The 56,982-nt window shown below is 45.3% G+C and carries 63 protein-coding genes; 27 read left to right on the forward strand and 36 right to left on the reverse strand.

Annotated features, from left to right (window positions below; genetic code table 11):
* Positions 1-43 precede the first annotated feature (43 nt).
* Positions 44-340 (reverse strand): IS66 family insertion sequence element accessory protein TnpA, encoded by a 297-nt coding sequence (tnpA, locus tag BMX44_RS11095; RefSeq protein ID WP_090631131.1) that lies wholly within the window; start codon positions 338-340, stop codon positions 44-46.
* A gap of 56 nt (positions 341-396) precedes the next feature.
* Here tnpA and BMX44_RS16570 point away from each other — a divergent pair, with 56 nt between their 5' ends.
* Positions 397-579, forward strand: coding sequence for a hypothetical protein (locus BMX44_RS16570; protein ID WP_143056929.1), 183 nt, complete (start codon positions 397-399; stop codon positions 577-579).
* On the forward strand, positions 569-874 hold the full coding sequence (locus BMX44_RS11100) for a LysE family transporter (RefSeq protein ID WP_177167734.1): 306 nt from the start codon (positions 569-571) through the stop codon (positions 872-874). Before BMX44_RS16570 ends, BMX44_RS11100 begins: the two co-directional genes overlap by 11 nt.
* Positions 875-959: 85 nt before the next feature.
* Here BMX44_RS11100 and BMX44_RS11105 read toward each other — a convergent pair whose 3' ends face one another.
* The 11 genes from BMX44_RS11105 to BMX44_RS16580 form a co-directional block, all read right to left on the reverse strand.
* The gene (locus BMX44_RS11105) at positions 960-1,349 is read right to left on the reverse strand and encodes a cupin domain-containing protein (RefSeq protein ID WP_090632986.1); all 390 of its coding nucleotides are present in this window, start codon (positions 1,347-1,349) and stop codon (positions 960-962) included.
* 26 nt (positions 1,350-1,375) lie between these two features.
* A complete protein-coding gene (locus BMX44_RS11110; RefSeq protein WP_090632990.1) occupies positions 1,376-2,059 on the reverse strand; it encodes an ATP-binding cassette domain-containing protein in 684 nt (227 codons plus the stop codon).
* Positions 2,056-2,814 (reverse strand): ATP-binding cassette domain-containing protein, encoded by a 759-nt coding sequence (locus BMX44_RS11115; RefSeq protein WP_090632992.1) that lies wholly within the window; start codon positions 2,812-2,814, stop codon positions 2,056-2,058. Before BMX44_RS11115 ends, BMX44_RS11110 begins: the two co-directional genes overlap by 4 nt.
* Positions 2,811-3,653, reverse strand: coding sequence for a branched-chain amino acid ABC transporter permease (locus BMX44_RS11120; RefSeq protein WP_090632994.1), 843 nt, complete (start codon positions 3,651-3,653; stop codon positions 2,811-2,813). Before BMX44_RS11120 ends, BMX44_RS11115 begins: the two co-directional genes overlap by 4 nt.
* Positions 3,650-4,516 (reverse strand): ABC transporter permease subunit, encoded by an 867-nt coding sequence (locus tag BMX44_RS11125; RefSeq protein WP_090632996.1) that lies wholly within the window; start codon positions 4,514-4,516, stop codon positions 3,650-3,652. The genes BMX44_RS11120 and BMX44_RS11125 overlap by 4 nt, the downstream gene beginning before the upstream one ends.
* Before the next feature lie 2 nt (positions 4,517-4,518).
* Positions 4,519-4,764, reverse strand: a complete 246-nt coding sequence (locus BMX44_RS11130) for a hypothetical protein (protein ID WP_090632999.1) — start codon at positions 4,762-4,764, stop codon at positions 4,519-4,521.
* A 15-nt stretch (positions 4,765-4,779) separates the two neighbouring features.
* A complete protein-coding gene (locus tag BMX44_RS11135; protein ID WP_090633001.1) occupies positions 4,780-6,996 on the reverse strand; it encodes a hypothetical protein in 2,217 nt (738 codons plus the stop codon).
* Complete coding sequence (locus tag BMX44_RS11140) at positions 6,980-7,738, reverse strand: Rossmann-fold NAD(P)-binding domain-containing protein (protein WP_090633003.1); 759 nt, start codon at positions 7,736-7,738, stop codon at positions 6,980-6,982. Before BMX44_RS11140 ends, BMX44_RS11135 begins: the two co-directional genes overlap by 17 nt.
* A gap of 15 nt (positions 7,739-7,753) precedes the next feature.
* Complete coding sequence (locus BMX44_RS11145) at positions 7,754-8,899, reverse strand: ABC transporter substrate-binding protein (RefSeq protein ID WP_090633005.1); 1,146 nt, start codon at positions 8,897-8,899, stop codon at positions 7,754-7,756.
* 263 nt (positions 8,900-9,162) lie between these two features.
* Positions 9,163-9,414, reverse strand: coding sequence for a hypothetical protein (locus tag BMX44_RS16575; RefSeq protein ID WP_143056930.1), 252 nt, complete (start codon positions 9,412-9,414; stop codon positions 9,163-9,165).
* Positions 9,392-9,631: a hypothetical protein gene (locus BMX44_RS16580; RefSeq protein ID WP_143056931.1), complete on the reverse strand. Its 240-nt coding sequence runs from the start codon at positions 9,629-9,631 to the stop codon at positions 9,392-9,394. Before BMX44_RS16580 ends, BMX44_RS16575 begins: the two co-directional genes overlap by 23 nt.
* A 15-nt stretch (positions 9,632-9,646) precedes the next feature.
* On the opposite strand from BMX44_RS16580, the gene BMX44_RS11150 reads away from it, so the two are divergent.
* The 4 genes from BMX44_RS11150 to BMX44_RS11165 all read left to right on the forward strand — a co-directional run bounded on the left by BMX44_RS11150 (position 9,647) and on the right by BMX44_RS11165 (position 13,889).
* Positions 9,647-11,005, forward strand: coding sequence for a hypothetical protein (locus tag BMX44_RS11150; protein WP_143056932.1), 1,359 nt, complete (start codon positions 9,647-9,649; stop codon positions 11,003-11,005).
* A 71-nt stretch (positions 11,006-11,076) separates the two neighbouring features.
* Positions 11,077-12,549 carry a hypothetical protein gene (locus BMX44_RS11155; protein ID WP_090633010.1) on the forward strand — a complete coding sequence of 491 codons (1,473 nt, stop codon included), beginning with the start codon at positions 11,077-11,079 and terminating at the stop codon, positions 12,547-12,549.
* Positions 12,550-12,738: 189 nt separating this feature from the next.
* The gene (locus BMX44_RS11160; RefSeq protein ID WP_090633011.1) at positions 12,739-13,125 is read left to right on the forward strand and encodes a hypothetical protein; all 387 of its coding nucleotides are present in this window, start codon (positions 12,739-12,741) and stop codon (positions 13,123-13,125) included.
* 248 nt (positions 13,126-13,373) lie between these two features.
* Complete coding sequence (locus BMX44_RS11165; protein ID WP_090633013.1) at positions 13,374-13,889, forward strand: antirestriction protein ArdA; 516 nt, start codon at positions 13,374-13,376, stop codon at positions 13,887-13,889.
* A 126-nt stretch (positions 13,890-14,015) separates the two neighbouring features.
* On the opposite strand, the gene BMX44_RS11170 is transcribed toward BMX44_RS11165, so the two are convergent.
* Together BMX44_RS11170 and BMX44_RS11175 are read right to left on the reverse strand one after the other, a co-directional pair.
* Entirely contained in the window at positions 14,016-14,309 is a 294-nt protein-coding gene (locus BMX44_RS11170) for a type II toxin-antitoxin system RelE/ParE family toxin (protein ID WP_090633015.1), read from the reverse strand.
* Complete coding sequence (locus BMX44_RS11175; protein WP_090633017.1) at positions 14,310-14,552, reverse strand: type II toxin-antitoxin system ParD family antitoxin; 243 nt, start codon at positions 14,550-14,552, stop codon at positions 14,310-14,312.
* A 185-nt stretch (positions 14,553-14,737) separates the two neighbouring features.
* Between BMX44_RS11175 and BMX44_RS11180 the strand changes: the two genes are divergently transcribed.
* Positions 14,738-15,373 (forward strand): hypothetical protein, encoded by a 636-nt coding sequence (locus BMX44_RS11180; RefSeq protein WP_090633019.1) that lies wholly within the window; start codon positions 14,738-14,740, stop codon positions 15,371-15,373.
* 17 nt (positions 15,374-15,390) lie between these two features.
* Here BMX44_RS11180 and BMX44_RS11185 read toward each other — a convergent pair whose 3' ends face one another.
* Positions 15,391-15,939 carry a hypothetical protein gene (locus BMX44_RS11185; RefSeq protein WP_090633021.1) on the reverse strand — a complete coding sequence of 183 codons (549 nt, stop codon included), beginning with the start codon at positions 15,937-15,939 and terminating at the stop codon, positions 15,391-15,393.
* Positions 15,932-16,603 carry a PEP-CTERM sorting domain-containing protein gene (locus tag BMX44_RS11190; RefSeq protein WP_090633023.1) on the reverse strand — a complete coding sequence of 224 codons (672 nt, stop codon included), beginning with the start codon at positions 16,601-16,603 and terminating at the stop codon, positions 15,932-15,934. Before BMX44_RS11190 ends, BMX44_RS11185 begins: the two co-directional genes overlap by 8 nt.
* Positions 16,604-16,778: 175 nt before the next feature.
* On the opposite strand from BMX44_RS11190, the gene BMX44_RS11195 reads away from it, so the two are divergent.
* The 10 genes from BMX44_RS11195 (at position 16,779) to BMX44_RS11230 (ending at position 27,203) form a co-directional block, all read left to right on the forward strand.
* Entirely contained in the window at positions 16,779-17,426 is a 648-nt protein-coding gene (locus tag BMX44_RS11195; protein WP_090633025.1) for a recombinase family protein, read from the forward strand.
* Positions 17,427-17,440: 14 nt separating this feature from the next.
* Positions 17,441-17,605 carry a hypothetical protein gene (locus BMX44_RS16840; RefSeq protein WP_177167735.1) on the forward strand — a complete coding sequence of 55 codons (165 nt, stop codon included), beginning with the start codon at positions 17,441-17,443 and terminating at the stop codon, positions 17,603-17,605.
* A 78-nt stretch (positions 17,606-17,683) separates the two neighbouring features.
* A complete protein-coding gene (locus BMX44_RS11200; RefSeq protein WP_143056933.1) occupies positions 17,684-18,421 on the forward strand; it encodes a hypothetical protein in 738 nt (245 codons plus the stop codon).
* Positions 18,418-24,015, forward strand: coding sequence for an Ig-like domain-containing protein (locus tag BMX44_RS17440; protein ID WP_090633030.1), 5,598 nt, complete (start codon positions 18,418-18,420; stop codon positions 24,013-24,015). Before BMX44_RS11200 ends, BMX44_RS17440 begins: the two co-directional genes overlap by 4 nt.
* Before the next feature lie 15 nt (positions 24,016-24,030).
* Positions 24,031-24,270, forward strand: a complete 240-nt coding sequence (locus BMX44_RS11210; protein WP_090633032.1) for a recombinase family protein — start codon at positions 24,031-24,033, stop codon at positions 24,268-24,270.
* Between the two features lie 14 nt (positions 24,271-24,284).
* Entirely contained in the window at positions 24,285-24,452 is a 168-nt protein-coding gene (locus tag BMX44_RS16845; RefSeq protein WP_177167736.1) for a hypothetical protein, read from the forward strand.
* 84 nt (positions 24,453-24,536) lie between these two features.
* On the forward strand, positions 24,537-25,112 hold the full coding sequence (locus tag BMX44_RS11215; protein ID WP_090633034.1) for an HD domain-containing protein: 576 nt from the start codon (positions 24,537-24,539) through the stop codon (positions 25,110-25,112).
* Between the two features lie 19 nt (positions 25,113-25,131).
* Positions 25,132-25,368, forward strand: a complete 237-nt coding sequence (locus BMX44_RS11220; protein WP_143056934.1) for a hypothetical protein — start codon at positions 25,132-25,134, stop codon at positions 25,366-25,368.
* A 43-nt stretch (positions 25,369-25,411) separates the two neighbouring features.
* Positions 25,412-25,678 carry a hypothetical protein gene (locus BMX44_RS11225; RefSeq protein WP_090633039.1) on the forward strand — a complete coding sequence of 89 codons (267 nt, stop codon included), beginning with the start codon at positions 25,412-25,414 and terminating at the stop codon, positions 25,676-25,678.
* Between the two features lie 70 nt (positions 25,679-25,748).
* Positions 25,749-27,203, forward strand: a complete 1,455-nt coding sequence (locus tag BMX44_RS11230; RefSeq protein WP_090633041.1) for a RelA/SpoT domain-containing protein — start codon at positions 25,749-25,751, stop codon at positions 27,201-27,203.
* 80 nt (positions 27,204-27,283) lie between these two features.
* Here the strand turns inward: BMX44_RS11230 and BMX44_RS11235 are convergent, their stop codons facing one another.
* From BMX44_RS11235 to BMX44_RS11255, 5 genes are all read right to left on the reverse strand, one after another.
* Complete coding sequence (locus BMX44_RS11235) at positions 27,284-27,994, reverse strand: PIN domain-containing protein (protein ID WP_090633043.1); 711 nt, start codon at positions 27,992-27,994, stop codon at positions 27,284-27,286.
* Between the two features lie 2 nt (positions 27,995-27,996).
* Positions 27,997-28,671, reverse strand: coding sequence for a hypothetical protein (locus BMX44_RS11240; protein ID WP_090633045.1), 675 nt, complete (start codon positions 28,669-28,671; stop codon positions 27,997-27,999).
* Between the two features lie 136 nt (positions 28,672-28,807).
* The gene (locus tag BMX44_RS11245) at positions 28,808-29,311 is read right to left on the reverse strand and encodes a hypothetical protein (protein WP_090633049.1); all 504 of its coding nucleotides are present in this window, start codon (positions 29,309-29,311) and stop codon (positions 28,808-28,810) included.
* A gap of 33 nt (positions 29,312-29,344) precedes the next feature.
* A complete protein-coding gene (locus tag BMX44_RS11250; protein WP_090633051.1) occupies positions 29,345-30,649 on the reverse strand; it encodes a relaxase/mobilization nuclease domain-containing protein in 1,305 nt (434 codons plus the stop codon).
* Between the two features lie 4 nt (positions 30,650-30,653).
* Positions 30,654-31,025, reverse strand: coding sequence for a plasmid mobilization protein (locus tag BMX44_RS11255; protein WP_090633054.1), 372 nt, complete (start codon positions 31,023-31,025; stop codon positions 30,654-30,656).
* A gap of 793 nt (positions 31,026-31,818) precedes the next feature.
* Between BMX44_RS11255 and BMX44_RS11265 the strand changes: the two genes are divergently transcribed.
* The 3 genes from BMX44_RS11265 to BMX44_RS11275 all read left to right on the forward strand — a co-directional run bounded on the left by BMX44_RS11265 (position 31,819) and on the right by BMX44_RS11275 (position 36,051).
* Entirely contained in the window at positions 31,819-32,115 is a 297-nt protein-coding gene (locus BMX44_RS11265; RefSeq protein ID WP_090633057.1) for a helix-turn-helix domain-containing protein, read from the forward strand.
* Between the two features lie 395 nt (positions 32,116-32,510).
* Positions 32,511-35,798, forward strand: a complete 3,288-nt coding sequence (locus BMX44_RS11270) for a FecR domain-containing protein (RefSeq protein WP_245738912.1) — start codon at positions 32,511-32,513, stop codon at positions 35,796-35,798.
* 13 nt (positions 35,799-35,811) lie between these two features.
* Positions 35,812-36,051 (forward strand): hypothetical protein, encoded by a 240-nt coding sequence (locus tag BMX44_RS11275; protein WP_090633059.1) that lies wholly within the window; start codon positions 35,812-35,814, stop codon positions 36,049-36,051.
* Between the two features lie 138 nt (positions 36,052-36,189).
* Here the strand turns inward: BMX44_RS11275 and BMX44_RS11280 are convergent, their stop codons facing one another.
* Complete coding sequence (locus BMX44_RS11280) at positions 36,190-38,430, reverse strand: adenylate/guanylate cyclase domain-containing protein (RefSeq protein WP_090633061.1); 2,241 nt, start codon at positions 38,428-38,430, stop codon at positions 36,190-36,192.
* Positions 38,431-38,535: 105 nt separating this feature from the next.
* Here BMX44_RS11280 and yaaA point away from each other — a divergent pair, with 105 nt between their 5' ends.
* A complete protein-coding gene (yaaA, locus tag BMX44_RS11285) occupies positions 38,536-39,330 on the forward strand; it encodes a peroxide stress protein YaaA (protein WP_090633064.1) in 795 nt (264 codons plus the stop codon).
* 36 nt (positions 39,331-39,366) lie between these two features.
* Positions 39,367-39,732, forward strand: coding sequence for a nuclear transport factor 2 family protein (locus BMX44_RS11290; protein WP_090633066.1), 366 nt, complete (start codon positions 39,367-39,369; stop codon positions 39,730-39,732).
* A gap of 95 nt (positions 39,733-39,827) precedes the next feature.
* Here the strand turns inward: BMX44_RS11290 and BMX44_RS11295 are convergent, their stop codons facing one another.
* The 7 genes from BMX44_RS11295 to BMX44_RS11325 all read right to left on the reverse strand — a co-directional run bounded on the left by BMX44_RS11295 (position 39,828) and on the right by BMX44_RS11325 (position 46,271).
* Entirely contained in the window at positions 39,828-40,262 is a 435-nt protein-coding gene (locus tag BMX44_RS11295) for a Na+/H+ antiporter subunit G (protein WP_090633068.1), read from the reverse strand.
* A 4-nt stretch (positions 40,263-40,266) separates the two neighbouring features.
* A complete protein-coding gene (locus BMX44_RS11300) occupies positions 40,267-40,536 on the reverse strand; it encodes a K+/H+ antiporter subunit F (RefSeq protein ID WP_090633069.1) in 270 nt (89 codons plus the stop codon).
* Complete coding sequence (locus BMX44_RS11305) at positions 40,530-41,021, reverse strand: Na+/H+ antiporter subunit E (RefSeq protein ID WP_090633071.1); 492 nt, start codon at positions 41,019-41,021, stop codon at positions 40,530-40,532. The genes BMX44_RS11300 and BMX44_RS11305 overlap by 7 nt, the downstream gene beginning before the upstream one ends.
* A complete protein-coding gene (locus BMX44_RS11310; RefSeq protein WP_090633073.1) occupies positions 41,018-42,562 on the reverse strand; it encodes a monovalent cation/H+ antiporter subunit D in 1,545 nt (514 codons plus the stop codon). The genes BMX44_RS11305 and BMX44_RS11310 overlap by 4 nt, the downstream gene beginning before the upstream one ends.
* Positions 42,559-42,888 (reverse strand): Na+/H+ antiporter subunit C, encoded by a 330-nt coding sequence (locus tag BMX44_RS11315; protein ID WP_090633077.1) that lies wholly within the window; start codon positions 42,886-42,888, stop codon positions 42,559-42,561. Before BMX44_RS11315 ends, BMX44_RS11310 begins: the two co-directional genes overlap by 4 nt.
* The gene (locus BMX44_RS11320; protein ID WP_090633079.1) at positions 42,888-45,698 is read right to left on the reverse strand and encodes a monovalent cation/H+ antiporter subunit A; all 2,811 of its coding nucleotides are present in this window, start codon (positions 45,696-45,698) and stop codon (positions 42,888-42,890) included. Before BMX44_RS11320 ends, BMX44_RS11315 begins: the two co-directional genes overlap by 1 nt.
* Positions 45,699-45,821: 123 nt before the next feature.
* A complete protein-coding gene (locus tag BMX44_RS11325) occupies positions 45,822-46,271 on the reverse strand; it encodes a YbaN family protein (protein ID WP_090633081.1) in 450 nt (149 codons plus the stop codon).
* A gap of 120 nt (positions 46,272-46,391) precedes the next feature.
* Between BMX44_RS11325 and BMX44_RS11330 the strand changes: the two genes are divergently transcribed.
* Both BMX44_RS11330 and BMX44_RS11335 read left to right on the forward strand, forming a co-directional pair.
* A complete protein-coding gene (locus BMX44_RS11330) occupies positions 46,392-46,862 on the forward strand; it encodes an FKBP-type peptidyl-prolyl cis-trans isomerase (RefSeq protein ID WP_218143957.1) in 471 nt (156 codons plus the stop codon).
* Positions 46,863-47,013: 151 nt separating this feature from the next.
* Positions 47,014-50,340 (forward strand): DUF748 domain-containing protein, encoded by a 3,327-nt coding sequence (locus BMX44_RS11335; protein WP_090633083.1) that lies wholly within the window; start codon positions 47,014-47,016, stop codon positions 50,338-50,340.
* 77 nt (positions 50,341-50,417) lie between these two features.
* On the opposite strand, the gene BMX44_RS11340 is transcribed toward BMX44_RS11335, so the two are convergent.
* The 5 genes from BMX44_RS11340 to folX form a co-directional block, all read right to left on the reverse strand.
* Positions 50,418-51,089 (reverse strand): DUF2780 domain-containing protein, encoded by a 672-nt coding sequence (locus tag BMX44_RS11340; RefSeq protein WP_090633085.1) that lies wholly within the window; start codon positions 51,087-51,089, stop codon positions 50,418-50,420.
* A gap of 185 nt (positions 51,090-51,274) precedes the next feature.
* Complete coding sequence (locus tag BMX44_RS11345; protein ID WP_090633087.1) at positions 51,275-51,724, reverse strand: CBS domain-containing protein; 450 nt, start codon at positions 51,722-51,724, stop codon at positions 51,275-51,277.
* A gap of 231 nt (positions 51,725-51,955) precedes the next feature.
* On the reverse strand, positions 51,956-52,159 hold the full coding sequence (locus BMX44_RS11350; protein ID WP_090633134.1) for a cold-shock protein: 204 nt from the start codon (positions 52,157-52,159) through the stop codon (positions 51,956-51,958).
* Between the two features lie 256 nt (positions 52,160-52,415).
* Positions 52,416-52,820: a 2-amino-4-hydroxy-6-hydroxymethyldihydropteridine diphosphokinase gene (gene folK / locus BMX44_RS11355; protein ID WP_090633089.1), complete on the reverse strand. Its 405-nt coding sequence runs from the start codon at positions 52,818-52,820 to the stop codon at positions 52,416-52,418.
* 2 nt (positions 52,821-52,822) lie between these two features.
* The gene (gene folX, locus BMX44_RS11360; RefSeq protein ID WP_090633091.1) at positions 52,823-53,194 is read right to left on the reverse strand and encodes a dihydroneopterin triphosphate 2'-epimerase; all 372 of its coding nucleotides are present in this window, start codon (positions 53,192-53,194) and stop codon (positions 52,823-52,825) included.
* Positions 53,195-53,338: 144 nt separating this feature from the next.
* Between folX and BMX44_RS11365 the strand changes: the two genes are divergently transcribed.
* Both BMX44_RS11365 and BMX44_RS11370 read left to right on the forward strand, forming a co-directional pair.
* On the forward strand, positions 53,339-53,641 hold the full coding sequence (locus BMX44_RS11365; protein ID WP_090633092.1) for an antibiotic biosynthesis monooxygenase: 303 nt from the start codon (positions 53,339-53,341) through the stop codon (positions 53,639-53,641).
* Positions 53,641-54,849, forward strand: coding sequence for an iron-containing alcohol dehydrogenase (locus BMX44_RS11370; protein ID WP_090633096.1), 1,209 nt, complete (start codon positions 53,641-53,643; stop codon positions 54,847-54,849). The genes BMX44_RS11365 and BMX44_RS11370 overlap by 1 nt, the downstream gene beginning before the upstream one ends.
* A 331-nt stretch (positions 54,850-55,180) precedes the next feature.
* Here the strand turns inward: BMX44_RS11370 and plsY are convergent, their stop codons facing one another.
* On the reverse strand, positions 55,181-55,798 hold the full coding sequence (gene plsY, locus BMX44_RS11375) for a glycerol-3-phosphate 1-O-acyltransferase PlsY (protein WP_090633136.1): 618 nt from the start codon (positions 55,796-55,798) through the stop codon (positions 55,181-55,183).
* A gap of 24 nt (positions 55,799-55,822) precedes the next feature.
* Here plsY and BMX44_RS11380 point away from each other — a divergent pair, with 24 nt between their 5' ends.
* Positions 55,823-56,296 (forward strand): dihydroneopterin aldolase, encoded by a 474-nt coding sequence (locus tag BMX44_RS11380; protein ID WP_342708037.1) that lies wholly within the window; start codon positions 55,823-55,825, stop codon positions 56,294-56,296.
* Positions 56,297-56,575: 279 nt separating this feature from the next.
* On the opposite strand, the gene BMX44_RS11385 is transcribed toward BMX44_RS11380, so the two are convergent.
* A complete protein-coding gene (locus BMX44_RS11385) occupies positions 56,576-56,785 on the reverse strand; it encodes a hypothetical protein (RefSeq protein ID WP_143056936.1) in 210 nt (69 codons plus the stop codon).
* Between the last annotated feature and the right edge of the window lie 197 nt (positions 56,786-56,982).

The following is a 56,982-nucleotide window of genomic DNA, read 5'->3' on the forward strand; positions in this document are numbered from 1 at the left end:
TCCACCGGCTCAACGACCATCCAGATTTGTCCAACATGAGCAATCAGTCCAGACATTTCAACAATTCGCCCAGCCATTGCGGCGATACATTCGCCGGTACTTCGAGTGTATGACCGCCTGAACAACGCAGCCTCAAGTAATCTGTAACCGGCACAGCTGGTGTAATCGTCACCGGTACCATTGATCCCGGTTGACTACGCAATTGCGTTCTCCGGTAAGTACGCAGCCAGTTTCCAAAAGTCTTGCTGTTCAGGCCATGCTTGCGACAATAAGACGTCTGCGACAATCCGCTCGACTGCCACGCCCTGATATGACGTAACTGCTGTTCCTGTGTAGTCATCGCTCATCCTCCTTTGAAAATGCCCGAGGATAAACAGATCAGATTCTAATTTATAGATGGCGGGGTTGGACGCTTACATCCCTATGAGCCTTTTTGACGTTTCAGCGCTGGTTATCATCATGATAATGCTTGCCGCCATACCCAGCACGAGTGTGGCCCTGGTTGTCGTCCGTTCGGCCACGATGAATCTGGCAAACGGTGGTGCCGTTTCAATGGGCATCGTGCTTGGTGAGATTTGATTTTTGTTGTACTGGCAATACTGGGATTGACAGCCCCGTTCGAACTGACGGGGGGTTCTTTTTAGCGGTCAAAATCGCGACGGGTATGCACCTGATCTGGTTCGGTATCAATCTGATCCGAAGCCGGACGAAGAATTTGATCTGTAAATACTTCAGTACCGGCGGCGGATTACCTGCCAGTTTCCTCGCAGGATTGTTTGTCACACTTGGTTATGTGAAGGCGATAGTCTTTTATGCCAGCCTGTTTCCAGCGCTCGTCGATATATGGGGTATTTGCATGACTGTAACACATTAATTCTATTTAATTCTTTTTTTGTTTAAATAAGGGTAACAAAAAAAGAAGTTTTTCTGTGGAAAAATTTCTTTTATAACATTAGCAACTACCCATCAGTTAAGTCCCACTTGAGAGTATTTTTATCGACTATTCCACCATTTATTGACAAAAAAGTAAGTCCATTTTCAAAAGCTCTAAAGCCATGAGCCAATTTTGCTTTAAAATAAACTATATCTCCCGCTTTTACATTTTTTTTATTAAGATTTAGATTGGCTTCATAAAGCTGCTTTTGATCATAAAGAACTTCTGCGCTACCATCTATTATGACCATTTGTGCATCAACAGAATGAGCATGAAGTGGAACAATAGTGTTAGGAGCCACTTTTACAATCACTTCTTGAGGATTACCAGAAGCCACATTAGACCAAGCATAAATGTTTACATTTGGCATGTTTGGGTGACTGTGATTTTTCATTGTAGTAACTATATTTTTCATAGTTAAAATCTCCTGACAAATAATTTTTAAAGAAAATACTCTTCTAATTTATTTTTATTCAATAAAATTGAACTGGGGCCAAAATATGTTACTTCACCCGCTCTAATTACCAAAGTTTTATCACATATACTAAGCATTACTTCGAAATTATGTTCAGCTACAATAAATGAAACATTTTTTTCTTGCGCTCTTTTAATCCAATTGATAATACCCATGCTGTTTCTTGTATCAATTCCAGCTGTTGGTTCATCCAGAAGAAACAATTTGGGAGAGCCCATCTCTAACATGCGTAGCGTCTCTAAACGACGTTGACCTATAGACAAAGCACTAATAAGTATATTTTCATCATAATGATTATTCTGCGTAGCATCCTGGTTATCTTGAAACCCATAAAGATTGCATAGTACACGACGATGTTCAAAGATTTTCAAATCTTCAAAACTCATAGAATCTTGACCTAAGAAGCGTATCCCTGAAATTATATGTTGACTAATTAAGTCAGTTAAAACTTCATTTCCTAACAGTTTAATTAACCCTTCAATCTTGGGGTGTAAGCCAAAAATTGTTCGAAGTAGTGTTGTTTTGCCGGCGCCATTATGACCAATGATAAGCAGTGACTCACCCTCATTCAGATCAATACATATATTATGAACTATTGCGTGATTGTCATAGCCTATTGACAGGCCATCTATTTCTGCAATTTTCTTCATTTTGTATTACTATCTAGAAAATGACCGAGGAGGTTAATCTGTGCAAGACTGTTACCGGAATATTTTCCTGCAATTTGTCCTCCGACAAGGACGATTAATTCATCTGCCATTTTCTTAACAGTATCAAGATCGTGTTCTGTAATTAGTATAAGGCGTTTTGCCCCATGTTTTTTTATAACTTCTAATGCTACTTTACGGGTAGCGCTAGATAAACCAGCCATAGGTTCATCAAGGAGGATTCCAGATTTTGAAGATAAAAGTACAGCTCCGATAGCGACTATTCTTTTTTGGCCATAGGAAAGTTCACCTATCTTTTTATCAAATGAATTTTGCAAATTAGCACTCAATAAAAGTGATATAAGCCATTCTGGAACAAATTCTTTTATTTTCTTTTCGGTGCACACAATCCTATTAGAAAGCTGTAGAGGAGACGTTGCCTTTTTAGGTTGCTTCGCTATATGTAAAAATTCGTATACGGTTAAATCATGTGGAATTACAAGTCGCTGGTGTAAACGTACAAAAAAGCTTTGAAGTTCTTTTTTAGTTAAAGCAGTTGTTAATTGCCGTGAATTTATACATCCACCTGAAGTATTGATAAATCCAGAAAGTACATCTAAGAGTGTTGATTTTCCTGCTCCGTTTGGGCCAACTAATGCCAATATACCGTTACTAGGTAATTGCAATTTTATCCTGTTCAATACTTTTGTACTGCCAAAATGCACTGTAATATCATTCAGCATAAGATGAGATATCATAGCTCTTGCTTCCTATCGTCACCAAAAAACAGAATCGTTGCAATTATGATGGCTATTCCACTAAACATTAGCTGAATATAACCAGCAGTTGCTGATGAAATGCCAAGAAGCCTTACAAACTGTGGAACCCCAACCAGAAGGGTAGCCCCCAATAAACCACCAATAGCCCCCTGAGTAACAACAAAAAACGCAATGCTTAGAATGGTTACAGATGTTGAAATTAAAAAAAGTGTGGGATCAATAAATGTAAGGTGAACTGCAAGAATAGCGCCACTTAAACCGATAATAGCTCCGTAAATCAATCCCAATCCAGCAAATATGAGTGAATATCTTATACCTAACGTTTTGGCTAATTCTATGCTTTGAGAAATTACGGAACAACCTGCTCCTAATGGTGTTCCTTCCAATAATACAAAGACATATGTCGCCAGTACTATCAGAACTAATATACTTGCATATAAAACAATATCACTACCAAGTGTGGGTATTCCTGATATACCAAGTACACCGCCAGTTAAAGCGCTAACATTGGTTACTAAACCAATCCAAGCGACATGTATGCCGAAACTAACAAGCGCATACCGTTCTGCTTTGACTCGTATAGCAATAGTAGTTAATCCGATTCCTGAGATGGCTCCAATTAAAAAAGCCATAACGACGCCCCAAGAAGAATCTAGCCCATATTTTGCTGTCATTACAGCATAACCGTATGCCCCACAACCTAGTATTGCCGCATGCCCAACTGAAAGCAGTCCAAGGGACTTTTGTAATGCACCTGCTATTATTCCACAAGCAGAATATATTAGAATTAGTAGAAAAGTAGATAGAATAAAACTCATCTTACACCGCTGACTTCTCTGCTTGTTCCGCGTAGTATGAGAACAGTTACTATTACTGCAAACATAATACTTTCACTCCACGCAGGGGCAAGGTAAAGTTGAATTCCTACTTGCATTGCTCCCAAGATAAACCCAGAAATTAAAGGATAAAATAACTCCCTAGATTCAAATAGAAGCGCTGCGCCAATACCATATAAAAAAAGCTTCATTCCAAGCTCAGGCGTACTACCGCCCGTTAGGGCCATAGCACAACCAGCCACTCCGGCAAGAAATCCAGTGAAAATAGTTCCTAGTTGACGAACTCGATCTTTATTTATGCCAATTTCCAATGATAAAAAAGGGTTTATTGTATATAAACGCAAAGCGTAGCCGATAGGTAGTTTTAGAAAAGCTAGACTGATTAAAATAGCCATGCCTGTCAGAGTGAGTCCCGAAAAAATACCAATTCCTACATACATATTCAGAAAGTCTATCGTTTGCCCAGAAATATTTTCAAAAGTTCTGAGTCCGGGGCCGCGTAATACACCTACGCTTCCCATTATGAACATTAGTGCTCCAAACGATCCAATAAAAATGGCTAGTGCCGGTGACTTTCTCAACTTAGATAAGCTTATTAAAACGCTCCATAAATAACCAATTAATCCAGCAGAAAGAATTCCTATACAACATGCCAGCAAGACTTCGGAAATTGAATCAGCTTGCCAAAAATTTGCGACTGCAATTCCAATCTCTGCGCTTATTAGGGCAGAAATAGCAACAAATAGATCAAAACCGCCACCGGATACACTTAAAATCATTCTAACGGCAAGGCCGGCTATCCCGTAGATTAGTCCGATCTGTAGTACAAAAAATAATGTTTCCATATTTATTGATTTGTTTCGCCTAGCTCACGGATTAAGTTTGATATATAAGTTAGTTGATTTTTTGGTATCTCTTTCAAAGTAGCATCAGCTGTCATGAGCGCAAGGAATTCTTCGGTTAGTTGTGCAGTTTCCTGGTCCCGCCATATTTCATCAAACCAATCTGAGTGTTTTGTTAGTTCATTTTTGTTGTCAGTATCAACATCTTTATAAGTGATGGTTAGTCGAGTTGAATGAAAGGGATCGGCCAATTCCGCACCAACGACTCATTGCCAATCAACTTTTCCTGTAGAATCCTCTATACCAATTATCAGAAACTCTGACTTAAGGTCATTTTCTTCTACATATCGTATAGACTTGCATGAATGTACACTTTTACTGTCCTGCGAGAGTACTGCAAGACGAAAGCGATTGAATACCTCTGCTTGCATTTGAGAGTCTTTATTGAGTATAAATTCTCTATCACTTACCGGCGTACATGCCGCTGTCCCTAAGATATCCTCACAGAAACGCTGCCAAATAGTGGGTAATCCAATTGATTCTTCGCAGTGCTGAGAATCTCCAATTAAAGGCACAGATAGCTCGCTTTCTAATATGGCAAGCCACCAGTAAAGCCATTTTTCTGATTTTCCCATAGGCAATCCCAAGGAAGATGTAGAAATTAATGAACTATCAAGTGCAACAAGTTGCTCGTCGATTATTTGAACAGACTTGAAAATTTCAATTACGTTTTCAATAATGGCATTTGTTAGTTGATGTTCTTGTTTCCACCAAGGAAAAGAATTTTGAGCATTCAAGGCTTGGATGTTTTCTGTTACTTCTTGTTTTAATGATTCTAATCTCTTTTTAGATTTGTCTAATTTTCTTTGATCTTCATTTCCTTCGCCTGAAGACGGAATATATTTTTCACAAATCTGCATTAAGCGAGTCCAATAATCAGATTCTTTAATTTTAGTTCTTTCAATTATTTTACTAATTGAAAGTCCCATATGATTCCCATTGCTTAGTATTTTCTCATCATTGGTTACAGTAACTTGATCCCATCGCTGGTTATAAAAATTTTTACGTGTCTTATCCAAAATATTATAATTTTTTGTTAGTCCATATAGCCACGTATCCGGATTTTGCCATCGATTATCTGAGTAAACGGGCACCCATGAATAATAGGGTTCTTTAATTCTCCGTAATCGTGAAGCTGGATCAGGTGGGAGTTTGTGTTTGTCATCTTCATCGGTTTTTGCATGTATCGCTGAAACAAGCAATTTTTCTACGTCTTCATGATGACTTATTGAATGATTATTTTGGTTTCTAATATCAATCGGCACAGATGTAGGAATCACATGCATGTAGCGACAGCCAATTATAATTTTTAATATGTGATCTAGATTCCAGCCTAGGTCTCTATTTGGCTTCTCATTCGTGCCCAGAACGATTCGGCGTATTTTGATATCAGGATGTTTTGTTAGAAATGATAATCCTCGTCGATATGTTCCGAAAAATTCGGCATCATGATAGAAGCGGTTATCACTCGAACCATTTGGGTAATTATAAAAATCCTTTGGAGGAAACGGTGTTACTTGACCGACAATTATTTTCTTCCCGCTCACCTCAGAACTAAGAAAATCCCAGATTAATCTCAAAATAATAAACGCATAATTACGTACGTTGGTTACTATTTCATATCTTGCAATATCATATCGCTCTTCGCGATAGTATGTTTCCATCAGCCCCCACCAAGTACGAGAATGAAGTAAGTTATGGTTGTTCTGTAACTTGGAACCTAACGATAACCACTGCTTGGTATTATGAACTGAAGCCTGAATTGCTGTCGCAAGGAAAGGGCGTACTTTATCATCAACAGATAATGTTTGCTGTTTGACCTCAAGAGCCCTAGCTGCAATATCTGAATATGCTACACTTGATATAATATCTTTGTATTTATTAAGAGTTTCTGCAGATTCTCTGATTTTACTTGTTTCATTTTGGAAATCTTCTATGAGTTTATCTTTTGCTTCTATGAGCTCATTTTTTGCTTCTGTTACAGCTTCTATATTTTGTGAAGTTTTTTCAGTAATGCCTACAGCATTGGAAATTAACTGAATCGATAAGATAACAATTGCAAGAGCTAATGCGACTGCAATATCTTTAGCCTCAGGGGTAGTAACCAAATTTGTACTAAACGCGATAAAAGCGGCAAAAGTTGCAGCAACTAATACGTCTAACAGCAAATGCAATATTTTACTCAGTACATTTTTTTGTATTTCAGATGGAATATACCAATGTTTAGCCAAAACAAAAGCTATCCATTGGAATGCAATTATTGGCGCAAAAAAAATTTTTAAGTAATTCGATTGTACAGATTGTGTTTCTGTGCTCGTAGTAAAATGACTATATATATATATTCCAATATAAATAACCGAAAGAACAATAACTCCCCAGCCAAAACAAACAACCCATCTCCATTTTTTATCTTGATCTGGCACCCTTATCCTCTTCTAATGCTAACTGGTCAGTAACATACTTCTGACTATCGGGTATTTCTGTTAAGCCAAATAATTCTTCTAGAATCTCTTTTGCTTTCTGATTGCTTACTAATTCTGATTTTGCTTGCTTGCAGGCGTAGTTAATCGATAGCGGGGTTAATACAACTTCTGGTCGCCACACCTTAAGCTTTTTTTCATTTCTATGAAAAATGGGTGTATATTCATCCACCAAAGCATCAAGGATTCTCCTGAAAATAGCAGAAAGATAAAATGGAGTATTTAGTATTTGTTTTTTTGATGCGGAACTTCCAACCACATACAGAGAGCCACCTGAGCGCAGACCTGGCCCTAGAGCCCACTGTATGATTTCAAGTGGATAAGCTATTGCTGTGCGATAAGCATCTGAAATTATTGCTGAATAATTATCGAGAGAATGTATTTTTTCTAGACATCCTCCGCAGGGTGACGGCCCACTAATAAATATAGAGTCGTAATGTTCACCGTCTTTTTGTAATTTTGAGAGAAACGAACTATCCAGGAGATCACCAGATAATATTTCAACACTGCAAGCCCCAGCTTGAGCTAGGGTTTTTTGAGCCGCATTAAGAAACTCCTCGCGTCTCGCAATGACTTTTACATGATCACCTTTCTCGGCTTTACATACTGCAAACGCGAGACCAATACCCAAACTACCGCCAAGTACCAAATGTTTTTGGACATATTCATTTGTACTATTACTCATTTTGAAAGGGTTGCTTCAATTATTTTTTTCAAGCCAAACAAAAGAGCCCCCACTAACTGTTTTGAGGCCATAAGTTTTTTGCACATCTCCATTTTTATCGAAGCTCATTATTCCTGATGCGCCTTGGTAATTATTTAGGTCTCGAATAAACTGGATAATTTTTTCAGGGGTTTGATCCCCACTTGCCGCCATGGCACGTATCAAAAGCATAGCTGCATCATATCCGGTGTCGGATAGTACGCCCGGTTCAGTTTCGAAATTTTCCCTATATTCGTTTATAAATGTAGCACGAGTTTTATTTTTATCATCTGGTGGCACTGGTGAGGCAAATACAATTTTCTCGGCTCCTGGACTCGATGCAACCATCGGATCTTCAAATGTGGCAGTTGCTAAGATAGGCAATTCAATGCGCATTTCTTCAATTTGTCCAAGTAGGCGCTTTGCATCCTCTGGATATGAAACAACAAATAATGCATTAACATTGTTTCGCTGAATCCGTTTTAAGGTTGGCCTGAAATCAACTAAGCCACGATCTACAGGTATATCCACTGTGCTTATTGATTCAGGAATGTTAGAATGAAATGCTTTCATCATACCAACACCATAGTCTGTGTTCGCGTAAATTATTGCAATTTTTGAATAGTTTTTTTCTATTGCATGCGTAGCTATTACGTGAGCCTCATATACATCTGAAGGCCAGACGCGAGCAAAGAATAACGAAGCGCCGCTTAGTGCTGGATCAGATGCAGACGGAGATATGGTCGGAATTTTTTTCCTTGTAATAACTGGAATTATCGCGTGCGTTCCCGCGCTAGTTACATCACCAACTATAAATCGAGCGTGATCAACGTCAATCAGTTTATTCGCTGCAGAAAGTGCATCTGCAGCATTTCCTCGCGAATCTTCAATCGCTAGTTTTATTATCGAGTGGCCATCTGTAAGATTACTTTTGTTTGCTTCAAGAATTGCAAGCTCTATGCCACGTGCGGCATTTTGTCCAAAAGTGCCTGCGTCACCTGTCATGGGTAACACCGCTCCTATTACTACTTCCTTCGAATTCGGCCTTAGTTGCTGTTCCTGTTCGTTGTATAATAGGAATATACCTAAGGTTAAAAATATCAAGACCAGAAGAGTTATAGCTAGCTTATTGTTTATCTTCATGTTTTATTCTCCTGACTTTTTGAAAACTCAAATGAATTAATAATGTTACCCGTTTCAACAACTTGCCCAAGGCGGGTAAAAACTATTATGACTTATCCACGTGATTGCTACAAGTTGCGATAGATGGTGTTTTTTAGTTGTTCAGAAATTGTTTCTAAGAGCAAACAAACTCATGAGCGTATACAAAAATCTTCGTGATTTATAAGAAGCCGTTAAGGCGATTCGCTCGTGAACAAGTCGGAGTTTTATTTACCAACGCTTCGCTACTTTTGAACAAGTGGCTGACACATAAAAAAAACGGTGCACATACGGGTCACATTTTCTAGTGCGACCACATAAGACTGACTGCAAGATGTGTACTGTAATACAGTACCATCTTGGCAAGGGGGCTCGCTGCGCACCCCCGTTGCATCCCCCGGCTGAGATGGTGTGTTTACGGGAACGATAATCCGTTCCAACCTCACCACACCATCAAAACGTATCGCCGTTTTATCACTCGCAGGACTTGGAGACATGCCTCTCCACCTGCACCGAACCATGCACAATCGTTTTGCCGATTGACCACCACCAACCTTGTGCAGATTGGATGCGCACCAAAGGGATTTCACTCCCCTTGGAACCTTCGACCAGAATATTCGCCTTCTGGACTGGCGACCAACCGTGCGCCGGTTGGATACCGTATACTCTCTGGTTATGGCCACCACACACACACCGGAATTCTCGCACTGGCATTTGCAGCGCATGCGGATGCGCCTCAAAGCCTACAAGCTCATGAAAGGTTTCGCCTGGATCGATGTGGCCGATGCGATCATGTGTTCGAAGACGAATGATTTCACGTTCCCGGAAATATCCGAGGAAGAAGAAAAGCGCCTGGACGCTTTGCACTGCATTGGCAGCGGCGGGCCGGACAAGCGCGAGAAACAGGATTTGGGCTGGCCGGTGCAATCACAGGACTTGCTCCGTTTTGCCGATGGTAAGACCGACAGGCAAACCGGGCTACGTCAGCCGAGGGGCCTGAAACCTGAAAAGCTGTCCGCAATCTGCGCGTTTTTACAGGATCAGCGCTTTTTATCCACGGATTTTAAGGCGATCCGTAAAGAGGATATTCCCTATGCGGCCATATACGCCATGCTCGACCATACCGGCCTGTCTGCCCAGGATTTGATCGATGCGAAACTGGCGGCACTTGAAGGCGATTATAAAAGCAGGCGCGAGAGCGGCGATAAAATCCTGAATCGTATGCTCACCTTCCTGTTATCGCCGGATGGGCGGTTTTACAGCGTCAACGAAATCCTTTTCAGCCAGTGCAAGGCGACCCGCACCATTATCGGCAACCGGGCCTTGTCCGGTTGGGCCGTGCTGATCAACCGGGACGGCTTGATGATCTTTCTGGCCGATGACGCCGATACCGGAACGGACGGACAGCGTTATAACGGTCATACTTACAGCCTGCACCGGATCGGCTTGAGTGGCGATGATATTCAATCGCTCACGTTGCTGCCTTTTGCCAGTACACAAATCTTGTCCGCAGACGATTCTAGTGAATCCTTTACACCAGGCACTATGCCGGAACTGCTGGAATTTGGCCGCTTTTACGGCAAAATTTGTGATGCACCGGTCAAAAGTGATAAAAAACCGGAAGGCGAAAAACATAAACCCCTGGCCTTTCAGGACAGGGGTGCGATGCTTGAACGCTGGAAGCACATTCAAGCGCAGCGGCAGAAAGACGGACAGATGAGCGATCCAGAACTGAACAAAAAATTCCTCCGCGCAGCGCAGGAAGGTGAGTACTGGAACGTCAGGGCTTGTATGGACTCGGGCGCGGACGTGAATTATCAAGACCCGGTAACACAGGCGCATGCGCTGCATCTGGTTGCGGTCTTCAATGCCAAACCGGCCCTGAAGGAACTCATCAAGTCGAGCGAGCTGAAATACCTGGTCTTCGATCACAAAAACCGCCTGCCGTCCCAGATTGCCTGGGAATTCGGCAACAACCCGGTGATCGGCACATTCCTGCAAAAGAAAGAAATAGCCGAGGCCAAGGCAAACGGGCTGGATTACCGCGAGCTGCTTGCCCGCGCCGAAACATTTGACGCGCAAATCTGATTTCCTCGCCGAATGGACGGCTTTGGCGGATCGGGCGTATCATGTCCGTTTGATTTCCATTCCCGATTATTATGTTTCACGTCAGCGACGAAGTGCGCCGCTTGGCCGAGCGCATTCAGCACACTGCGTTGTCTCGCGTCAATGCCGATCCGGCGGAAGTGGCCAAGCATAACGCAGAGCATCATACTCCAGACAGCAGCGATAAAGACATTGAAGAGCGCCATGCCAGCATGACAATGGCGGATTTCTACTCGATGATGCCCGAGCATCATTACGATACGTCGCTGGAATATTTCAGGTTCTGTCACGATTGTACCGTAACGCCATACGACCGCGCACCGTTTCTGGCGCGTTTTGCCAATATCATACCGTTGTGTCACGCGCTGTATACGAGCGGGAATCCGGCATTGCGGCGCAATATCGTGGTCACGTCATTGCCGTTTTTAAACCTTAACGGCGTATGTATCCGCCATGATGAGACAACGGACGTGGTGTTTCTCAACCAGGGACTACTCTCCGTCTTGCCGATGATCTACCGGTTTCTCCTGCCGTTGTGCAATCCGCAGCTATTCGGCACCGGCGCGGAAAACAACAATCTCAACAATATTTTCAACATCCTGACCGAAGCCTGCTTTTTCAAGGACGGTTATAACGCCCTCAAAAACGAGCGCGACTTTGAATATCCGCATGCGGATGAGAAATGGCATGTCATGCACCGGCTGCAAAAGCAGCTGGAGCGTGGAAGCCAAAAACCGGCAAACGGTCATGAAGCCACCGGGATCGAACATCCCTCAACCTATCCTTTTACACAGAAAATGGCGCATTTTCTGGCCTGCCGCGGCGCGTTCGTTTATATATTGGGCCATGAATTCTCGCACGCCTATTGCAATCACGGCCAATACGCACAAGCGGAAGGTGTCAGTCTGCGCAATGTGGAAATACTGGAAGGGCTGGAGAAGGAATTCGCAGCGGAGTTGGGACAATACCCGGAATTTTCCGCCCGCAACACGCATTTCTGCGTTCATCAACCGATTGAAGAAGAAGCCGATGCGCACGGCTTGCTGTGCGTATTCAAATATTGCGAAGATAACGGGCTGGACGATCAAAGAACGGTTTGCGTGCTGACCGGCGCACTGGCCGCTTTCCTTGTCATGGAAATCCATGAGTGTTTTACCACCGTGCATGCGCTCGGCGCAGGGCCAGCGCATGAATTTCTGACACTCAACCCGTTCGTTCGGAACATGCTGTTTCGCGAAGAACATCCTGTGCCGATTACGCGGCTGTCGATGGCACTCAATCACGATACCTTCAAAGACAGTCCGGGCCTGGAGCTGTTGGGACAATTCAATGGCGAATTGATCCAAGTCTGGCAAGCGCTCTATCAAAGCATCGCGGCGAATTTTACTGAAATGGAAAAGATCGTGCACAGTGCGGAAATGCTCGATGTCGAGATGGAAGCCTTGTTTGCCGGTCACTGTCTGGGTGCAAACGACTTGTCGCAGGCATATTTCTCAAAACTGCGCTCCCTGTTTCAGGCGAAATAAACGAGTGCGGCAGTATTCATTGCCCGACCACCACTCAGTCAACGATCCATAAACCGGCAATTCCCGATCCGTTTTTATCAAAGTGACTTTTTCGTGAGTCAGGGCCGTATTGCGCCAGCGCTACGATAGCACCTGTCGCGACGCTTTGACTAACCCCCGACTGGCCAGTCCTCTCAACGGAGGACGATGATGTCTTGCACGAAGAATGAACGGATCATCTATGCTTTATCGCTTGAAGAATTACAAACACCCGAAATAGCGGACGGACTCTGGCATGCGGTGCGTGAAATACGCCAATTGATCCCGCGCCGCCAGTTTCCGACCAGAATCTACGGTGCTATATCGGAATTTCCCGGCAAGTTGCTTGAGCTTGATGGGTCTCCTTACACGATCCCGGATGATGAGGAAATTTTCGGCAACGATGCGGATTTTCGCTGGCTGGATAATTGCTATCTGGCTCTGGATGCGAAAGGCGAGCGCTTGTATCGCAAGTTTCAGAACCTGGAACGGGTTCGTATACTGGATGTGTATTTCCAGATCGCGTTTCCGATGAGCATTGCCCGGCATTACCGTTAATCTGCCGGAGTGAAACGCTTGCGCCGGATGAATGTTCATCCGGCGGTCATCAAACAAAATCCTTAAAGGGGCCTTCCCCCTCGAATATCAAGAAAAATGACGGTTTCCGCCTGATCCACTAACGTGGGGCAGACCCTCCGCAATTTTTCTGGACATTCTCACCCCCGCTTAAACCTGTGTCTTCCATGAGTTTTATGCGCGAGGCAAAAGCCTTCGCCTTCAAACTCATACTTTAAGGAGATACGGCGATGAACAACGATATCAGAATTTATGTGGCAGATTTGGCGGCTTACAATAACGGCAAACTTCACGGCGTTTGGATCAACGCCACCGATGATCTGGATGATATCTGGAACCAGGTTAATCAAATGCTTGCCGAAAGCCCGGAAGGTTTCGCGGAAGAATACGCCATTCATGACTATGAAGGTTTTGACGGTTACGCTTTAAGCGAATATGAAGGGCTTGAAACGGTGCATAAAATCGCCTGTTTCATTGAGGAATACCCGGATTTTGGCGGGGAGTTGTTGAACAATTTCGGCGGTGATCTGGAGGAAGCCAGAACAGCGGCAGAAGAAAATTATTGCGGCTGTTATAAATCACTGGCTGATTTTGCGGAAAGTTTGACCGAAGACACCACGCAGATTCCCGAGAACCTGGCTTATTATATCGACTATGAACGTATGGGCAGGGATATGGAATTAAGCGGTGATATCTTCACCATAGAAACGGGGTACGAAGAAATTCACATCTTCTGGAATCATTGACAAAATCAAGGCGCTGCGAGTTCAAAGCTGGCAGCGTTTTTTTTGAAAGGGCAAAAATACGCGCCGCCGAAACCCTGCGGCTTTCGGCGGGTTTTGAGTCGGGGCCGTACACTGTTGAGAACAGCATTACAAATGCTGTTCGATATCCATACGGCCATGCAGAATGCGGACAATTTCGATTTGGCCTTTTCCGGTCTGGCGGTAAAAAATGACATGTTTGCCAACACCGTATTTGAAATACCCTTCCCGGATGTCATCGCATGAGCGGCCAAGATCGGGTTTGTCCGCCAGAGCGCGAAATGCATGGTCGATCTGCGTCAAATAGCGCACTTGTTGCGCTTTGCCCCATTCTTTCCTTGTGTAGCGGCCAATGGCAAGCAGGTCATCCCTGGCTTTTTGCTTGAGGATGAACGACCCCATCTAGTGTTCATTTTCCAGCTCATCCAGTACGCTTTGCAGGGAATAATCGGTGGTGCCGCTTTGTTCACCCTCGATCAGGGCGCGGCGCAGCGCTTCCAGCTTGGCCTCGCGCTCTTCCAGCAGACGAAGCCCGGCGCGGATCGCTTCGCTCGCCGAACCGTAACGCCCGGTTTCGATCTGGTGCGCCAGAAACTTCTCGAAATGTTCGCCGAGCGTAACGCTGGTATTTTTCTGAACAGCCATATCCTCCTCCATTCATTCAAATATCTATACCTGATTATAATATTTATTGGTATTAAGGACAATTTAAATCTGATCTACCAGGACTCCCACCCTTGCACGATACCGGTTTCCTTGATTTCTTAAAGGATTTTTAAGCATTACAACCTATAGTGTTTGTAACGAAACGCTTATGGAAACATGATCTTATGGCTGAATTCGATCCGCACAATGCCGGGAATTTGACAGCGCAGTTCGACGCGTCGCGCCGGATTTCGTCTGCTGAGTTGGTCGAGGAGATTCGCCATAATTATTACACTGCCGCTCAGATGCAGAATATTGGCGATCCCACCATCGGTGGATTAACCGTCAATACAAGCGGACGCACGGATATGGATTATCCCGGCAGTGACAATCAGAAAAAGCGCGAGCGCGACGAGCGCATGCTCGCGCTCATGATCCATAACATGACCCTCCAGCAGATCGAGGATCAACTGGCTGCGCGGTACGGCGAGAACTTCGCCGAAAACCTCGCGGCTGAGTATTTGGACGAGGAAAGCTACAAACGACTAATGAGCATTGAAGACAAGACCGAACGCCGCCGCCAGATCGCCGTTGAGCTCAATCAAGGAATTCGGGACGGCTCAATCGACGCCGATAAGATTCTTGGGAATTCCGATTTTGAAGGCTGGTTGCATGCGCATGATATGGAAGACCATCAACGCGCTGCTAAAGCCGGTATGAATAACGGCAGTATCGATCTGCAAAAAACTGAAAACTCCTATCAGATAACCAATACTGCCAATGAGAGCGCTGTTTTTGATACGCTGATCCCTAAAAAATAAACTGTGTCGTTTTGCTGTCAGCGTAAAGTTTGAATTCTGCCCCGCTTAAACAGAATAAGCTTGGCTTCAGCTGCTAATGCTTCAATCAGTTCTACCCCTCTGGATGGCCGAACGGGTTCATTAAGCCAGCTATCGCCATTAATATAAAACCCCATGCTGCTGCCGTAATTGCCATTATCCTGAATGAATACCTGAGCATTCATGCCATATTTAGTCAGCTCACTTTTAAAGTATGTTCCGATACTTTCAGGGGAATGGTCGCCCAAATCCGAACCGGCGTATAAAGCGATGCCGACACCGGGCTGGTCGCACGAATATTTTGTCGCACGACCCGAAGCCGTTTCAGAAAACCCAATTGCTTTTGCTATGGATTCACAGCGATATACAAACAGCTTTTCATGATCGGTGCGGCTCGTGTCCGCTGCGTTGCCTTTAATGATCGCGCGGTCGATATCTTCTTTCAAATCCGCCTGCACGGACAACGGCCATAATAGTGCTATCAGGAGGAAAACACAACAATAGCCGCAAGCTTTTGGCATGATTGTTTTTGCCACGACGTCAGACATGACTATTCCGCCTGCGCATAAACCCTATCAAGCCGGTCAGGCCCAGCCCCATGAGCATAATCATAGACGGTTCGGAAAGCGGTGTTGTCGTGTTCCCGGCAAAATCCAGCGCAAAAAACTCTCCGGCTTCTCTGTTGGAAAACGTGTTGACCGTAAACGGCCCGCTTGGGTTGGACGTGTCTCTCAGTTGACGGTTGCCGGTATCGATGCGGGGCGTGAACGAGAAGTCATTCGGCAGAGCATCGCTAAAAAACATACCGCCGTGAATATCGTACAGTTCAAACCCGACACTCAGCAATGAGAGTCCGAGCACGCTTCCCGTTATGCTGTGCGCTGAGAAACTGTATTTATCGAGCGCCCCGGAAGGAAAGGAAATATTGTTGAAAATCCGGATCGCTCCGCCGCCGAATGTCAGATTGTCGGTGCCAACCTGCGCCGTGCCGGAGAGAATCTCATATCCGCCCTGATTGCCCGATGGATCGAAATCAGGCGCGGCGTCATCGTAGGTGTATTCGATTTTAAACGGCGCGTTGGCTGCTCCGCCCAGTCCTGAAAGATCGATGGTGCTGTCAAAAACCGCCGTTACGGGCGTGGCATGGCTGTGCACCGCCACTCCAAGCGAAATCATCCCGGCGCACAAAGCGCCGCTTAGTCTTGTGTTCATAATATCCTCATGTGGTGAAGTTGCAGAATTTTGGTGACAAACCGAACCGGATCGGCTAAACGTCAAAAACGAAGGTTTTTGTTACGATTGCCATAATCAATTTACTGGCTGTTGTATTTAAGCCAACAGATTGATTCAAAGGGATTTTTAAAATGCGGATTTTGGAACGAACGGGATGGACAAATACGTTCCTTTTTGTCCAGTGCGGCAGGATAATGAAATCATCCAAGATTTCCGCCTTCCGCCGCAGCGGAAGGGACAAGCCATGACACGTTTGGGCTATATCCGCACCTCGACCGGCAGGCAGTTGATCGACCGCCAGATTCTGGCGCTGGAGAAGGAATGCGATCAGGTCTTCATTGAGGACGGCGTATCGGCGGTGAAGAAGCACCGGCCCGTTTACGAACAGGTCACGGCGCAGCTCAAACCCGGCGATGTGTTTGTCGTATCGTCGCTCGACCGGGCGTTTCGCTCCGTGCTCGATGCGCTGGGCGAGCTGGAAAAACTCCACCGGCGCAAGATTCAGTTCAAGTCCCTCACGCAGAATTTTGATACCACCACGCCGGAAGGCAAGCTGCTCTATGTGATCGCCGCAGCGCTGGCCGAATGGGAGCGTCAGACGTTGAGCCAGAGAACGAAGGAAGGACTGGCCGCCGCCAAAAAACGCGGCAAAACGCTGGGCAGGCCGCACAAGCTGATTGAGGCCGATATCGTTAAAGCCAGACAATTGCTGGACAATAACCCCTGTACGAGCATCACCGAAATCGCCGAGAATCTATCCGTTTGCCCCCGTACGCTCTCCCGCGCCATTCACCGAGACTGAAAAGGAGCCTCGCCATGCCCACGACAGACCAGATCGAACAGGCCAGCGCCCAGATGAAGAAATACGCCAGCATGATGAACGACCTGGCCGATTATCCGAAATATGTCGTGAAGCTGATCAATAACGACAATCTTGATGAATTCGAACAAGCTTTAAGAAAAACTGGTTTGCTGAATTAAAATTTAGTAATTAATAAAGTGCTATTTAATATCTTGAGCTGCGTAGGAGATTTTATGAGGAGTATTCAGAGGTTCATTTTGAACACCAAAACACCATCTAGATTAATTTATGCCAGCCAAATCGTTTTCAAGGTTATAGTCTTAGGATTATTGATTGGCTGCGAGCCACAGATAGATGAAAAGGCATGTACTAAGAATATCGAACTAACTCACGCAGTACTTAATCAGCATTCGCTCTATATACCTCTAGAGTACTTAAAATTTATACATACATCAGTAGGGAATGAATCGGCTCTTCTGCAAACCTGGTATCCTGGTGGAAATATTGTTCCCAACGGTACTCCATTGGAATTTATTAAAGAGGATGTTTGGTGGAAAAATATAAGAGTACTGATTACCAGTAAGCGTTCAGCAATTCCCTTTGGTGAATTCGCTCAAAAAACAATCACTCACTTAGAGGCAACAGAACTCGTTGGAAATGAATACGGACTTATCCATTACAAACAGCCAGAAAATGAAGTACAGGATCATTCGGACGTATGGGTTGAGAAAAATGAAAAGAATACTGTCTCATATATAATATGCTCGGAACACATAACAAAGAATGATAGGCCTCAATGTGAGAATCATTTTTTTATGAATGAAAAATTCTGGATTAAAATATCGTACAGTCGGAAGCTGTTATCTGATTGGAAAAACCTTAAGGATAACGTGATTAATATGATCGATAGTTTTGAAAAACCAGATACAGCCCAATTTTTCTTGGCAAATCAGATTAACTATCATAAATCTTGTGGATCAAAGGAAACATTGTGAATGTACTAGACACCTCCAATCTCGAGAATCTGGCAAACCTCAGTTTTGAGGACTTTAAAGCGCTTCATATTCAAAGTCAGAACAGAGCAGACGTTTATTATAAAGCCCTTAAGCTTGCTGCGCAGGATGCAGGGCTAGTTGATGTTGTAAATTATGCTGATTTAGCACGAAATGTAGTGAATGACAGTAATATCAATGGCGTATTAGCTAACAATCATACAGAAAATATCGCTAATAATTTAGGGATTGATTTTTCGGCAGGAGCAGATAGTCGTTTACGAACTCAGTATGAGTTGATGAAGGCTGATGTACTTCAGCGGGTTAATAATAAATTAGCTGGCGGTAACGGGGAATTAAATTTCCAAGAAACAATTGATATTCACACTTCTGCATTAAGTAAATCTAATCTGCCGCCAGAAGCTTTTTCTTTGTATGCCCCATTGAGCATTTTAGCCAAACACAACCCAGATCGAGCAGAAAAGCTATTTAAAGCTGTATTGCCAGGTGAAGGTTTTCTTGATATTACAAAGGATGGCTTATTATTAGGCTTCGGTTCCAGCATTTCATCACAACAAAAATTATCAGATATTTTTCAAGACTACGAGCACCAAGCTCAGTGGCTAAGCTCGATCTTCGAATCTATGCAAACTTTCACGGAGGAGATTCATCCAGAAGGAGACATAGAACAGATTAATGGACGATTAGAAACGTTTCAACAAATATTAAATCTCATAGGGGGCACATTCGAGAATCTAGCAGGATGGGCGCAAGAGATTGAAAATATTGGACCAAACTTTAGTTCTGCTTTAGCCCAATGGCTTAAAGATCTACCGATATTCGATATTCCTGGACGCGGTCCACCTATACCTCCTCCTGTTGGATCACCGCTTGTACTTGATATAGATGGAAATGGTGCTATTGATTTATTGTCAATAAATAGCGATGCGGCGTATTTCGATACTTGGGGCGATGGATTTCGTGAGAAAGTCGGCTGGGTGGCACCTCAGGACGGATTGCTGGCACTGGATAAGAATGGAAACGGGGCCATAGATAATGTTAGTGAACTATTCGGCTCTGAGATTCTTCTGAGTTATTACCTCAATGGCGGTTTTACCGATCTTGGTCAAGAGAACGGTTTTGAGAAACTCGCAGCCCATGACAGTAACAGTGATGGTGTGATCAGCGTATTGGATGATGTCTGGGCTGATTTGCGAATATGGCAGGATAGCAACAGCAACGGCATATCGGAAGACGGTGAGTTGATGACGCTGAATGCGGCAGGCATCGAGAATATTGATATTGCCAATTATGCGCTGGATTCATATGTCGGGATGGTAGGTGGCGGCTTTAGACGCATCATAGAAGGCAACACGATTACGCATACCGGTACATTTCGAATGACTGACGGTACGACCCGTGAAATCGTCGATGCCTGGTTCGAAATTGATCTCCGGCAAACTGTGTATTCTCAGGACTATACGCTGGATATTCGTACATTGTTCCTGCCGACCATGCGTGGATACGGAAATTTGCCCGATCTACATGTCGCTATGAGCATGGATAACGGAACGGGAGGGTTGCTCGAACAAGTTCAGACTTTTATGACTGGACGAAACTTTGAAGATTACTTCAATGATTTTGATGCGGTGCACTCGGAAGTAGAATCCATGCTTTATAGGTGGGCCGGTATTGATGCAGATGCAGCACGATCATCACCTGATTACAGTGTACATGGCCTGTACGGACAGATTCCGGAATTTCTGGTTCTTCGCAAACTTGCCGGGCAAGAATCAGAGTATACGGATACATGGTTTGATCTCGGCCCTTTTATGCCTCACTTAGATACCGGTATACAGGCCATAAGCCAGTCATGGGATGCTTTGGTTGGCGCATTTTCTGCAAGACTGATATTCCAGTCCGGTGGTTCTGCATTGTTTGGTTCTGACGTGAACTATAACCCGTTTACTGACAGCTTTGAAGGTAGCTTTTCTCTTTCACAGTCAATACTTGATCAGCTCTCATCAAACGCTGTATCCCACGGTGATGTTGAAGGATTCTGGTATGCGGTAGCACAGTATATAGATAATGTGCAAAGCTTGGATAACCTGGCAACTGATGACATCACGCGTCTTTCCAATGCGGTTACACAAAGCTCGTCAAACACGCTGGATTGGGCTGATATCACTGCCATGTTCAGCGAAAGCCTGATTGAAGGTGGCAACGGCGGGGTTACGGTTAATGGAACCCATTTTGATGATGAACTGCGCGGAGGCGATGGCAACGACACATTAATTGGAGGTGAAGGTAACGATGTTCTTTACGGTATGGATCAACGCGTCCGGCTTCCTACAGGACACTACTCTTATATTGGTACGGACGATATTCTGGACGGTGGATCAGGTAACGACGTTCTTATTGGCGGACTTGGCAACGATATTTATCGTTACGATTACGGACATGATTTAATCAGGAACGGAATGGGTTACAACAATGGAGGCGGTTTCGACATTATAGAGTTCGGGGTTGGAATTTTACCCGAGGATGTCAGCTTTCATATTTCGAAAACTCGCGCGTTTGTTGATACATGGCATGTAGTATTCGAAGTCAAAGGGCGCGGCTCGGTTTCACTCAGCGCGATTGGAAATGGCGGTGATGATGAAAATATTATCGATGAGCTGCATTTTGCAGATGGTACTGTCTTATCAACCGACAACATCGCTATCAACGTCCACGGTACGCAACATGACGATGGCGTACAAGGTGGTAATTGGAACAATGGCACCGGCGATAAGAATTTGTACGGATATGGCGGTAACGACACATTATCCAGTAATACGTTTTCCGGACAAATAACTTATCTGTACGGGGCTGACGGAAACGATAAGCTACATGGAGGCAGGGGCATTGATATATCTGTTTATGAAGGTGTTTATGCTGGATATGTAATTGAGGGCAATATTGGTTCACTGAGTGTTGAGGATACTGTAGGAAGTGAAGGGACGGATACACTTGACAATATAGAGATTCTTCAGTTCGCAGACGGTGTTTATGATGTGGCAAGTGGTTTGTTTACCCTTGCTATTGTAAATACCGCACCCGATGCTGTTGATGACGCCGCATTGACGATAGAAAACCAGGCTGTGGTCATTGATGTACTGTCCAATGACAGCGACCCGGAAAACGACACGTTATCCGTGACCCAAATTGGCGTGGCTGTGAACGGTTCTGTCATGGTCAACGGAGATAACACTCTCACCTATACGCCAAGTGTAGGTTTCTCAGGCAATGACAGCTTTACTTATACCCTGTCTGACGGCACGTATACGGATACTGCGACAGTGAATGTCACCGTGCAGGCGGCTGTGGGTGGCGGAGACGTGAATGATACATTACAGGCGTTTGTACAAAATGCCGATTATGAAGGTGCGGATACCGTTCTTGCAGGGCTGAGTACTCAGGAGATTAACAATCTCACGTCCGATACCCTGTCTGTCCTTCTTAATGCAGGCATTCGTCTGTTGAGTCAAAACGGCGATTATTTGTATAACGCCGGAAGTTTTCATTCCGTACATAGCCTTGGCGGAGACGACACTATCCAAGGCGGCAGCAACGATTCCCGGTTGTATGGTGGTGACGGCAATGACAATCTTTATGATTATCGCGGCGGTAACGATTATCTGAATGGAGGTGATGGTGCAGATTTTCTGGATGCCGGGGACGGTGATGACATCGTATATGGTGGTGATGGGTCGGATATACTTGTCGGCGGTGCGGGTGTAGATAAATTTCTCTTCCGGCAAGGTGATACAGGTGTTGACAAGATTTATATGAGCCCTACGGACGGGGACCGCCTGGATATTTCGGCACTGCTACTTGGTTATGATCCGGAGCAACATGCCATTGGAGACTTTATACAGCTTTCAAGTGACGGTTTTTCAACCTCTGTTTTTATAGACTCTGATGGCCATGGGCCTGACAGTTCTTTTGAAATTGCAAGTTTGTATGGCATTTCTGGCGTTAGTATAGATGACATTGTCGAAACGGGAGGTGTCGTTAATACGAACAATTCCCCTGTTGCTGTGAACGATAATGTCACAACGGCAAGGAATAATGCACTTATCGTAGATGTTTTATCCAATGACAGCGACCCGGAAAATGACACGTTATCCGTTACCCAAACTGGTGTGGCTGCAAACGGTTCTGTCACGATCAACGCGGATAACACTCTCACCTATACACCGAATGTCGGTTTTGCTGGAAATGATGGTTTTACGTATACAATTGATGACGGGCAGGGTGGCACAGATACGGCCAGCGTTTCCGTGCAGGTCATTGAGGTTAATGACGCGCCTGTCGCGGTGGATGACAATGCGGTAACAACAGAGGATACGGCATTTCTCATCGATATTTTATCCAATGATAGCGATCCGGATGGAGATCCTCTTTCCGTGATGCAGTTGGGCGCTGTGCTGCACGGTCTGGCTGTGCTGAATACGAACGGAATTGTCACTTATACGCCTAATGCTGATTTCTTTGGAGAAGACAACTTCACTTACACTTTATCAGATGGAACGGACACAGACACCGCCACTGTCACAATCACTGTTACCCCGATCAATGACGCACCCACGGCGAATGACGATGCCGCAACGACAACGGAAAACCAGCCTGCTATCATTAATGTTTTGTCCAATGACAGCGACCCGGAAGACAACGCTTTATTTGTGACACAAACCGGGGCGGCGACCAACGGTTTTGTTACGATCAACGGAGATAACACCCTTACCTATACGCCGAATGAGGGTTTCGTAGGAAGCGACAGCTTTACTTACACGTTATCTGATGGGACGGATACAGACACCGCTACGGTGAGTGTGGTTGTGCAGGCGGTTACGGACGGCGGAGATGTGAATGATGCATTACAAGCACTTGTTCAGAATGCCAACTATGAGGGCGTGGATACAATTCTTGCAGGATTGAGTACGCAAGAGACCAACAGCCTTACAACCGAAACTCTGTCTGCTCTTCTTAACGCAGGCATTCGTCTGATGAGTCAAAATGGAGATTATCTTTACAATGCAGGAAGTCTTCATTCCGTACACAGCCTAGGTGGAGACGACACGATATTAGGCGGCAGCAACGATTCCCGCTTGTTTGGTGGTGACGGCATTGACGGATTATATGATTATCGCGGCGGTAATGATTATTTAGATGGGGGTGCAGGCTCAGACTATCTGGATGCGGGAGACGGCGATGATATTCTATATGGCGGTGATGGGTCGGATATACTTGTCGGCGGTGCGGGTGCTGACACCTTTATATTTCATCAAAGTGACACCGGTGTTGATAAGGTTTATATGAATCTTCAGGACGGCGACAAGATTGATGTTTCAAGCATGCTACCGGGATATGCCGCGGCACAGAATATCAATGATTTCATTCACCTCACAGATGACGGTTTCTCAACGACCATTTACGTAGATGAAGATGGACAGGGTTCCGGTAACATTGTTGAGGTTGCGATTCTCGTAGGCATATCAGGACTACCCAGCGCAGATGCTTTGGAAGCATCCGGGAATCTGATCACGACATAGTGCAAGCTGCTTTATATGATCGTTGCCGCGCTGGCCGAATGGGAACGCCAGACGCTGAGCCAGAGAACGAAGGAAGGGCTGGCCGCTGCCAAAAAACGCGGCAAAGCGCTTGGCAGACCGCATAAGCTGATTGAAGCCGATATCGTCAAGGCGCGGCAATTGCTGGACGACAATCCCTACACGAGTATCACCGAAATCGCCGAAACGCTTTCCGTCTGCCCAAGAACCCTCTCCCGCGCCATCCACCGAAACTGAAAAGGAAAACCGCTATGCCTACACCTGACCAGATCGAACAGGCGAGCGCTCAAATGAAGAAATACGCCAGCATGATGAATGACCTGGCCGATTATCCGAAATATGTCGTGAAGCTGATCAATAACGACAATCTCGATGAATTTGAGCGGGCCTTGCGCAGGTTGGTTTGCTGGAATGATTGAAAACTATGGCTTTTTTACTAAATTTTAGCTTTCATGGTATAGAGTATACGGGCAGCAATAGTATTTAACAAACGAAGAGCCGATATGCCGCATATGGGGTTTGAGCAAACAACGAAACCGGACATTGACTATACGGTCGCCTGGATAAAACAATTGCACGCGGGCCAGACGGATCATGCCGGAAAACCCTACGCAAACCATCCGCAGCGCGTAGCCCATAACATTCGAAGAGTTTTCCCCGATTGCAGCGATGATGTAGTCATGGCGGCGTTATTGCATGACGTGATCGAAGATTGCGGCATAACTGCGACCGATTTAAAGCAGAAAAACTATTCGCCAGCCTGTATTGAAATCGTCTCCCTGGTTACAAAAAATCCGCAGGACGAGCGCGATTACCAGGATGTCATCGACGACTTGATCGCTTCCGGGAACCGGGAAGCCATGATGGTTAAGATTGCGGACAACATGGACAATCTGCATCCAGAGCGTGCCAAAGCGCTTGACAGAATTGATCCCGGAAAAGCTGAAATACTTGGCCAGCGTTACCGGCAATCTATCGAAAAGCTGTGTCATGCAATCGGAATCAACAAAGACCGCGTATTCGGACTGATCAAAGCCGCCCCGTCTGCCGGTCATGAAATTCAGGAAGCGAGGCTGTAACGTTATGGAGGCAAAAGCTGTGACATATCAATATTTCCTGCTGGGCGACACCGTGCCCGTTCGAGTGGCGTTCAACGCTAAAGGGCAGCGAATGGGCGCGGAGGTTCCTAATTGCGACAAGGGAACGCTCGTTCAGGATGCGACTTACCTGAGTCGTCTGGAACACAGCTTTGAAGTCGAAGAAATTACGCCAGAACAGTTTCGCGAACGTGCAGAGGCCATGCTGGGCAGATCAGAAAATGTCGCGTTAAATTAAAAAACTTGAAACAGTAATAAAGATACTTAAAGGAAACAGAATGATGAGCACTGAACCGAAATATAGATATTACCTGCTGGGAGACTACATGCCTATTCGTGCAACCGTTGATCCTGAATACAACATTAATGTCGATGCTGAATATCCTAACCGAGAAACAGGAAAACTCGAACAGGATAGAGAATTTCTCATAAGAATTCGTGAAAGCGATGAAATAGAAGAAATAACAGCAGAAGATTTTATACAGCACTGTCAGCGTATGTATGCAGAAAAAACAATAAATCCGGGGCTAAATTCCGGGCCAGGCTGAAGACGGCTTAATCCATAAATTCAGCCAGTAAAAAGCTGAGGTAAAAGAGTAAGTAATTTTAGGGTGTGTTATGGGGGATGGTATAAGAAGACCACAACCTGACTTGTCTTTTGACGATCTGTACAAACAGGCGGAATCCTCTGTGCCTGTACTGGAGAAATCCGCGCAAGATTTTCTGAATCGTCTGAAGGTCAGAAATCCCGAATTATTCAAAAACGTTACTTTTGAAGTTGGGCCGCTAAAAGAGCCTGATCGCGCTTTAGCCAAAGTTAATACCGATTATAAGGGTGATACACGCCAGATAAAGGATATTGTCAGAGGACGCTTTATCGTTGATACGCCGGAACAGATAACGGCGATCAAGCAGGCGATACTGGAAGAGCTGGACGTTGATTCCATGAAAGATAAGTTCGTTCACCCGGTCACAACAACAGGCTATCGGGACATAAACACAAAAATCGGTCTTGAAAATGGGCATATAGCTGAAATTCAAATTCAGCAACGCGATATGCTCCGGGTGAATACGTTTACCCATGATTTAATGGAGGAAGCCCAAACTTTAGAAAGAAAAGCAAAAATAGAAAACAGACAGAACACACATGAAGAAAAATTAAAAATCAGAGACTTGGAACATCAAATGCAAGAGCTACACGCTGCGGCTGCTCATGACGGCAACCTGAATACGCTCGTAAAAGCGGAATTAAGGGAGCAATTTGCTTATAAAGGCGAACTGGACGCCAAAGGCAGCGCTCTTGGAAAGCTTTCCGAAACTACTGGAAAACTTGGCAGGAACGGCGGCGTGGTTGCAGGCATCGCCCTCGGCACATTATCCAGTGCTTTTGCTTTGGCGAGTGGAAGCTCAAAGGCCGAAGCGGCGGAGATATTCTATGAAACCGCCGTACCTTACGGAGAAACCGAGCTTGATCTTGCACGCGGCGACCTGGACGCTGCCGCCCGATCAGCTACGATTGAAACAGCGTCCAATGGCGGTAGCTTTGCTGGAGCCGCTGCCGGAGCGGCAGCAGGCGCAATGATCGGTTCTGCCGTACCCGGCCTCGGAACCGCCGCAGGCGCTATCGTAGGCGGCATTATTGGCGGTCTTGGAGGCGGTATTGGTACAGGCTACATCACGGAAAAACTTTACGACAATTATGCACAGCTCAAGAGCGGTGCCGTCAATCTGGCGCAGGAAACCGCTGAAAGCCTGAGCAGCGCCGTGCAGGACACGAGGCGCTATCTGGCTTCATGGTTCGATGACGATCCTGTCCTTGATGTGCAGGTGGCCTTTGCCAGCCTGCCAGATCGCGTAACGCCGGATATGCCGCCGGAAGTCGCGGCCCTTGTCGAGGTGAAGGCGTCGCAAATGCTTTTCAAGCAACGCTTCGCCGAAATCGAAGAGCATGACGGCCTGCCCGAAGTGCTGGCCTATATCGAAGCGCATCCGCTGGAAGTGGAGCAGAAAATGCCCGCCGCCGAAGAACGACCGGCACATTACACTCATTTACCCGCGCCGGGATTAGGTTAAGTGTTCATCGGCTCAAAATTGATCTAAATTAACTTTTCGAGTTAACTCACACTATTTGAGGAAGATAGTAAAACGTCTTTTTATGCACGCCCATCGGCAATTGCACCAGCCCATTGTAGATTTGTGACAAACTCAGCTTCAATTTTATCCAGATCATTTTGTACCAGGCATTTCTTTGTTAAGCAATAGTCATTCGTATTTGACGTTACGAAACAGATTCTATCGTTAAATCCATTTTGCCTCAGTGCGTGGCCTAACGCTAAAAACGTTTCAAATATTTCACAATCCTGCGCCTCTGGCTTTCCTCGCTTGGCTGGCGGAATATTCTTTCGTACACGATACATTCCGGCATAAGAGTGTTTCTCCTCTACACTAGCAATCTCACACGTATTGAGCAATTTTTCTGACATTGATAGTAGCGCAGAACCGAGATTAATCATCTCGGTATTGTGCCCCGGATCGTAGGGTTTATTCAGTAAATCTGATGCAATGCTGAATATTCTGGATCGCGTTTTTTCTACATTACTTATTTCAGCATCCAATTCAGATTGTACTGACTGAGCATTTGCTTCCCATTCGCCGTGCACAGTCTCGCTCGTTGCCAGCCAGACCTTTCTGTTCTCAACACTGGAGTTATCAATTATATTTTTTGCCGCTGCACAGGATTGTAAATCCAGCGTATAACGGTAGGGTAACCGAATAATATCAAGCAAGATGCATGTGTCCAAGAATAGTACTGGCGCAGATACTCCCGTTACAGTCTGGCAAATTTCAGTCACAGGTTTGAACACGATCAATGATCCTGAGCGTAGGCTAGAAGATCCTGAGCAAACTCAAATTCAATCGCTAGTTTATGAGCATAATCATCGCTCCATCCCTGTTCAAGCAAAGCATGTATAAGCAAATCAGTTGGAAGCTGATTACCAGACCTGGATACTTTCACCAAAAATTCAAACCACCGTTTCTGATCTGAAGGATGTGAACTACCCGTAGATTTATTGGCACAGGAGGAAAACGTATCAAGAGCGCGTGCAGCCGATTCGCCAACCACATTTTGTAAAAAGATTTCATCATTTGAAATCTCAAAAGTAGTGGATGTACCCTCTAGCGCTGGTTTAAGTACGAGTTCAACAAAATCAGTTAATACACGATTATATTGATCGGTCGTGAGTTCACGTAATTTTAGAGGTACAACGTTCGGCACAAACCATGAATTATCGCCTCTAGAAAATAACGATAAACCTGCTGCTGGCATATCGGCAGTTTCTTTTCGTTCAAAGCAGTAAATCGGCTCTCCAACAATATCGGATCGTCTTTCTTGCTCCGTTGCACGAATCCACGTCCCGTGACATTGTTTGGACAGTGCTTCGATTAGTTCTTCTATGGTCGCGTCATTGAGATAGATATACAGGTCTTGAAAGGTTTTCATGGCTTCATTTTCTATTTTGTACGAAATTAAATGATTCATGTGCTTCTGCACATCTTCTATGTTTCTAACATTAAAAATGATGGTAGCAATGTTTATCAGCTTTGCTACTGTATAACATACAAATACACGAGATGCAGAGCCATGAACTGTGTTTGCGTTGACTGCATTAGATTCTTTATAGATATGAAGAAAAAACTGCCTTTAACTTCTCGCTAAGCCGGTCAAACAACACTTTCTCCACCTCGTGAATATGGCCGTGGCATTTGCCATGAACGGGGAAGATTTTTTTAATGCATCCCTCGTAATAATCGGGATTGTTTGCTTTACACTGCCTGCAATCGGGGACGTACGGGAATTCTGAATTTTTAGCTTCCCGGTAAATATCTGCTGAATCGTTAGGCAGGATTGTGCCGGTACAGAGCCGTATATAACAATGATGATGTTTTTCGATATGCGGATATTTTGTTTTGCCGGAATTGAGCGGCTGGCCGCAGGCCAGGCATTTGCTGCCCCGGCTTAAAACATCGTCGTGAAACACCTTGTTTCTAAGCGCCCCTTCGGCGAAAAGCTTCCATGCCGTTTCATGATCTTTATAGATCGGTGGCACATGACGCTTGCGCACCTTTGGGACAAGAAACAGCGGTATCCGCTTTTCCTTTCGGAAGAAGGTTTTGTTCATGTGTTCGTCTTTCTTTGAAAGTGGTGGTAAAAACTACATCGACAGGTCGAAATCTTGATTCTGCCGCTGTGACGGAGCATTCTGCCGCGCTTGTCGCTGCCCGAACTGTTCCTGAAGTCTGGCTTTCATCTCCGGTGGCAATGCGGAAAAGATCATCGTTTTCAGGTGCTCGATCTCTTGGTTCTGCTCATGCCGGACATGGGTGATATTCCGTTGCAATGCCTGGCGTTCCTCTAGCTGGCGCTGGATTAAACTTTCCTGTTGCTCTTTGTCACGGACAAGCGCTTTCCAGGCTTCGCGTTCATTCTGATTCTTGGTGCGGCTGTGCTGTCCGGTCAGGCGATCCCACAGACCCCGGAGTCCCTTGTTCAATTTCGCTTGCCGGTCTGCGCTCTCCTGCTGCCAGCGCTGTTTTTGCGTATCGGCAAGATTTTGCCGCTCGTCCCGGTGCCGCGTTTTCATACGTGATTTCTGTTCCATTAATGGTTCCAGACGGGCGCGGCTGGTTTGCCTGATCTCTGCGGTGAAGCTTTGTATGCGCTCCACAAGCCGTTTGTCAGTTTTCGCGATGGTGTCGGTTACAGTCGGAAGCTGCGCAGGATCGCCAAGCCGTTCTTTGAGTGCCCTGGTTTTGACATCCAGCCATTTTGACAGGGAATAGACCTCGCCGCGCCAATCCACGGCGACAATTCCGCGCCGGTCACCCTTGGCAAGCGTGTAGCCACGCTGTTCCAGAGCGCTTTCAAACGCTTTTTTGCTGTCCGATACCATCCAGCATTCTTTCAAAGCAGCTTTGATCAGCCGAGGGTCGTCGTCCAACCGTTTAGCATGTTCCCATTGCGCCCGCGTAAAATTGAGCGGATTGCTTTGTCCGCGCTCGATCAGACCGGCAGGCAGTTTCCAGCCTTGCTCCAGATGGATTTCCCTGGAAATCTCCATGAGCCTGTTTTTGTAGAACGGCAGATTGACCGCCTTCATCTCTGTCGTATCGATGCGCGACCAGACGCAATGCGCATGGCGTCTTCCTTCTTTTTCATGAAAGACAATGACGCGCGGCTGATCCTGCAAATGCATGCGCTCTTCGATCCGGCTGATCGCCTGCTCGAAAACGGATATATCGACTTTTTCCGTCTCTGGCGGATTCAAACTGACGGAAAACAGATACTGGTCGCAGCGCGTGCCCATCGACTGGGCGCGGGCTTCCTGTAAAGCCCCGTCCAGCGTATCGGATAAAAAGCCGCTGACCTCAAACAGCTCCACATGATCGTTATCCCGGTCGTTCAGCAGGTGCGCAGCCAGCTTGGCCGCGCCGCCGCGCTGGGAAGCGATGATGATCATGGGATTACTTATCCAGGCCGAGGGATTTCATGAGGGCTTCGCGGATATGGCGGATATCGGCGCAGGCGTTCAAAAGCGCTGTTTTAACTTCAGGGGTGAGGATCAGCAGGCCGCTATTGGCAGTCTTGGCCAACTGGTTCAGATTGTTCGAAAGCCTTGATTTTCCCAGCTCGCCCAGAAGCTGGCTAAGAATCTGGTGATCCCTGACCGGATGTTTGTTTCGCGTGCGGCGCTTGGTGCGGTTTTCGTCAAAGACCCGCTGGCGGACATATTCGCCGAGCGGCAGACCGGCGGCTTCGCGCTCAAGTAAAGCACGTTCTTCCGGTGTCAGGCGCAGGCAAAAAGGCGAGGTTTGTTTTGGTGTGTGTGCGGGCATTCAATAACTCCTTTGCTTGAACGATACACACCCGGCTTCCGCCCGCCGGGAAACGGAAGCGATAAAAAAACGAAAAATGGTTTGAAGATATGAAAACAGCGATGCGCCGGTTTATCGACGCACCGCTGTCAGTAATAGATTGTTATGGTTTATTTTATGGTTCGGGATGTAGGCAAATATCCAGCGGCGACCCTTTCAAGCTCTCATTCCAGTCCTGTAGGATTGAAAAAAGGTGGTTCGAGATTTCTCCATTGCTGTCCACCAAAAATAAAAGAGTTGGCATAAGCGCCAACTCTTTTTGTTTTTATATAACATGCCATTTCATGAATTTTGTCAATTGGCGGCAATGGCGCTTGTGCACTATAGGCACAAGAAGCAGTGGTATCCGTTTCTTTTCTAGGAAATTTTTTCTTTATGTTTTTTCTGTTTGTTAGGCGTTAACGAGCTTGACAGCTGTTATCATATTCGATAACTTCGGTTGTAACAGGGGCGATCTGATTCTTAATGAGAATATCGGGTGAATATTCCAGCGCTGCTGCCGAGAATTCTCGCCGGTTTTCACTGCATTGCGGAATTGAATTAGGTATTCGGTTCGGTTTCCGGTTTCAATTTGGGGCGGCCTGACCCGTGAATTGTTCGAAATCCGGACCAAAGGACGCGAAGATATTTCCCGGTCGTTGCTTGTACTGTCAAAAAAGGAATCGTTATTCTCATGACTGTGATTAATAAGAATAACAATATATACAAGCGTTGGATGAAGGCGGCGCAAAAATACTGAAAGAGGTATAAAGGGATGGCGCATAAACGGTCAACATTCGAAAAGTTCAAGCAAACGGGGTTGGAAGACACGGTGGTCAAAGACGGGCATGATGTACTGTCTACCTCTTTCTACATGAAGCGCCAGATGATCGCATTGCGTAAAAGATCGGGCGTAACCCAGGAACAGATGGCAGACCTGCTGGGCACAAAAAAAAGCAATATCTCCCGATTGGAAAGCCTGAATTCAAGCATTTCACCGAGATTGGCGACCGTCGAGGATTACGCGCGCGTGCTGGGTTATTCGGTTAGAATCAAATTCGAGCCACAATAACATTGAACACACACCTGCCGAATACGGCGCCAAGCGAAATAATAAGGAGTATGAGATAAAAAGCTTCTGCGAAGTCGCTGAAAGTGTTCCTGACTAAAAAAGTGCTACTGGAGTGTATTTTGTGACGAGGATACTTTTACGTTTATGCAACATCAGGGGAGTTGACAGAAGAATGCTGCAAAACTATTTGGCGCATTATTTTGAGCCAAGCGGTGATGCTATTCAGAGCTGAAAGCTACACGGGCCTTGAGATTTATATCTTGCTTTAGTCATTGTCATTAATCTGCCAACTTTAGCTGGTAGTTGTTTTGTATTAATAAACAGACTTGACCATGTTTTGAACATAATTGTAATTAGAATCGCATTGGCAAATACAATACAGGCAGAATCTGTTTATGGCGCGCAATAAGCAATACAGGATAGCCAGATCTTCAACTATTCCTGTGGCATTGCTTTTAATGCTGACGCAATTTGTTTTTATGCGAATCGCGTATAGTGCAGAGGTCTGTGTGCAGGCCGCGGCACGCGTTGTTACAGCACAAGGCGTGGTTGAGCTGCGCCGGATGAGGGAGACGGCCTGGCAACCGGTTGAAAAAGGCGCCGAACTCTGTGCCGGAGATCAATTACGCACCCGCAAGCGCAGTAAAGCAACGTTGCGGTTGATGAATGAAAGTAACCTGACACTCGATCAGAGAACCACCATCACATTTCCCGCGGCCAACAAAAACAAATCTGCATCATTGATGGATTTGATCAATGGTGCGATCCATATCATGACACGCACGCCAAAACCGTTTAAGGTCCATACGCCATTCATGAATGCGGGTGTCGAAGGCACTGAATTTGTAGTTCGTGTAGACGAACATCGAACACGGATTGTTGTATTTGAAGGCCGGGTTTCCGCGACCAATATGTATGGTGAAGTGTCGCTTGAAGGACACGAGCAGGTCATTGCATACGACAACCAGCCGCCGCGCAAGGATATCCTCCTTAACCCGATTGATGCGGTTCAGTGGGCGCTGCATTACCCGACGATCATTGAATACTGGCTGGACAGTGACGATAAGCAGGATTTCGCCGCTCAAATTGCCGAATCGGCGCGTATGCTCGCACTGGGCAGTGTTGCCGAAGCCAAAGCAATCATCGATCAGATACGTGTATCTGATCCTGCCAACAGCAACGCTTACGCATTGAGCGCAGTCATCGCGCTGACGCAAAACGATAAGTCACTGGCGCTCGAACTTGCACATAACGCGGTTACATTGGCTCAGGATTCGCCGACTGCAAGGCTTGCGTTGTCCTATGCACAACAGGCATATTTTGATATTGAAGCAGCACTAGTAAGTGTGCAGAGGGCGCTAGAACTTGATCCGCAAAACGCTTTAATCTGGGCGCGAATGGCGGAGCTTCAGATGGCAGAAAACGAACTCGATTTGGCGTTGGATGCGGCCACCGAAGCTGTCAGGTTGAATCCCGCCATTGCCCGAACACAATCCGTGCTGGGTTTTGCGTATTTATCCAAAATTAATACGAAAAAAGCAAAACGGTTTTTTTTCAGGGCTATTCATCTGGATCAAACTGATCCGGTACCACGTCTTGGACTGGGGCTGGCCCTGATCCGAGAAGGAGAGCTGGAAACCGGGCGCATCGAACTGGAAATTGCAGCCAGTCTCGATCCGGGTAGTTCTTTGATCCGCAGTTATCTTGGCAAAGCCTATTTTGAGGAAAAACGTTACGAAACCGCCAAAACACAATTTGAGCTGGCTAGAGATCGCGATCCGAACGATCCAACACCCTGGTTTTATGATGCCATTCAAAACCAAACACAAAATCAACCGATTGAAGCGCTGCAGGCTATCCAAAAATCAATTGAATTGAACGACAATCGGGCTGTTTATCGATCACGGCTACTACTCGACCAGGATGAGGCTGCGCGAGGTTCCAGCCTGTCGAGAATTTACGACAACCTGGGTTTTGAAAAACGAGCCATTATGCAGACAGCACAGTCCTTAAGCCTTGATCCTTCGAATCATTCGGCGCACCGATTTTTGTCGGATATCTATGTCAATATCCCACGTCATGAAATCGCACGCGTCAGCGAATTACTGCAAGCACAACTGCTGCAACCGATCAACACCAACCCGGTACAGCCTCAACTTGCCGTCGCTGATCTGAATATCATCACCAGTACCGGCCCGACCGCGGCCGGCTTTAATGAATTCGCCCCTTTGATGGAACGCAACCGTCCTCAGTTCGTTGCATCTACTATTGCAGGCAGCAAGAGCACCTTCGGTGATGAAATTGTCTATTCACAGCTTTACGACAAGACCTCGATCAGTCTGGGGCAGTTTCATTATCAAAGCGATGGATTCCGTCCCAACAACAATCAGAATCACGATGTACTGAATGCGTTTATTCAGCATGCCTTTACGCCCAAACTCAATGTTCAGGCTGAAATACGCACGCGTAACACCAAGCATGGAGATCTTTTGCTCGACTTTGATGCCTATGAGTTTAGAAAAAATTATCGGCGCAATATTCAAGAGGATATAGCACGTATGGGCGCCAGGTATGAAATTTCTCCTGACCAGAATTTGATTGTTTCTGGAAAATATATAGACCGTTTTGAAAAAATTAATATAGACACACTGAAAAATGAAGGTTTTCAGTTTGAAGCACAGCATCAATTACGCCACGAATTTTTTAATACGGTTACTGGCGGAAGCATTTATCGGTTTAGCTGGATTGATAAAACAGATAACGAACGTAGAGACCTGCCCTTCAGGCATATGGACCGTGAGAATGCATACGCATATACCAACATCAACTACCTGCGCGACGTTAATTTAACACTTGGTTTGAGTTATGACACATTTACAAGCACATTATCCGGAAAACGGACAGACAAGACCAATCCCAAGATCGGCATGCAGTGGAATTTATTTGATAATCTGCGATTACGGGCTGCATGGTTTAAGACAACCAAATCGCACCTGATTGCGCAACAAACACTTGAGCCGACACAGGTAGCTGGGTTTAATCAGTTTTTTGATGATTTTAACGGAACACGATCAGAGCGCATGGGTGTAGGACTGGATTATTATCTGGGCCACACACTATATAGTGGTCTCGAAGCCTCTAAACGTAGATTGCGTGTTCCAAAGATAAATTTTGAGAATGATGAAGTTTCTCAGAAGCAAAATGAAAACCTGTATCGTGCTTATTTGTATTGGACGCCGCACAAATACTGGGCGATCAAAGGAGAATTCCAATATGAACAATTTAGCCGCAAAACAGATGACACAATATTTTTAGACCGAGAACCGGTGCGTATTCACAGGCTGATTGCTCCGGTAAGCGTCAAATATTTTCATCCTTCCGGCTTATTTTCAGGTATAACAGGTACTTTTGTCAGGCAAGACCTGACACGAAAACTAGACATAATCAATATGCAAAAAAGAAATCCTGCATCTACCAATTCCGGGATTGATTCTTTTTTCTTGCTGGATGCATTTATTGGTTTCAGGTTACCCAAACGCATAGGTATATTGAGCCTGGAAGCCAGAAATCTGCTGGATCAGCATTTTTATTACAGAAATATTAATTTCGAACAGGCTGAAGCAATCAGCCCAAGATTCATTCCGGAAAGAGCGTTTTTTGCAAGACTCACTTTAAACTATTAATCAGGAGGTAACAATGGCAGCTTATACCGTTAAAAAAATTAATAACCAATGTCAAATTATAGAAATAGGAAGTAATGGCAGTGAAACAGTAATCAGTAATAGTAATGGTGAAGTCTCATTAGGGGGAAACACATATAAGGCGGTTATACGACAGTCTGATGCAAAATGCTGTGTTTTCCGATTACCACCGGATTTAGGTGCACAAAATCATCCTGAATTTATTCTGGAAGAAGGGCAGATTAAGCAGGGATAGTGCTTGCTCTTCTTCTTGCAGGAGAATTTGTTGTGAAAAGTATTTTCAAGGATGATGCCAGGCAGAAACTACATATAACATCTTGTTTGCTTGGTTACGCTTGAAATAATCTACACATCAGCTTCAGAAGTATATGAATTATTTTTTGGTAAATTTTATTACAGGCTCCCATTGATCGGGTGACGATTGCGCGCAAAGACCCAGATAGAATTTTGTAGCACCATCATCCGGGAATAGTTTAAGAATCTCAGTCCATTGCCGAACCGCGTTTTCATGCTGCTGGCTATAGGCATCAAGCGCATTTGCAAACAGCGTGCATAACAGCCGTTGCTTGTCACTGGCAGTTTGCTGATAGTCAATCAATTCAAACAGGCAGACTGGTTTTGATCTGCCGGCAAGCTGAAAGCTGCCCAATGGACGCGTCAAGAATCGGTCTATGCCGGCAATCACTTCGCCGGTGACCAGTAAACGGGTACCCAGAAATTTGTTGGCATTTTCGATACGACTGGTTGTGTTGACAAGATCGCCGATCACACGGTAGATATAGTTGTCCATAGACCCGAGCTTGCTGACCAGCAGTTTGCCAAAATGAATACCAATACGCGTTGGCAATGCCGGATGGGAACTCTCCCGGTTAAAGCTATCAAGATTTTTGATGATAGCCAGACCTGCTTCGCAGGCCTCTTCCCTGAGCATTTTGCTGGCAGTGGTGGCTTCCCAGATTGCCAGCATGGCATCGCCAATTTTTTCAGACACAACACCATTGTTTTCTCTCACCGAACGAGACAGAATTCTAAAATAATCGTCTATTAGCCGTCGTAATTCGCGGACATCCATTTTCTCTGCCAGCGTTGTATAACCTTGTATGTCGGTAAACATGCAGGCGCCAAAAACGAGTTGATCTTTGCGCAAATTGGCGTTGATATGCCTCGTTAAGTCTCCGACCACACGTTCAGGTGTGAACTGACCAAATAATTCCAGAAGCTGATCGCGTTCTTGTTTGGCAGTGTAGTAATTGAGCAGGACTGAGCCGAAAATGGTACCCGGAATGATAATCAACAGGGGAATAATCAGCGGCAGCCAGATACCGGCTTGTTTAAACATCAACCAGGCAACGGCAGTATAGGCGACTGCCGTGATGATGCTGGCTGCTGACAGAGTTTGATTGGATAACACTGGAAAAACAAAGCCGAGTGTCAAGCCCATGGTAAAAATTAATACGAGACTGCCGGCGTAGGGAAAAGCGCTGACAGGTTTATTTTCTAACAAATTAGCAAATGCAGTGGCGGCGATTTCCACGCCGCTTATCTCTATGCCTTCTGCATCGGTAAAAACGGTATGATAAGTATCTCGAATTTGGTCTGTTTCAATATGTGTTGCTGCAGATAATCCGACAAAAACTACTTTTCCCCTGATTTTATTGGGCAGTACATTTATCGACTCTTCATTGGGTTGCAGAATCTGGTAAGCCGGAATAGTCTCGATGTTGCGAGGTGGTCCATAAAAATTCAAATAATGTGCTTCGGGGCCTGTATATAAATTGACCAGTGACAGTATCAGTTTTCTTTTTTGATAATCAAGGTTACTGGCATGCAGTTCTGAAATGAGTTGTTGCTTGATTTCAGGTTGATCGATAAACAACTCCCGCAGAAAAAAAATAACTGCTTCTATATCTTTTATCTGATCCAGGCTTGCGGGTAACCGCTTAATACCAGGTACCTGCACTTTATCCAGGAGCGCAAATAACTCATTATATGCGTGCAACGCATAAGCCTGTAGCACAACAACGGGAATGGTTGGCGCATCTCCCATACCCGGTTTGAAAGCCCAGTAAGCATTAATAGGAGGTTCTTTTGGTAAAGGAAAAGGTGCATGCGCCATTACTGACGATGAAATTTCGGGTAAAAGGGGCGCGCTTCTCTCTTTGAATAATTTGAATTGCAGTGACTCTGTTTGACTGTCAGAGAAATCCTGTTGTTCGAACTCCAATCGTTCGACGATAATCACGTTACCTGCATTCTCGATCGTTTTGGCCAGTTGATGATCATGTTCGGTAACTGCGCTGGATGCGAGAAATAGTAGATCAAGGACAATGATTTCCGCATCGAATTGTGCTAATTGATCTATCAGACGTGCATGAATCTCTCTTGGCCATGGCCAGAAATTGGGGGATACAGGTAATCCCAGCTGATTTGTAGATTCCCTGTCTATGGCTATAATTATGATTTCTTCTGGTGCCGACACTGGCCCGCGTAGTTGGAACAACCAGCCCAGACCGTATTTCTCTTCCAGGTACCAGCCTTGTGGCGACAGGTAGAGAGCCATGCCTAACAGGCCGATCGTGATGCCCAAATAGGCCCGTTTGGCATATTTTGTCATAATATATGTAGTTTTACTGCGTACTTGCAAAATGGCCAGGCAAGATTTTAGTATACTTGTCCGGAATTATGTTACCCCGTTCAGATATTTTCAGGATAAAAATGCATGATTATCGTTATTTCGCCCGCGAAAACACTGGATTTTGAAACGCCTGCCCGCACTGAGAAATTTACCTTACCGGATTTTCTTGATGAGTCTGAGAAGCTGGTCACTCAGTTACAGGCGATGGAGCCCGATGAAATTGGCCGGCTGATGTCGATCAGCCCAAAGCTGGCCGTGCTGAATTCCAACCGCTATTATGAATGGAAGCGCCCATTTAGTCGGAATAATGCCAAGCAGGCAATGTATGCATTCAAGGGTGATGTATACACTGGGCTTGATGCGGAAACACTGGATGCGCAGACTGTGGAATTTGCGCAGAATCATTTAAGAATTCTGTCTGGCTTGTACGGCATACTCCGTCCGCTCGATCTCATCCAGCCGTACCGGCTTGAAATGGGTACGCAGTTGAAAAATCAACGCGGCAACAATCTGTATGAATTCTGGGGAGATATTCTGACAGACTCCATTAATCAGGAATTACGAAAACAGCGAGCAGACACATTGATCAACCTTGCATCCCATGAATATTTTAAGTCGCTTAAAATGGATAAATTGAATGCCAGAGTCATTACACCGGTTTTTAAGGATGAAAAAAATGGGGTATATAAAATCATCAGTTTTTTTGCAAAAAAGGCCCGTGGATTGATGAGTCGCTTCATTTTTGTGAATAAATTAAGTGCGCCTGAGGATATCAAGCATTTCGATGTAGCTGGTTATCAATTTGCTGCAGCTGAGAGCGATGATCATGAATGGATATTTATGCGCAAGGAATCTGCTGGCCGAGCTGTAAAAAATTAATTTATGTAATAATCAGTTGGTAACTGGGAGTTATTAATGAATGTTCAAAAAAATATCGAACTGGCAAAGAATTATATTGAATTATCCAATAAACACGACCTGAGACGCATTGAAACAATGTTTCTGGGGGAGGCGACATATCATTCTGCGTATTTTGGTGAATACAAAGGCAGTGTTGCCATCCATGAAATGATGCTGAGTTTTTTTGCGCGTTATCCGGATGTACACTGGGAAGTGATGAATTATCGTCCGGTCGGTTCAGATGGCGTCGAGTTTGATTTTCTCATGACAGCGACAGACGCAGCGGCTGATGAACCTGTTAGAAGACATGGGCGAGAATGCATCTATTTCGAGCCGGATGGGTTGATCAGCCGTATCGAAGTATATAAAGCTAATGAATAGTGTCTGGCCGGATCCTGCAAGAAATGGACATTCTTTCCAGCCTGTTTAAAGCCTTGCGTAACTGTCGTGCTGACGAGTCTGCCGAAGTTATCACGTTATTGTTCGGGTGATCGAGTAGTATTTTTTGGCAATTCCGGTTCGGCGGGTTCGATATCTTCATCTGTACTGGAATTACTGGTGTCCTCGGCTGTTTTATCAGGTGTTTCTTGATTATTATCATTCGTTTCAGGTGCTTTTGCTATTGAAGGCAGACTCAGATGAAGGGATGCTTTCGCTATCAGATGCGCACTGACTGGTGCAGTGATAAACAGAAACAAAGTGATCAGAATCTCATGCAGGCTGATATTTTCGTCTGTAGTACTGAAATAAACTGCCGATGCAATCAGCAGACAGCCAACACCCAGTGTGGTTGCCTTTGTTGGGCCGTGCAGGCGGGTATATAAATCCTTGAGTCTGACCAGTCCTAAAGAACCGATGAATGTTAAAGTGGCCCCGGTTAAAATCAGGAGAGACAAAAAAAATTCCAGCATGGTTTTACTCGATAATATCTCCGCGTAGCAGATATTTACACAGCGCAACTGTACCGATAAATCCCATCAGTGCAATCAAGAGTGCCGCTTCAAAAAAAAGTGCGCTGGCCAGATGGATGCCCAGCAATACCAGTATTGCGATTGTATTGATATACAAAGTATCGAGCGCTAGAATGCGGTTGGGTATATCTGGGCCGCGTAGCAGCCGCCAAAAACTCATGACGACAGCTGCGGTAACTAACGCAAGTGCTATTTGAATTGAAATCGCTAGCATGATTCAAAAATCTCCTTCAACGGGTGTTCATACCGATGTTTGATTGTCGCTACCAATGTGTCCGGATCGGTTTCATTGAGTGCATGCACTAGCAGATAACTCTGATCATCTGAAAGTCGCGCCGATAACGTGCCCGGCGTTAAGGTGATACTGTTGGCCAGTAGGCTGATGGCCAGATCGGAAGTCAGATCCAACGGTACTTTGATAAAAATAGGGTGAAGTTTATCAGGATTGCCAAGTATCAGTCTTGCAACGGTAAAATTTGCCATAATGATGTCGTACAACAGTACAGCAATATATCGGAGCAGCACAAGCGGTTTTCGGATGGATACTGCTTCTGGCCAGAAATGAATTGTGAGTACCGGAATGGCCCAGCCGAAAATCAAACCCAGCAATATTTGTCCGGTGTTAATGCTGTTGTTGAGTAACAACCAGATTATGGCAAGCACCGGTGTCAGAACTGGGTGCGGTAGCAGCCGGGTCATTGCGGTTTAACCTCCAGATTTAAAACTGACTGGATATACAGCTCAGGTTGTAACAACTGACTGGCAGTGCCTGCAGTAAATTCGGTTATGGTGCCTGCCCAGATTACAAGGGCAATGCATAATACAAGCAGACACAAAACAGGTGTCAATTCGGCTGTTACTGACATGCCGCTTCGTGGCATCTCGCTACTGGTATCAATACGGCAGATATGAGGAGCCTGCGCCCGGTAAAACATCATGCTGCCACCGCGTGCCAGCGCGATCAGCGTAAAAAGGCCGGTAATTAATATAGTGCCCATTATCCATGGTAAGGCTGAGTGGGACATGGCGGCATTCAGAATTAAAAATTTACCGATAAAACCGGATAATGGCGGCAGGCCGGTAATCAGTGCTGCAAATATAAAAAACAGTGCGCCCAGTAACCGCTGCTGTTGAATGACCGGCCCCGGTTCAAACTGGTCTTCCATCACGTCGCGTCGGTTGGCAATACAGTCTGCAAGGAGAAACAGAGCCGCAGCTGCAAATGTTGAGTGCGGCAAATAAAACAACCCTGCAGCAATGCCTGCTTCAGTATTCATGCCAAAAGCTGCAAGTAACGTTCCTATTGAAGCAATGACGAGATACGCTATCTGCTGACGCAATCGTGTGCTGGCCAGTGTTCCCAGCACGCCAACTATTAAGGTCAGTAAAGCCAGAGGTAGCAGCCATGATTCAATCAAATTGGATACAGAACCTGCCTGTGCGCCAAAAATCAGCGTGTAAACACGCAATATACTGTATGCGCCTACTTTGGTCATGACGGCAAACAATGCTGCCACGGTTGCCGTGGTGTAAGCATAGGCGGCTGGCAGCCACAAATAAAGTGGTAGCAGTGCTGCTTTGAGCGCAAATACCGCAAACAGCAGCAAGCCTGCTATATGAATAAGCGCAATATCTTCTGCGGGCGCCTGAGTAACTTTGACTGCGAGATCGGCCATATTCAGTGTACCCAGTAATCCATATAGCGTGCCCACGGCGAACAGGAAGAGTGTTGAGCCGACAAGATTGATAACGACAAAATGCAATCCGGCCTTGGTTTTTAATCGGCCGCCTCCATGCAGCAGCAGACTGTAGGATGCCAGCAGCAGAATCTCGAAAAACACAAATAGATTAAACAAATCTCCAGTTAAGAACGCACCATTCAAACCAAATAACTGTAACTGGAACAACGCATGAAAATGCGCACCGCTATTGTCAGTGCCGCGCAGTGCGTATAGCAATGCGCTTGCAGCAACGAGCGCAGTAACCGCGAGCATCCAGACTGCTAAACGGTCTGCTACCAAAACAATACCAAATGGAGGAGACCAGTTACCCAGCGCATATGCCAGAATCTCACCGTTATTGACTGTGTTAAGTAGAAAGCCGGCGGTTGCAAGCTGTAGAAATACCGATGTCAGGCTGGTTGTGCGCCTTAACGGCAGATGCTGTCTCGGCAGTAATAGCAATAATATTCCCGCAAGTAGCGGAAGAACAACTGGAAAAATAACGAGGTGACTTGTCATGGTCTGTGCTTCCCGTCGACTTGGTCGTTACCCATTTCCAGAAAGGATTTCAAAGACAGAATAATCACAAAGGCAGTCATGCCGAAACTAATGACAATGGCGGTTAATACCAGTGCCTGTGGTAATGGGTCGGCATAATTGGCAGCGTTGTCACTGATAATCGGTGGACTGCCGATGGTAAGACGGCCCATGACCAGCAGAAACAGATTAACGGCGTAAGATAAAAATGTCAGGCCAAGCACCACTGGAAAAGTACGACCACGCAGCGACAAGTAGACGCCACAAGCCGTCAGTACACCAATGATAATTGCAATGAGTAGTTCCATTAACGAATCCGTTTTCTGGGTTTCATCTGGTGACTTTGATGATGTATCAGACCGAGATAAACCAGAATTAGTAATGTAGCGCCGACAACGACCAAATAAACACCCAGATCGAAAGCCATGGCAGAGGCCAGTTCGAATTCGCCGATAATTGGCCAGTGTATATGACTAAATGCTGAAGTCAGGAAAGGATAATTGAAAATCCAGCTGGCCAATCCGGTACAAGTAGCGATTAGCAGTCCGTAGCCAATAACCTTATGCATGTTGATAGGTAAGCGTTGTTGTGTCCAGATAACACCATTAGCCAGATACTGCATCACCAGCGCAACCGCGGTAACCAGTCCGGCAATAAAACCACCGCCGGGCAAGTTGTGCCCGCGCAGCAGAATAAACATCGAAACCAGCAGTGCTAACGGTAACAGCAGTCGAGTAAAAGACGCCATAATGATTGGGTGCAAATCTTCATCCCAGGCGCGTCCTTCGCTGTCATGGCTGGCACCGGCGATTTTCAAATGTTCCAGCATGGCGTATATGCCCAGTCCCGCCAGAGCCAGCACAGTAATCTCACCAAGTGTATCATATCCCCTGAAATCGACCAGGATCACGTTGACGACATTGGTGCCACCGCCACCTGGTAAACTGTTTTCCAGAAAATAGTTTGAGATACTTTCATAAGGCCGCGTTAATACCGCCCATACAAGCAGCGTAACACCCCCGCCTGCTGTCGCTGCAATGAGGGCATCACGGCTACGTAACCAGTTTCCCGATTCAATAGGTGACTGCTGCGGTAGAAAATACAGAGCAAGAAGCATGAGCACTATTGTGACCACCTCAACGGAAAGCTGCGTCAAGGCAAGATCAGGCGCAGAGAATTTGACAAAAATAAGCGATATGCCCAGACCTACCGTGCCCAGCAGTATAAGCGAAATTAGCCGCCGCCGGTGCATCACCGCTGTGGCTGCTGCGGCAACAACAAGCACTGTGGCAATCAGCAGACTGACACCATCAATCGGTAATATGTCGCGTTCGCCCATCAGACCATAATCGCCATCGGTTGCCATTGTGCCGTAGATTCCCAGCGTCAACACAAACAGCATAAACACAAACAGCATGCGTTGCAGTGAATTTGTATTGAGGAAATGTGTGATAGTGTCGGCAATTGCAAACAGTTTTTCCATCAGAAATTCGTAAAGCGCTCTGAAATCTAGCATGCTATCCACTCGCTCCTGAAGTGAAAACAAAGGCTTGCGTGCCAGGTAGACAATGACTCCGCCAATCAATGCAGTTATGCTCATGAATAATGCGGTATTGAATCCGTGCCATATTGCCAGGTCATGGTCGGGTACAGGGCCTTGTAGAACACTGGATGCAGCTGCGGCCAATATGGGTTCAACCGTCAGTGCAGGAAAGATGCCTACCAGCAGACATAAGGCAACCAGAATTTCGACTGGTACTTTCATCCAGCGAGGCGGTTCATGTGGTTGCTTGGGTAAATCAGTTGATTCACCATCAAAAAATACATTGTGTATGAAACGCAACGAATACGCTACGGCGAATATACCTGCCAGTGTGGCCATAGTCGGTAACAGCCACCCCCAGGGCTGATTTATGACAAACAGGGTTTCGGCAAAAAACATTTCCTTGGATAAAAAACCATTGAATAATGGTACACCGGCCATTGATGCGGCCGCTACCATTGCAAGCAGCGCAGTGTGCGGCATATGTTTCCATAAGCCACGGAGTATGCGCATATCACGAGTGCCGGTTTCGTGATGGATGATACCTGCGGCCATAAATAACGAAGCTTTGAATATCGCGTGATTGATGATATGAAAAACGCCTGCCAGTGCGGCCATGGGAGTGCCAATGCCAAACAATAGCGTGATCAGGCCCAGATGACTGATAGTTGAATAGGCAAGCAATCCTTTCAAATCATGTTTGAACATTGCAATATAGGCTGCAACAACCAGTGTAACGAGTCCGGTAAAACAAACCAGCCAGAACCACGCCGAGGTGCCTGATAGCGCCGGAAACAGGCGGGCCAGCAGAAAGACCCCCGCTTTTACCATGGTTGCTGAATGCAGATAGGCAGAAACAGGAGTCGGAGCAGCCATTGCATTGGGCAACCAGAAATGAAAAGGAAACTGGGCAGATTTGGTAAAAGCGCCCAAAAGCACTAGAATCAGCATAGGCAGATACAGTTCGTGAGTGCGTATCAGATAGCCCGAAGCCAGTATGTCCGACAAATTGTAGCTGCCGACTATTTCACCCAATAGTAGAAAGCCGCCGAGTAATGCCAGACCGCCACCGCCTGTAACGGCCAGCGCCATGCGAGCGCCGCTGCGTGATTCGTGCCGCATCTGCCAGTAGCTAATCAACAGAAACGATGACAAGCTGGTCAATTCCCAGAAAATTAAAAGCTGGATAATGTTTTCCGAGGTGGCAATACCCAGCATGGAACCCATAAACATGAGCAAATAGGCGTAAAACCGTCCCATATCATCACGCTCGGATAGATAATACCGTGCGTATAAAATGATCAGCAGTCCGATGCAAAGTATCAATAACACGAATAGCAAGGCCAACCCGTCAAGGCGAAAGGCAAATTCCATACCCAGTAATGGAATCCACGGAATACTTTGCACCAGCACTTGACCTGAAAAGGCGTCCTTGATGAACGGAAGCAGAATGAGTAATGCAACCAGAGTAACGATTCCTGCTCCCCAGGCGGCATGCAAACGCCCAAGGCGTGAGATGGCTGCAACAAAACCTGCGCCTAGAAATGGTGTTAACGCAATCAGCGATAGTTCCATACCAGTGAAGAAGACTAAAAACCAAAAAGGCTATATTGTAGGCGATCTACGTGTTTTAAAAAAATGGAAATGCCATTTATTTTCAGAATTGCGTTTCGATCGCGTAAATGCTGCGATATTGAACTATCGAACAGGTATGCGTGATAAGAAGAATGCCAGTATACAGGCAATGGTTGCGAGCATTATCTTTTGCCACATTTCCGGAACTATAAGAATAGACACACTGAAAGACAGTGCTGTCATAATATAGGCTAACCGTTTAGCTTTGCGTGGTATGCTTCTGTGTATACGCCATTGAATAATCACAGGTCCGGTATAACGATTGGTCAACAATTTAGTGTGAAATCGTTCAGATCCGCGAGCAAAACAGGCAGCTGCCAGTAACACGAAAGGCGTGGTCGGCAATACCGGTAATATAACGCCGAGCCCGCCCAGCATGAGTGCGGCACAGCCCGCAGCCAGATAAAAACTGCGGATTATCGGTGAATGGTGCAAACGCAAAAGACCGGCCGCCTCAGCAGCAAGCAATGTTTGCTTATCTGTATGGATGTCATTTTTTTTAGAAAGCTGCATAGTTCAGTCAATTAAAACTGTCCAAAAAGGATTCGTCAAAATGAATAAATTCATGCTAGGGTATATGATACCTGAGAGTATACAATTTAATCAAAGTTTAGAAAATTTTTGAGGAATCGCATGTCTGCAATTAAAAAATCATTATTTCCCGTTGTTTGTGTTGTTTTTCTGATAATGCTTCTGTTATCACAAACATTATTCGCCTATCAGGAACAGACGGAGAATCCGGAGCCTCAGTTTGAAAAAATCGACCGGAAAATAGGAGAGGGTAAAGAAGCGGATGTTGGCGACACTGTCAATGTTCATTACACAGGTTGGCTTTACGATGAAAGCGCACCGGACAAAAAAGGAAGAAAATTTGATAGTTCGCATGACCGAAAAGCGCATTTTTCTTTTATGTTAGGAGCCGGCAGAGTTATTAAAGGCTGGGACCAAGGTGTGATGGGTATGAAAGTCGGTGGTGAACGAACGCTTATCATACCGTCATCGATGGCCTATGGTAAACGTGGTGCCGGTGGGGTGATTCCACCGAATGCCACATTGATTTTTGATGTTGAACTGGTTGGAATTCAGGCAGAATCACCTTATTGATTCCTGTCAGACGGAGGTAAAAAAACAAGCCGGGTTTGTATAGTTATACCCGGCCTTTTGGGTAGAAGAATAGCGCGCGGTATATTTATGTAATCACGATATCTTTGCAAACGCCAGAGAACCGTAAAATCCATTAAACTAGGATGTTGGCATGAAGAATGTGCGCCATCAGGCACAACAACAGATTCAAACATCAGGCACCCGTTTTAAAACATGGAAACGGTTGGGCATCGGATTGTCTGTTTTAATAGCGACGATCGCACTCTTTGGTGTGCTGGGCTATTATTGGCTACCCGGGTATGCAAAATCCAAGCTTGAACTGCAACTGGCAGAGCTTCTGGATCGCCCGGTCAGCGTGCGGTCGATAGAAATCAAGCCTTATACACTGGAGCTGTTTGTACATGGCCTGCATATTGGTGAACGAGCGGATAGTGTCGATGCTTCTGAAACGTTCGTGTCATTTAATACGCTTCACATTGATATCAGCTCGAAATCAATTACACAGCGGGCGCCTGTAATCAGTACAGTCATGCTGGATATGCCACATGTTCGATTGGTAAGAGAAGGCGAGCATTTATTTAATTTCTCAGATCTGATCGAGAAATTCCTGCAAGTTCCAGATGATGAGGAAGATTCTGCCGCGCTCTTCTCGGTCAGCAATATTGTATTGAAGAACGGTCATATTGAATGGGTTGATCGTTTCAAACAAAATCATCAGGAAATAACCGAGGTCAATTTCGCCGTTCCTTTTGTTGCCAATCTGGACAAGGTAAAAGACAGCTGGGTAGAGCCTCATTTCAGTGCCAGCGTGAATGGGGCGCCACTGAGACTGGATGGCAAATTGCGTCCTTTTGCCAATAAACGTGAAGCAGCGCTGGCCTTTAAAGTCAGTGATATCGATATAACGCGTATTGATGAATATGTTCCGTTGCCCGTTGGAATCAGTCTGAAATCCGGTTATTTCGACAGTGATTTAATTTTAACATTTACGCAAGCCGGCGACGGTATGCCCGAGATCACGTTATCAGGGCAAACAGAGTTAAAACAGGTTGCCGTTGAGAATGAAGCTGTACAGATTCCCTATCAACTGAATCTGGGGACGCTTCACTTCGATTTGAACCGGTTTGATGTCACTGGCAGAAACCCTTCTCCTGTAGTTTTAAGTTTAAGTGATATTGCGGTACAGCCTGTTTCGTCACAATCGAAAAATTCGGAAGCAGCGGTTTCGTTACTAAAAATAACCGTGGACAGCGTGGTTGAATTGGCTAACCAAACACTAGCGTTGAAGAATGTGGCAATAGATGGCCTGCGCGGCCGTATTCATCGCGAGGCTAATGGTGGCATTGATCTGGTGCGTTATTTGAAATCTTCAGACTCAAATGCTAACGTAAGTGCACCAGCGAATGAATCCGAATACAAAGGAAAAACTTCTGTTCCGAACCCCCGTAAAAAACCCTCCGACGAAGCTTATCAAGCCTGGCAGCTGGCAAACCAGAAAGATATGCGGCCTCATGAAATGCTCCAGGCCGGGACTTCTATACCGTTACCCGGAAGGAAGCCGGCGTATGAGGCGTGGCTTGAGTTAGCCAGGCAGACAACCAAAGAAAGCAACAGTAAAAACAAACAAGCGAAAGAAAAAGACGGTTCGTGGGCTGTACAAATAGAGCAGTTTCGATTAAATAATGCTGCCATATATTTTGCTGATTTGACGTTGGATGATGTTGCGCCTATGGTGGTGGAGCCTTTGAATTTGACTGCAAAAAATATTGATATCAGTGGGATTAAACCGCTTGATTTGAAGCTTTCGGCCAGAGTAAATGAAGATGGTGTGATCGAGACTGAGGGTCAGCTGTCATGGTCACCGCCAACAGCGGATTTAAGTCTGAATTTGCAGATGGTAGATTTGGTTTCTTTACAAGGGTGGGTGGCCGATACGTTAAGTGTTCTGTTGACCAGTGGTGATATTTCCTTTCAGGGTATTGTCAAGGCTGAAGACGAACCACTCAAAGTGGTGGTTAACGGACAGAGTCGATTAGGTAATTTCAATGTTATTGATCAGGGAAGTGCCAGAGATTTGATTCGCTGGAACTATCTCGATATCGATAATCTGGATTTCGTCAATAATCCATTGAAAATTAATGTTGATACCGTAAAAATAGGTAACTTTTTCGCACGCGTGATGTTGCTGCCAGATGGAGAATTGAATCTTAAGCAAATCGTTCGACAGGAAAAGAAACAGGTTTCTGGGGATGAACAAGCTCAGTCAAACGCCGAGAAAAAAGACGACAGCAAGCCGATGCCATTGCGTATCGGTAAAATTATGCTGCAAAACGGTGATGTAGATTTCCATGATCGTTTTGTAAAACCTAACTACCATGCGAACCTGACCGGTTTGACCGGACAGATCGGCCCGATTCACGCTGAACGCTCTGGCTCTGTTGATATCAAAGGGCGAATTGATGGCGCTGCACCATTGCAGATTCAGGGTGATATTGAACCACTTGGTTCCGAGCTGATGCTTGATATTGTCGCAAGAGCAAAAGAAATCGATCTGCCGCCATTCAGTCCGTATTCAGGCAAGTATGTAGGGTATGCCATTGAAAAGGGAAAACTGTCTGTAGATGTACGTTATCACGTCGAAAAAGGAACGCTGACCGCTGAAAATAATGTTTTTCTGGATCAGTTTACGCTTGGAAAGCGTGTTGACAGCGAGGAAGCTATATCAGTGCCGCTTGAGTTGGCAATTGCTCTGCTCAAAAACCGGCGCGGTGAAATTGACATTCATTTACCGATCAAAGGCTCCATAGATGATCCACAATTCAGTCTGGGCGGAATTATCCTGGATGCTTTTATAAATCTGATCACACGAGCAGTCACGGCACCGTTCGCGTTGCTGGGCTCAATGCTCGGAGATGGCGAGGAGTTATCTGAAATTGATTTTACTCCAGGCTTTGCAAAAATCAATCCTGAAGCGGAGAGCCGTCTTCAGGCTTTATCTGATGTGCTTAAGGATCGGCCTGCCCTGCGTCTTGAAATCGCCGGCCATGTTGACCCCGTGAAAGACCGTGAAGGCCTGAAGCAGGCTATTCTGGAGCGGAAAATCAAGACAAGAAAGCTATCGGCAGACGCCAAACAGGGGAAAGCGGGCGGTTCTCTGGCAGACGTGGTTTTGACGCCGGAAGAGTATAGTAAATATCTTGAAATTGTCTACAAGGAATCGGATTTTGAAAAACCAACTAACTTTCTGGGTTTAACAAAAAGTCTTCCGGATGAGGATATGGAGCAATTGCTGATCGCGAATATTCAGGCGAGTGATGCTGATATGCAGGAATTGGCACAGGATAGGGCTTTAGCAGCACAAAACTGGCTAATGAAAAAAGGTGATATTTCCGGTGATCGTCTGTTTGTTCTGGGTATCCAGAATAATACAGCAGGCGAAAACGGGGAGGGCCATCGGGTAGAATTTATATTGAAATAATGTTTGTCAGGGAAACTAACGAGAGAGCGGCAATGTTCAGTCTTCTCGTTAGTTTGTGCTCTGTGCTCTCTATATACTTATGGTACGGATAATGCGGAGCGTAGCAGATTCGCTGTAACTTGACCGCTGGTATTCTGTACATAGTTTGTAACGATCGGGATAAACTGGCCGACCATGTCTGGTGACAGATTCAACTGTTGAAACGAAGCAGCTAGAGACGCTGCGCTGTTTAATGTGTTGCCAGCACCGCCAAGCATAGAAGATACGCCGCTACCCATACCTCCAAGGGGAGGCGATGCAGCAGGAGCGGCATTGAGCATTTCGTTGATGCCGGGAACCGATTGAGATAGTGTAGAGAATGCTTGTGGATCCATGCCGGCCTGTGCTGCCTGGAAAATCGCACCAGCCCCGCCCAGGGCCTGTTGTTGCGATACACCGAGCTGCTGGGTGAGCATATTAATCAAGCCTGCCTGTCCAGCCGTAGTTCCTGCCATATTTGTCATTCCTGAAGCCGCTGCAGCGCCAGATGCAATTGCCGCGTTGGCCTGGTTTGTCATTTCCGTTGCGGCCGTAGTGCCGGTTTGGATAGCCTGGCGTCCTGACTGTGCAGACTGTTCTACCGATGCTAAACCGCTATCGATTGTGCCGAGAGCGTTTTGATTGCCTCCACTAGAGGCGCAACCCGTTATTGCCGACGCCAAGCCTGTAATGCTGGCTACTGCAAACATGGTATAAAGTCTTTTTTTCATAATATTCCCCTTTAAGGTTTAATTTATTTGAAAAAATATATTAAATCAGCGGCTTTTGTATATGTTGGGTTAACTGTGCCTGTCGACTATGACATAAAAGAAATGATCAATCAACTTGTGAAGCTGTTATCCACGCACTGAAAGTTCGTTTTGAATAGGCGTCCAAGTCGATTAAATGAAATCTGTTAAGGACGTTGTTGGATTTCTTTGCTAATTTCGCGTTCAACTAGTTTTACCAGACTGGAGAACTCTTGAGATAACACTTGCAGCAGATCATCGAGCGTTACGATACCAATTAATTGCATATTGTCGTCGACTACCGGTACACGCCTGACAGCCTTACGGCGCATATATCGGATAACCTCCAATATGTCGGTATTTTTGTTAATTGAAGCAAGATCGGGCTTCATAATGTCGCCTACGGTGATAACCGTAGGATCAAGCTCTGTCGCCATGATTTCAACTACGAGATCTCTGTCGGTTACAATGCCAACGGGTTTCTGAATGCCCTTTTCCTCGGCAACGATAACGACATTACCGACATGGTGCTTGCGCATTAATCTGGCAGCTTCCTGAGCACATTCATCTTTTTGTATGGTAACGACTTCGCGGTGACAGAATTCGCTGACTGACATAATCTCTCCTTTTCTCTTTTGATCTAAGATTTAGAATACAATATATTACATAAGGCCAAATTTAAAATTGGCAAGTTAACTGCTACAACTAGGAGACAGCAGGTCGTTTATAGAAAATTGACCAGATTGGTTTGGAAGGATTATGACAAACTTGAGGGGGTTTCTGATTACAACGACTAAACCCCGGCAGCTGACCGGGGTGTGAAATACTTTATGTGCGCGCTTTGACGACTACTCTGGTCGAATATTGGATGCTTGCTTTCCTTTAGGACCGGTGGTTACTTCAAATACAACACGCTGTGCTTCTCTAAGAGACTTGAATCCACTGCTTTGGATTGCCGAGAAGTGCGCAAATAAATCCTCGCCACCATTGTCGGGGGTAATGAAACCGAAACCTTTGGAATCATTAAACCATTTAACTACACCTGTTGCCATGTTATTTTCCCTTAATAAAATTTTAATCTTGAAGTTATACCTGCATAAATCAAACATGCAGGCAGTCATCGAATATCAAGGAAAAAAGCCCACATCAACGGTACTATTCCATAACTTGAATCCATACGACTTTGACGAGTATACGCTGTATTTGTATTAAAAGTACAAAAATTTCAAATTTTTTGGATAAGTTAGAAGTAAAAGGAATTGAATGGTGGAAATGAGTGGCAAGCGTCGTTACAAAAATAACATTTGGTTATGTCAAATTACATTTGGATGTTGATAACAGCTCATCAACAGAATTTTTGACAAAATCTCTGGTGTAATAATCATTATCGACAATTTCGTTATTCCAAACAATAATGTCAAGATCAATAACTCTCGGCCCAAATTTAGGCAATGATCGATCCCTACCGAGTCTGTTTTCAAGTTGTTTTAAGTAATTTTTAAATGCCTTGCGGGATAACGGAGTCTGTATCTTTACTGCGCCATTGAGAAAGTCGTTTTGGCAAGTGATGCCGACAGGCGCAGTTTTAACCAAGGTGGAGACGCTTTCAACAAGGACTTCCCTGTGAAGAATGGCAAGGGTCGATTCAATATGTTTCTCAGGATAGATATTCGAACCGATACCAATAATACATTCATTATAGTTGTTAGCCATGTTTAATCGATTTGGTTGAGTTCATTCCGCCTGGCTTCCAGCTCGATAGATACAGACTCGGCAAAACGCAATGCGTGAGGTTTGTCGACTTCCACTCTGGCAAAACACACATTTTTGTTTTTCATGATTTCATCGAGAATTGACTGCGATAATTTCTCCAGCATTTTGAATTTATTTTCCTGGACTAAAGCAATGATATTCTTGGTTACAGTCTTATAGTTATAAGAGTGCTCGACAGAATCATTCATAATGGCATGATTCAGATTCACTTCAATCATCACATTAATGACAACATCTTGTAGCTTGTTGATCTCTTCCTCATTGAAACCAATGTATGTTCGTAACAGCAGGTTTTTAATTCTGATAATAGCCATTTAAAACAAGTGCATTCTAGTTTGTGAAAGGCGGCTTGATAATTTTTCCTTTTTATTTGTTATTACTATAGCTCAAGGTTTCCAACAACGACAAGAATTGATGGTATGCTTTTAGTAAAGTAATCATACGCAGGAGAAATGAGGATGTATGTGACCATTGTGCATGTATCGGTTAAGCCTGAGCATGTGGCGGTATTTAAAGAAGCCTGTCGCCTAAATCATGAGGGCTCCATTCGGGAGTCGGGCAATTTGCGCTTTGATATTCTTCAATCTAAAGAAGAGCCGACGCAGTTTGTGTTATATGAGGCTTACAAAACGCAGCAGGATGCGATGGCTCATAAAGAAACACAGCATTACCTGGATTGGCGTGAAACAGTGGCCGAATGGATGGCAGAGCCACGCCATGGCGTTGTGTATCATGGATTGCATCCAGCAGTTAACAACTGATGTTCGAATTTTCCATAGCGAAATTACCGCGCATCGAATTTGGTTCGGGCGCAATACTTCGGTTGCCGGGTATTATTACCAGCTACGGTAACCGTGTGCTGCTGGTAACCGGAGCGCATTCATATCAGCATCTCCCCGGCTGGCAAAAATTTGTTGATGCCTTGGCGCACCGGGCGATCCGATATAAGCAGTTCAAGGTTGGTGGAGAACCGTCACCTGCTCAGATAGATGAGGCGGTCAGGGAATTTGCAGACCAGGATATTGATGTGGTAGTGGGTATTGGTGGTGGTAGTGCGTTGGATGCGGCAAAGGCCATAGCGGGTTTGTTGAATCTGCAGTGTTCGGTCATGGATTTTCTGGAAGGTGTTGGACCGGAATTGCCATATCAAGGCCCAGCTGTGCCGTTGATAGCGGTACCAACAACCGCTGGTACCGGCAGCGAAGCTACCAAAAATGCCGTGCTGAGTGTACAAGGCGATCGTGGTTTCAAAAAATCTTTCCGTCATGAGAAACTGGTTGCAGAGTACGCAATAGTTGATCCTGAATTGTTGAGCAATTGTCCGCCCGATGTTGTTGCGGCCAATGGTATGGATGCACTGACACAATTGCTTGAGTCTTATGTGTCTTTAAAATCCAATGCTTTTACCGATGCGCTTGCGCTTAGTGGATTACAAGCTGTTCGTGATGCGCTAATTCCGTTGTATCAATCCTTCAGGGAAGTTGGTGCGCAAGAAGATGAATTAATTGCTATTTATCGGGAAAAAATGGCGTACGCTGCGCTACTTTCGGGCATAACGCTGGCGCAAGTCGGGTTGGGGTCTGTTCATGGGTTGGCGTCCCCGCTTGGAGCATTTTATCCTATTCCGCACGGTGTTGTGTGCGGTACACTCATTGCTTCTGCTACAGAAATTAATATTAGATGTATGCAGAGCAGAGAACCTGACAACAAGGCTATGGCCAAATATGCTTATGCAGCCGAGGTACTGTGTCATCAGCAATTTCATGATGAAAGTGTAGCACATACTGCCCTGATACAATTGTTGACGAATTGGACCCATGAACTGGAATTACCGTCTTTGTCAAATTATGGCGTTGATAACGAGGCATTGGGCCGGATTGTGGCTAATTCTCGGGGCAGTAGTATGAAAACCAATCCCATTGTGCTGCAAGATCCCGAAATCAAACAAATATTATTGTCGCGGTTATGACAATTCGTTATCGAAATAGTAAAGCAGAATAGAGCGGCAGGATTATATACAGCCGGCGTGTGTGCGATGCATGAGGATGTTGTGTAGCGTTTTCGGTTGAGATTTTGCCTGTCACTGTCAACAAGATGGCTCAGCGCCTTATGGGTAATTAATAGAGGAGTTAAGTGTAAGTGAGCGACAAGGATATGCTGTTACTGGTTTTTGTAATCTCGTCTATTGCGCTGATATACGTCGAATATTTCGCAAACTGACTTGAGCCGCGTGCTAGGGCAGCAACTACAATTTTTTTGATGGTCCTTTTTGCCCCGGATCTGATTTGTTTGCAGCAGGTTTATTGTGGAGGTGTTTTTTTCTGGCCAATGCGGCTTTCCCTGCCGGCGAGTAAGTTGGTGATATTGGCATGATGACGCCAAACTAACATCAGCGCCATCAGTAGTACAGAGAGAGTGTATAACGAATACCCGAAAACAAAATAATAAGTATATACCGGGGACAATATGGCTGCGATGATTGCTGCCAAGGAAGAGTAACGAGTAATATAGGCAACCGCTATCCAGGTAATGATTGCGAGCAGGCCAAGCAACGTATTTAAGCCAAGCAGCACACCAACAGCCGTGGCCACGCCTTTGCCGCCTCGGAAGCCAAGAAATACCGGGAACACGTGCCCTAAAAATACTGCCAGTGCGGTAGCGGCGACGGCTTCATTTCCGAGGTTCCAGGCAGGAGCATATAATTGCGTCAAAGTAATTGTCAACCAGCCTTTGCCGGCATCACCTGCTAGCGTTAATACTGCTGCTGTCTTTTTACCGCTGCGTAGTACATTGGTTGCACCCGGGTTTTTGGAGCCGTAAGAGCGCGGATCAGGTAATCGGAAAATCCAGCTTGAAATCAATGCAAATGGAATGGATCCGATCAGGTACGCGACAAAAATAAAAGCCAGCAGAGTCATCAGATTCGTGTTATCGCAGAAAAAATGCATACCATCATGATGGCGTATTACGTATTATATAAAAATTCAGTCAAAAATACGGTGTTGTACCGTATTGGTGTGTTTTATTTTCTTTTGATCATGGATATTATTTTTTTACGCAATTTTCGTGCAAAGACGCGAATCGGTATATATCCCTGGGAACGTAAAGTCGCCCAGACAATTCAGCTGGATCTCGAAATTGCTTTGCCCAATAAGCGTGCTGCAATCAACGACTGCATAGAAGATGCAATGGACTACGCGCAAATCGCCCAAAGTATTCACGTAATTCTTGCGGAGCATAATTTTTCCTTGCTCGAAGCATTGGCCGAACATATAGCACAGACCATTATGCTTCAGTATGAAGCGCCCTGGGTTAAAGTCAGTGTCGCAAAACTGGGAATAGTCCGGGATGTCGAAAAAATAGGCATTTGTATTGAGCGAGGTATCAGAGAAAAAATTGGTTGCAATGGAGAGTGAGCACTTTTCTATTGCGCTCAGTTATCTATCAATACTTAACCGATAGTCACTGGAGTACTGCCATCATCAAGCGGTCGTTGAATTCACGCATCTGGTGATGATTTGTAACGTTTACTTTTACTAAAATTTTACAGCAATACATCGAGAAGTTGATGTGAGAGTAAATCTGCAAGAATGTTTCTGTTTGTCAATATCGATTCCGACAACAGTTTGGTCTCTTCCGCTCTATCAATGTAGCAACACTCTATCAATGTAGCAACAAATAATATCGCTTAGTTATCAGTTGGTTGCTTTAGTGTCGTGGTCTTCTGGAAAGGCAAGCTGGCGTAGTGGTCGTTCGCGATCAACATAGGCAGCCAGTTTTTCCTTATAATTCCAATTGGCAGCCGGATGAATACTGTTATATCCATCGTAATTCTCATTGAGCAGATGATTATAAAGAACAAGCGCCAATCCATATAACGTCAGGCTAACGAATAAATCTTTCATATCACGTAATTTCATATTGCATGATGAGCTTCATTTGAAAGAAATAAAAACCTCTTCTTTCGAAACTCAATTAACAAACGGCGTTATTTCCACCGTTCAAAAAACAATTAACAATTGCTTTTTTAATGTACAGACAAAAGCATACCACCATTCCGTTTAAATTACACTAATCTTTAAAGTTCTGACTGATATGCGGA

Origin of the sequence: Nitrosomonas marina, from assembly GCF_900110145.1 — a bacterium.
In the GTDB taxonomy this organism is placed as follows: Bacteria; Pseudomonadota; Gammaproteobacteria; order Burkholderiales; family Nitrosomonadaceae; genus Nitrosomonas; species Nitrosomonas marina.

Bases quoted from the DNA above. Each gene is read 5' to 3' on its own strand.
- BMX44_RS16840 (WP_177167735.1), top strand. From the start codon at position 17,441: ATGCCCACGACAGACCAGATCGAACAGGCCAGCGCCCAGATGAAGAAA.
- BMX44_RS11275 (WP_090633059.1), top strand. From the start codon at position 35,812: ATGGCAGCTTATACCGTTAAAAAAATTAATAACCAATGTCAAATTATA.
- tnpA (WP_090631131.1), bottom strand. From the start codon at position 340: ATGACTACACAGGAACAGCAGTTACGTCATATCAGGGCGTGGCAGTCG.
- BMX44_RS11255 (WP_090633054.1), bottom strand. From the start codon at position 31,025: ATGCCCGCACACACACCAAAACAAACCTCGCCTTTTTGCCTGCGCCTG.
- BMX44_RS11310 (WP_090633073.1), bottom strand. From the start codon at position 42,562: ATGACAAGTCACCTCGTTATTTTTCCAGTTGTTCTTCCGCTACTTGCG.
- folK (WP_090633089.1), bottom strand. From the start codon at position 52,820: ATGGCTAACAACTATAATGAATGTATTATTGGTATCGGTTCGAATATC.
- BMX44_RS11295 (WP_090633068.1), bottom strand. From the start codon at position 40,262: ATGCTGGAATTTTTTTTGTCTCTCCTGATTTTAACCGGGGCCACTTTA.
- BMX44_RS11105 (WP_090632986.1), bottom strand. From the start codon at position 1,349: ATGAAAAATATAGTTACTACAATGAAAAATCACAGTCACCCAAACATG.
- BMX44_RS11240 (WP_090633045.1), bottom strand. From the start codon at position 28,671: ATGAATCATTTAATTTCGTACAAAATAGAAAATGAAGCCATGAAAACC.
- yaaA (WP_090633064.1), top strand. From the start codon at position 38,536: ATGATTATCGTTATTTCGCCCGCGAAAACACTGGATTTTGAAACGCCT.
- BMX44_RS11230 (WP_090633041.1), top strand. From the start codon at position 25,749: ATGGGGGATGGTATAAGAAGACCACAACCTGACTTGTCTTTTGACGAT.
- BMX44_RS11165 (WP_090633013.1), top strand. From the start codon at position 13,374: ATGAACAACGATATCAGAATTTATGTGGCAGATTTGGCGGCTTACAAT.
- BMX44_RS11370 (WP_090633096.1), top strand. From the start codon at position 53,641: ATGTTCGAATTTTCCATAGCGAAATTACCGCGCATCGAATTTGGTTCG.
- BMX44_RS11290 (WP_090633066.1), top strand. From the start codon at position 39,367: ATGAATGTTCAAAAAAATATCGAACTGGCAAAGAATTATATTGAATTA.
- BMX44_RS11385 (WP_143056936.1), bottom strand. From the start codon at position 56,785: ATGAAAGATTTATTCGTTAGCCTGACGTTATATGGATTGGCGCTTGTT.
- BMX44_RS16575 (WP_143056930.1), bottom strand. From the start codon at position 9,414: ATGTCTCCAAGTCCTGCGAGTGATAAAACGGCGATACGTTTTGATGGT.
- BMX44_RS11160 (WP_090633011.1), top strand. From the start codon at position 12,739: ATGTCTTGCACGAAGAATGAACGGATCATCTATGCTTTATCGCTTGAA.
- BMX44_RS11365 (WP_090633092.1), top strand. From the start codon at position 53,339: ATGTATGTGACCATTGTGCATGTATCGGTTAAGCCTGAGCATGTGGCG.
- plsY (WP_090633136.1), bottom strand. From the start codon at position 55,798: ATGACTCTGCTGGCTTTTATTTTTGTCGCGTACCTGATCGGATCCATT.
- BMX44_RS11185 (WP_090633021.1), bottom strand. From the start codon at position 15,939: ATGTCTGACGTCGTGGCAAAAACAATCATGCCAAAAGCTTGCGGCTAT.
- BMX44_RS11115 (WP_090632992.1), bottom strand. From the start codon at position 2,814: ATGATATCTCATCTTATGCTGAATGATATTACAGTGCATTTTGGCAGT.
- BMX44_RS11380 (WP_342708037.1), top strand. From the start codon at position 55,823: ATGCATACCATCATGATGGCGTATTACGTATTATATAAAAATTCAGTC.
- BMX44_RS16570 (WP_143056929.1), top strand. From the start codon at position 397: ATGGCGGGGTTGGACGCTTACATCCCTATGAGCCTTTTTGACGTTTCA.
- BMX44_RS11125 (WP_090632996.1), bottom strand. From the start codon at position 4,516: ATGGAAACATTATTTTTTGTACTACAGATCGGACTAATCTACGGGATA.
- BMX44_RS11140 (WP_090633003.1), bottom strand. From the start codon at position 7,738: ATGAGTAATAGTACAAATGAATATGTCCAAAAACATTTGGTACTTGGC.
- BMX44_RS11190 (WP_090633023.1), bottom strand. From the start codon at position 16,603: ATGAACACAAGACTAAGCGGCGCTTTGTGCGCCGGGATGATTTCGCTT.
- BMX44_RS11330 (WP_218143957.1), top strand. From the start codon at position 46,392: ATGTCTGCAATTAAAAAATCATTATTTCCCGTTGTTTGTGTTGTTTTT.
- BMX44_RS11110 (WP_090632990.1), bottom strand. From the start codon at position 2,059: ATGAAGAAAATTGCAGAAATAGATGGCCTGTCAATAGGCTATGACAAT.
- BMX44_RS11350 (WP_090633134.1), bottom strand. From the start codon at position 52,159: ATGGCAACAGGTGTAGTTAAATGGTTTAATGATTCCAAAGGTTTCGGT.
- BMX44_RS11150 (WP_143056932.1), top strand. From the start codon at position 9,647: ATGCGCCTCAAAGCCTACAAGCTCATGAAAGGTTTCGCCTGGATCGAT.
- BMX44_RS11245 (WP_090633049.1), bottom strand. From the start codon at position 29,311: ATGAACAAAACCTTCTTCCGAAAGGAAAAGCGGATACCGCTGTTTCTT.
- BMX44_RS11195 (WP_090633025.1), top strand. From the start codon at position 16,779: ATGGACAAATACGTTCCTTTTTGTCCAGTGCGGCAGGATAATGAAATC.
- BMX44_RS11170 (WP_090633015.1), bottom strand. From the start codon at position 14,309: ATGGGGTCGTTCATCCTCAAGCAAAAAGCCAGGGATGACCTGCTTGCC.
- BMX44_RS11300 (WP_090633069.1), bottom strand. From the start codon at position 40,536: ATGCTAGCGATTTCAATTCAAATAGCACTTGCGTTAGTTACCGCAGCT.
- BMX44_RS11320 (WP_090633079.1), bottom strand. From the start codon at position 45,698: ATGGAACTATCGCTGATTGCGTTAACACCATTTCTAGGCGCAGGTTTT.
- BMX44_RS11270 (WP_245738912.1), top strand. From the start codon at position 32,511: ATGGCGCGCAATAAGCAATACAGGATAGCCAGATCTTCAACTATTCCT.
- BMX44_RS11215 (WP_090633034.1), top strand. From the start codon at position 24,537: ATGCCGCATATGGGGTTTGAGCAAACAACGAAACCGGACATTGACTAT.
- BMX44_RS11175 (WP_090633017.1), bottom strand. From the start codon at position 14,552: ATGGCTGTTCAGAAAAATACCAGCGTTACGCTCGGCGAACATTTCGAG.
- BMX44_RS11265 (WP_090633057.1), top strand. From the start codon at position 31,819: ATGGCGCATAAACGGTCAACATTCGAAAAGTTCAAGCAAACGGGGTTG.
- BMX44_RS11345 (WP_090633087.1), bottom strand. From the start codon at position 51,724: ATGTCAGTCAGCGAATTCTGTCACCGCGAAGTCGTTACCATACAAAAA.
- folX (WP_090633091.1), bottom strand. From the start codon at position 53,194: ATGGCTATTATCAGAATTAAAAACCTGCTGTTACGAACATACATTGGT.
- BMX44_RS11225 (WP_090633039.1), top strand. From the start codon at position 25,412: ATGAGCACTGAACCGAAATATAGATATTACCTGCTGGGAGACTACATG.
- BMX44_RS11315 (WP_090633077.1), bottom strand. From the start codon at position 42,888: ATGGAACTACTCATTGCAATTATCATTGGTGTACTGACGGCTTGTGGC.
- BMX44_RS11340 (WP_090633085.1), bottom strand. From the start codon at position 51,089: ATGAAAAAAAGACTTTATACCATGTTTGCAGTAGCCAGCATTACAGGC.
- BMX44_RS11280 (WP_090633061.1), bottom strand. From the start codon at position 38,430: ATGACAAAATATGCCAAACGGGCCTATTTGGGCATCACGATCGGCCTG.
- BMX44_RS11335 (WP_090633083.1), top strand. From the start codon at position 47,014: ATGAAGAATGTGCGCCATCAGGCACAACAACAGATTCAAACATCAGGC.
- BMX44_RS11210 (WP_090633032.1), top strand. From the start codon at position 24,031: ATGATCGTTGCCGCGCTGGCCGAATGGGAACGCCAGACGCTGAGCCAG.
- BMX44_RS16845 (WP_177167736.1), top strand. From the start codon at position 24,285: ATGCCTACACCTGACCAGATCGAACAGGCGAGCGCTCAAATGAAGAAA.
- BMX44_RS11305 (WP_090633071.1), bottom strand. From the start codon at position 41,021: ATGACCCGGCTGCTACCGCACCCAGTTCTGACACCGGTGCTTGCCATA.
- BMX44_RS11120 (WP_090632994.1), bottom strand. From the start codon at position 3,653: ATGAGTTTTATTCTATCTACTTTTCTACTAATTCTAATATATTCTGCT.
- BMX44_RS11145 (WP_090633005.1), bottom strand. From the start codon at position 8,899: ATGAAGATAAACAATAAGCTAGCTATAACTCTTCTGGTCTTGATATTT.
- BMX44_RS11250 (WP_090633051.1), bottom strand. From the start codon at position 30,649: ATGATCATCATCGCTTCCCAGCGCGGCGGCGCGGCCAAGCTGGCTGCG.
- BMX44_RS16580 (WP_143056931.1), bottom strand. From the start codon at position 9,631: ATGCCAGTGCGAGAATTCCGGTGTGTGTGTGGTGGCCATAACCAGAGA.
- BMX44_RS11180 (WP_090633019.1), top strand. From the start codon at position 14,738: ATGGCTGAATTCGATCCGCACAATGCCGGGAATTTGACAGCGCAGTTC.
- BMX44_RS11325 (WP_090633081.1), bottom strand. From the start codon at position 46,271: ATGCAGCTTTCTAAAAAAAATGACATCCATACAGATAAGCAAACATTG.
- BMX44_RS11155 (WP_090633010.1), top strand. From the start codon at position 11,077: ATGTTTCACGTCAGCGACGAAGTGCGCCGCTTGGCCGAGCGCATTCAG.